The organism is Nostoc sp. NMS8, assembly GCF_017115045.1.
Lineage (GTDB): Bacteria > Cyanobacteriota > Cyanobacteriia > Cyanobacteriales > Nostocaceae > Nostoc.
Genome location: NZ_JABXKK010000027.1, coordinates 1 through 46,675, shown reverse-complemented (window position 1 = coordinate 46,675; position 46,675 = coordinate 1). Strand labels below are relative to the sequence as shown.

General features: G+C 41.4%; 41 protein-coding genes. 17 read left to right on the top strand and 24 right to left on the bottom strand.

Annotated elements, in window-relative coordinates:
- The first annotated feature begins 160 nt into the window (after positions 1–160).
- Positions 161–787: a PadR family transcriptional regulator gene (locus tag HWQ39_RS03185; protein WP_292841467.1), complete on the top strand. Its 627-nt coding sequence runs from the start codon at positions 161–163 to the stop codon at positions 785–787.
- Positions 788–1,015: 228 nt separating this feature from the next.
- Here the strand turns inward: HWQ39_RS03185 and ssuD are convergent, their stop codons facing one another.
- The 3 genes from ssuD to HWQ39_RS03170 form a co-directional block, all read right to left on the bottom strand.
- On the bottom strand, positions 1,016–2,176 hold the full coding sequence (gene ssuD / locus HWQ39_RS03180) for an FMNH2-dependent alkanesulfonate monooxygenase (RefSeq protein WP_292841464.1): 1,161 nt from the start codon (positions 2,174–2,176) through the stop codon (positions 1,016–1,018).
- 17 nt (positions 2,177–2,193) lie between these two features.
- Positions 2,194–3,240, bottom strand: coding sequence for a sulfonate ABC transporter substrate-binding protein (locus tag HWQ39_RS03175; protein ID WP_292841461.1), 1,047 nt, complete (start codon positions 3,238–3,240; stop codon positions 2,194–2,196).
- A 227-nt stretch (positions 3,241–3,467) separates the two neighbouring features.
- On the bottom strand, positions 3,468–4,229 hold the full coding sequence (locus tag HWQ39_RS03170; RefSeq protein ID WP_292841458.1) for a dienelactone hydrolase family protein: 762 nt from the start codon (positions 4,227–4,229) through the stop codon (positions 3,468–3,470).
- A 153-nt stretch (positions 4,230–4,382) separates the two neighbouring features.
- Here HWQ39_RS03170 and HWQ39_RS03165 point away from each other — a divergent pair, with 153 nt between their 5' ends.
- The 5 genes from HWQ39_RS03165 to HWQ39_RS03145 all read left to right on the top strand — a co-directional run bounded on the left by HWQ39_RS03165 (position 4,383) and on the right by HWQ39_RS03145 (position 8,870).
- Complete coding sequence (locus tag HWQ39_RS03165; RefSeq protein WP_292841455.1) at positions 4,383–4,796, top strand: GNAT family acetyltransferase; 414 nt, start codon at positions 4,383–4,385, stop codon at positions 4,794–4,796.
- Positions 4,797–4,899: 103 nt separating this feature from the next.
- Positions 4,900–5,334, top strand: coding sequence for a VOC family protein (locus HWQ39_RS03160; RefSeq protein WP_292841452.1), 435 nt, complete (start codon positions 4,900–4,902; stop codon positions 5,332–5,334).
- Positions 5,335–5,346: 12 nt separating this feature from the next.
- The gene (locus HWQ39_RS03155) at positions 5,347–5,940 is read left to right on the top strand and encodes a GNAT family protein (protein WP_292841450.1); all 594 of its coding nucleotides are present in this window, start codon (positions 5,347–5,349) and stop codon (positions 5,938–5,940) included.
- 345 nt (positions 5,941–6,285) lie between these two features.
- On the top strand, positions 6,286–7,308 hold the full coding sequence (locus HWQ39_RS03150) for an NADP-dependent oxidoreductase (protein ID WP_292841446.1): 1,023 nt from the start codon (positions 6,286–6,288) through the stop codon (positions 7,306–7,308).
- A gap of 158 nt (positions 7,309–7,466) precedes the next feature.
- Entirely contained in the window at positions 7,467–8,870 is a 1,404-nt protein-coding gene (locus tag HWQ39_RS03145) for a collagen-like protein (RefSeq protein WP_292841444.1), read from the top strand.
- A 3-nt stretch (positions 8,871–8,873) separates the two neighbouring features.
- Here HWQ39_RS03145 and HWQ39_RS03140 read toward each other — a convergent pair whose 3' ends face one another.
- A complete protein-coding gene (locus HWQ39_RS03140) occupies positions 8,874–9,434 on the bottom strand; it encodes a nitrate transporter (RefSeq protein ID WP_292841441.1) in 561 nt (186 codons plus the stop codon).
- Between the two features lie 813 nt (positions 9,435–10,247).
- Entirely contained in the window at positions 10,248–11,570 is a 1,323-nt protein-coding gene (locus HWQ39_RS03135; protein WP_292841438.1) for a hypothetical protein, read from the bottom strand.
- Between the two features lie 756 nt (positions 11,571–12,326).
- Between HWQ39_RS03135 and HWQ39_RS03130 the strand changes: the two genes are divergently transcribed.
- Positions 12,327–13,619, top strand: coding sequence for an ATP-binding protein (locus HWQ39_RS03130; protein ID WP_292841435.1), 1,293 nt, complete (start codon positions 12,327–12,329; stop codon positions 13,617–13,619).
- A complete protein-coding gene (locus HWQ39_RS03125; protein WP_292841432.1) occupies positions 13,609–15,390 on the top strand; it encodes a tetratricopeptide repeat protein in 1,782 nt (593 codons plus the stop codon). The genes HWQ39_RS03130 and HWQ39_RS03125 overlap by 11 nt, the downstream gene beginning before the upstream one ends.
- Positions 15,391–15,415: 25 nt before the next feature.
- On the opposite strand, the gene HWQ39_RS03120 is transcribed toward HWQ39_RS03125, so the two are convergent.
- The 6 genes from HWQ39_RS03120 to HWQ39_RS03095 form a co-directional block, all read right to left on the bottom strand.
- Positions 15,416–15,697, bottom strand: a complete 282-nt coding sequence (locus HWQ39_RS03120; RefSeq protein WP_292841430.1) for a hypothetical protein — start codon at positions 15,695–15,697, stop codon at positions 15,416–15,418.
- A 213-nt stretch (positions 15,698–15,910) separates the two neighbouring features.
- Positions 15,911–16,312 carry a hypothetical protein gene (locus HWQ39_RS03115; protein ID WP_292841428.1) on the bottom strand — a complete coding sequence of 134 codons (402 nt, stop codon included), beginning with the start codon at positions 16,310–16,312 and terminating at the stop codon, positions 15,911–15,913.
- A gap of 112 nt (positions 16,313–16,424) precedes the next feature.
- Complete coding sequence (locus HWQ39_RS03110; protein ID WP_292841426.1) at positions 16,425–16,835, bottom strand: hypothetical protein; 411 nt, start codon at positions 16,833–16,835, stop codon at positions 16,425–16,427.
- Positions 16,836–16,885: 50 nt separating this feature from the next.
- On the bottom strand, positions 16,886–17,959 hold the full coding sequence (locus HWQ39_RS03105; RefSeq protein WP_292841424.1) for a hypothetical protein: 1,074 nt from the start codon (positions 17,957–17,959) through the stop codon (positions 16,886–16,888).
- A gap of 317 nt (positions 17,960–18,276) precedes the next feature.
- Positions 18,277–18,444, bottom strand: a complete 168-nt coding sequence (locus HWQ39_RS03100; RefSeq protein WP_292841421.1) for a hypothetical protein — start codon at positions 18,442–18,444, stop codon at positions 18,277–18,279.
- A gap of 66 nt (positions 18,445–18,510) precedes the next feature.
- Positions 18,511–20,166, bottom strand: coding sequence for a peptidoglycan-binding domain-containing protein (locus HWQ39_RS03095; protein WP_292841418.1), 1,656 nt, complete (start codon positions 20,164–20,166; stop codon positions 18,511–18,513).
- 384 nt (positions 20,167–20,550) lie between these two features.
- Between HWQ39_RS03095 and HWQ39_RS03090 the strand changes: the two genes are divergently transcribed.
- The gene (locus HWQ39_RS03090; protein ID WP_292841415.1) at positions 20,551–21,348 is read left to right on the top strand and encodes a trans-aconitate 2-methyltransferase; all 798 of its coding nucleotides are present in this window, start codon (positions 20,551–20,553) and stop codon (positions 21,346–21,348) included.
- A gap of 61 nt (positions 21,349–21,409) precedes the next feature.
- On the opposite strand, the gene HWQ39_RS03085 is transcribed toward HWQ39_RS03090, so the two are convergent.
- The 5 genes from HWQ39_RS03085 to HWQ39_RS03065 form a co-directional block, all read right to left on the bottom strand.
- Complete coding sequence (locus HWQ39_RS03085) at positions 21,410–22,489, bottom strand: substrate-binding domain-containing protein (RefSeq protein ID WP_292841412.1); 1,080 nt, start codon at positions 22,487–22,489, stop codon at positions 21,410–21,412.
- Positions 22,490–22,674: 185 nt separating this feature from the next.
- Positions 22,675–23,928 carry a serine/threonine-protein kinase gene (locus HWQ39_RS03080; protein WP_292841409.1) on the bottom strand — a complete coding sequence of 418 codons (1,254 nt, stop codon included), beginning with the start codon at positions 23,926–23,928 and terminating at the stop codon, positions 22,675–22,677.
- 810 nt (positions 23,929–24,738) lie between these two features.
- Positions 24,739–25,365, bottom strand: a complete 627-nt coding sequence (locus HWQ39_RS03075) for a heme-copper oxidase subunit III (protein WP_292841406.1) — start codon at positions 25,363–25,365, stop codon at positions 24,739–24,741.
- Positions 25,366–25,470: 105 nt separating this feature from the next.
- Positions 25,471–27,207, bottom strand: coding sequence for a cytochrome c oxidase subunit I (gene ctaD, locus HWQ39_RS03070; protein WP_292841403.1), 1,737 nt, complete (start codon positions 27,205–27,207; stop codon positions 25,471–25,473).
- Positions 27,208–27,268: 61 nt separating this feature from the next.
- Positions 27,269–28,351 carry a cytochrome c oxidase subunit II gene (locus tag HWQ39_RS03065; protein ID WP_292841400.1) on the bottom strand — a complete coding sequence of 361 codons (1,083 nt, stop codon included), beginning with the start codon at positions 28,349–28,351 and terminating at the stop codon, positions 27,269–27,271.
- A gap of 404 nt (positions 28,352–28,755) precedes the next feature.
- Here HWQ39_RS03065 and HWQ39_RS03060 point away from each other — a divergent pair, with 404 nt between their 5' ends.
- The 3 genes from HWQ39_RS03060 (at position 28,756) to HWQ39_RS03050 (ending at position 31,377) form a co-directional block, all read left to right on the top strand.
- Positions 28,756–29,691 (top strand): heme A synthase, encoded by a 936-nt coding sequence (locus tag HWQ39_RS03060; RefSeq protein ID WP_292841397.1) that lies wholly within the window; start codon positions 28,756–28,758, stop codon positions 29,689–29,691.
- A 304-nt stretch (positions 29,692–29,995) separates the two neighbouring features.
- Entirely contained in the window at positions 29,996–30,949 is a 954-nt protein-coding gene (locus HWQ39_RS03055) for a heme o synthase (RefSeq protein ID WP_292841394.1), read from the top strand.
- Positions 30,950–31,134: 185 nt separating this feature from the next.
- Positions 31,135–31,377: a type II toxin-antitoxin system HicB family antitoxin gene (locus HWQ39_RS03050; RefSeq protein WP_292841391.1), complete on the top strand. Its 243-nt coding sequence runs from the start codon at positions 31,135–31,137 to the stop codon at positions 31,375–31,377.
- A gap of 20 nt (positions 31,378–31,397) precedes the next feature.
- Here HWQ39_RS03050 and HWQ39_RS03045 read toward each other — a convergent pair whose 3' ends face one another.
- Together HWQ39_RS03045 and HWQ39_RS03040 are read right to left on the bottom strand one after the other, a co-directional pair.
- The gene (locus tag HWQ39_RS03045; RefSeq protein ID WP_292841387.1) at positions 31,398–31,580 is read right to left on the bottom strand and encodes a 2-oxoisovalerate dehydrogenase E1 subunit beta; all 183 of its coding nucleotides are present in this window, start codon (positions 31,578–31,580) and stop codon (positions 31,398–31,400) included.
- Between the two features lie 20 nt (positions 31,581–31,600).
- Positions 31,601–32,965, bottom strand: a complete 1,365-nt coding sequence (locus HWQ39_RS03040) for a serine/threonine-protein kinase (RefSeq protein ID WP_366932216.1) — start codon at positions 32,963–32,965, stop codon at positions 31,601–31,603.
- Between the two features lie 184 nt (positions 32,966–33,149).
- Between HWQ39_RS03040 and HWQ39_RS03035 the strand changes: the two genes are divergently transcribed.
- Positions 33,150–34,025, top strand: a complete 876-nt coding sequence (locus HWQ39_RS03035) for an MBL fold metallo-hydrolase (RefSeq protein ID WP_292841381.1) — start codon at positions 33,150–33,152, stop codon at positions 34,023–34,025.
- An 89-nt stretch (positions 34,026–34,114) separates the two neighbouring features.
- On the opposite strand, the gene HWQ39_RS03030 is transcribed toward HWQ39_RS03035, so the two are convergent.
- The gene (locus HWQ39_RS03030) at positions 34,115–34,345 is read right to left on the bottom strand and encodes a hypothetical protein (RefSeq protein ID WP_292841378.1); all 231 of its coding nucleotides are present in this window, start codon (positions 34,343–34,345) and stop codon (positions 34,115–34,117) included.
- Between the two features lie 36 nt (positions 34,346–34,381).
- Positions 34,382–35,155 carry a glucosamine-6-phosphate deaminase gene (locus tag HWQ39_RS03025; protein ID WP_292841375.1) on the bottom strand — a complete coding sequence of 258 codons (774 nt, stop codon included), beginning with the start codon at positions 35,153–35,155 and terminating at the stop codon, positions 34,382–34,384.
- 197 nt (positions 35,156–35,352) lie between these two features.
- Here HWQ39_RS03025 and HWQ39_RS03020 point away from each other — a divergent pair, with 197 nt between their 5' ends.
- Complete coding sequence (locus tag HWQ39_RS03020; protein WP_292841372.1) at positions 35,353–36,039, top strand: HAD-IA family hydrolase; 687 nt, start codon at positions 35,353–35,355, stop codon at positions 36,037–36,039.
- A 74-nt stretch (positions 36,040–36,113) separates the two neighbouring features.
- On the opposite strand, the gene HWQ39_RS03015 is transcribed toward HWQ39_RS03020, so the two are convergent.
- Positions 36,114–37,013 carry an AraC family transcriptional regulator gene (locus HWQ39_RS03015; RefSeq protein WP_292841369.1) on the bottom strand — a complete coding sequence of 300 codons (900 nt, stop codon included), beginning with the start codon at positions 37,011–37,013 and terminating at the stop codon, positions 36,114–36,116.
- 195 nt (positions 37,014–37,208) lie between these two features.
- Between HWQ39_RS03015 and HWQ39_RS03010 the strand changes: the two genes are divergently transcribed.
- Together HWQ39_RS03010 and HWQ39_RS03005 are read left to right on the top strand one after the other, a co-directional pair.
- Complete coding sequence (locus HWQ39_RS03010) at positions 37,209–37,958, top strand: SDR family oxidoreductase (RefSeq protein WP_292841366.1); 750 nt, start codon at positions 37,209–37,211, stop codon at positions 37,956–37,958.
- Positions 37,959–38,029: 71 nt separating this feature from the next.
- Positions 38,030–39,028 carry an aldo/keto reductase gene (locus HWQ39_RS03005; RefSeq protein ID WP_292841363.1) on the top strand — a complete coding sequence of 333 codons (999 nt, stop codon included), beginning with the start codon at positions 38,030–38,032 and terminating at the stop codon, positions 39,026–39,028.
- A 320-nt stretch (positions 39,029–39,348) separates the two neighbouring features.
- On the opposite strand, the gene HWQ39_RS03000 is transcribed toward HWQ39_RS03005, so the two are convergent.
- Positions 39,349–39,816: a hypothetical protein gene (locus HWQ39_RS03000; protein WP_292841361.1), complete on the bottom strand. Its 468-nt coding sequence runs from the start codon at positions 39,814–39,816 to the stop codon at positions 39,349–39,351.
- 381 nt (positions 39,817–40,197) lie between these two features.
- On the opposite strand from HWQ39_RS03000, the gene HWQ39_RS02995 reads away from it, so the two are divergent.
- Entirely contained in the window at positions 40,198–42,975 is a 2,778-nt protein-coding gene (locus HWQ39_RS02995; protein ID WP_292841358.1) for a pitrilysin family protein, read from the top strand.
- 117 nt (positions 42,976–43,092) lie between these two features.
- Here HWQ39_RS02995 and HWQ39_RS02990 read toward each other — a convergent pair whose 3' ends face one another.
- Together HWQ39_RS02990 and HWQ39_RS02985 are read right to left on the bottom strand one after the other, a co-directional pair.
- Positions 43,093–44,109, bottom strand: coding sequence for a sulfate/molybdate ABC transporter ATP-binding protein (locus HWQ39_RS02990; protein WP_292841355.1), 1,017 nt, complete (start codon positions 44,107–44,109; stop codon positions 43,093–43,095).
- A gap of 220 nt (positions 44,110–44,329) precedes the next feature.
- Positions 44,330–46,675: HEAT repeat domain-containing protein (locus tag HWQ39_RS02985; RefSeq protein ID WP_292841352.1), on the bottom strand; the 2,346-nt coding region annotated here is incomplete at its 5' end.

Genomic DNA, 46,675 nt, shown 5'->3' with positions numbered 1-46,675 from the left:
ACGACCCTTATTTATGAATTCACTATTTTGTTATTCTGTCAATGCGTAAGTCCTAATTGCTATTATATACTTCACAAATCTTCATCAAAATTCTATTCCGATATATCGCGATATATTCCGATATATCGTATATTAGAGAAAGTTGATTTGAGATTTACTTATGTTTAGACACTTTCGGTCACGTTTTGGCGCACCTGCATGGGCAGGAGTTAGCGAAGAGGATTCATTGCTTGTCAGGTCTTGGTTTGGCCATGACAAGCATCATGGCAGACATCATGAGAAACACTTTGGCCATGAAATGTTTGGTCGTGGTTGGGGAGATGAACACCGCACTCGTCGGGGTGATATCAAGTTCATTCTGCTGGAATTGTTATCAGAGCATCCTAGTCATGGTTACGATCTGATTAAAGAGATGGAAACTCGTTATGGTGGTTTCCGTCGCCTCAGTCCTGGCTCAGTTTATCCAACACTCCAATTACTAGAGGAAGGGGGTTATCTCAAGAGCGCACAGGAAGGTGGCAAGCGGATTTACACGATTACGGATGAGGGTAGACAATTATTAGCAGAACGTACCCAACAAGAACCTTCAGACTCTCCTTGGGATACCTTCAAAGGTTTCGTCACAGGTAAGCCCCAAGAGTTTATTGAGTTGCGGAATGCCGCCACAGAATTAGCTGCTGCTGTGGTGCAGGTTGCTCGTAGTGGCAATATCGAGCGGATAAATCGGGTGCGTGAGCTTTTAGAGCAAGTTAAACGGGAAATTTACGCGATTCTGGCTGAGAAATAAGACGGTTAGAGTTCAATACGTTCAGTTAAGGCTAAAATCCTTTTTTTTAACGAACCGCAAAGGACGTAAAGGTAGAGAAGCTTAACTGAACTATAAAATCGTAGTGTTTTTAAACGCAGAGGCACGCAAAGTAAGCGCAGAGGAACGCGGAGTTTTGCCGAATTTATGCAATGTTGTACTAAGGTGTCATGAGTTAAATACACGCTAGTTTTTTGAATTTTGAATTGCTTACACTGGCTGGGGTTTGAGTAAATCTGTTTTGGTAACAAATTCACTAAATGTACTTGCAACTTGCTGCGGTAATGCAATCGCTGGTGTTTGTAACGGTAAGCGAGGAAACAGTAATTCTGCAACTCGATAAGCTTCTTCGAGATGGGGATACCCTGAGAAAACAAAGGTATCAATTCCTAAATCGGCATATTCTAACATTCGCGCTGCAACTGTGTCTGGATCTCCAACTAAGGTAGTCCCAGCACCTCCACGCACTAAGCCAACACCTGCCCATAAGTTGGGGCTAGTTTCTAAGTTTTTGCGATCGCGTAGCGTGCCGGAGGCAACCTCGCCTTTATGCAGTTGAGCCATGCGGCGTTGTCCTTCTGATTCAGATTGAGCAAACTGCTGATGTGCAGCAGCGATGGTTTCATCATCGACATACTGAATCAGTTCATTAGCTGCATCCCAAGCTTGTTGCGTAGTTTCGCGGACTATAACGTGCATCCGAATTCCAAAACGTACTGTTCTACCTTGTTCTGCTGCTAATTGGCGTACCTTGGCAATCTTTTGGGCAACTTGATCTGGTGGTTCACCCCAAGTTAAATACACATCAATGTGTTTGGCTGCAACTTGGAGCGCCGCATCTGAAGAACCACCAAAATATAAGGTGGGATAAGGCTTTTGTACGGGAGGAAATTGGAGTTTTGCGCCTTTAACTTTTAAATGACGACCATTAAAGGTTACTTCTTCACCTTGCATGAGCGATCGCCAAATTGTCAAAAACTCATCTGTGAGTTCATAACGCTGATCGTGATCTAAGAAAATTCCATCTTTGGCAAGTTCTTTGGTGTCGCCACCTGTTACCACATTCAGAATAATTCGACCGTTAGAAATCTGGTCAAAAGTAGCAGCCATCCTCACTGCTAATGAAGGCGACATAATTGCCGGACGAAAAGCGACAAGAAACCGCAAGCGTTCTGTAACTGAAATTAAGGAAGTCGCGACAATCCAAGTATCTTGTTTTTGTCCAGTACCAATCAACATCCCACCATAGCCCAATTTATCAACAGCTTGAGCGATTTGCTGCATATAGGGATAAGTGGCTGCTCGTCTGCCAATCGTAGTACCTAAATAACGCTCATCTCCCTGTGTCGGCAAATACCAAAAAACTTCCATTTTCCTATCTCCTGTCTCTATTTTTGACTGATGGTTTCTGGTGTGATGGCTGCATATTGTTCGCTAGTCAGCATCGCTTCCTTAATACTGATGGGTTTAGGAATCACTTTTTCTTTGGCAAACAAATCTGCAATCTTCTGTTGATTTTCCATAATTTCTGGGGTAATTGGTCTTAACCCATAAGTTCGCCTTTCAACCATTGTTGTTAAAATATCTTCATCAATTTTGAGATGAGGAATAGTCAGTTTTACAACTTCTGCTCGATTTTTCTCACCCCATTTACCTGTGTTATCGATTTCCTCAAGAACTAATCGCACTAATTTCGGATTTTCTGTGGCAAACTTTCGTGCCGCCATGTAATATCCGCCCTGAGTAGCAATGCCACTAGCATCTCGCAAAACACGAGCATTGGCTTTCTTTTGGGCTACAGCTAAATAAGGATCCCAAGTTACCCAAGCATCAATTTTTCCTTGAATAAAAGCATCGCGGGCTTCTGAAGGAGGCAGACTAATGGCTTGAATATCACTATATTTCAAACTAGCCTCTTCTAAAGCTTTTATTAATAAGTAATGTGAAGCAGAACCCTTTTGGAAAACTACTTTTTTACCTTTGAGATCGGCTAAAGTGCGAATTGGTGAATTATTTTGGACGATAATTCCGCTTCCTTTACCAGTACTGGGTTTATTACTAGCAACATAGACTAAAGATGTACCAGCCGCTTGGGCAAAAATTGGGGGAGTTTCGCCGACAGAACCAATATCAACCCTACCAACATTCATCGCTTCCATTAGTTGTGGCCCTGCGGCAAATTGTGCCCATTCCACGGAAACACCTAAAGGCTTTAGACGTTTTTCAATCAATCCTTTCAGTCTGACGATATCCCCAGAACTTTGATATCCCATCCGCACAACTTTGGCTTTCAAATCGGTGGTTTTATTTTCTGAGTTTGGGGTTTGGACTGAGCAACTGATTAAAGTTGTTGAGATTGTTAATAACCCAGGCAATAGGAATAGTGAAAAACGTTGAAAAATCTTAAGTTTTGGCTGTTTGAAGGCGGTAATCATGGATGTGATACTTTGTTATTATTTGGTTTTGACTATTTGGTTAATACTTGCCGATTTTCAATCGTAGAGGCGCACATGTGTGCGCCTCTAGCGAATAGCCCTGGCGAATAGAATTCGCGGCTACACTGGCATTGTCCGCCTCCGCGGATTAAGGTCAAATTAAGGATTTGAAACCCACGGAGGTGGGTTTTGTTTGTGTAGACGCGGTTTCTAACCGCCGTTTCGGGTTAAGTTGACACTTTTTGAAGCTGAAGGTGCTTTTGGAAGAGTTCTTGAACGTTTTTCCAAGCATCGGCAGCAGCTTCGGCATTGTAGCTGGCGCGATGGTTGCAGAAAAAGCCATGTCCTGCTCCCGAATAGCGGAAGATGGCATGGGGAATCTTATTTTTCTTCAATTCAGCCTCAATTTGTTCTGTTTGTTCTAAGGGGATTCCCTGATCGTCAAGGCCAAAGAAGGCGTAAATGGGGCCTTTAATATCGGCAGTGTGGGTAATGGTTGGTTCTCCACCACCGGGAGTTGAGTTGGGAATACCGCCACCGTAGAAAGAGGCTGTAACTTTGATATCTGGTAAAGTGGCAGCTAGGTAAACGACGTGGCCACCAAAGCAGAAACCAATGGAGCCGATCGCGTCTCCTTGGACATTTGGTAAGGTTCTTAAGTAAGCGATCGCAGCTTTAATATCGCTCAATATTTCTTCTGCCGTTGTTTGCTCCTTATAACCTCTCCCTTGCTGCACATCCTCAGGGGTGTATCCACCCTCAAAACCAGGAGCGGTGCGTTGAAATAAAGTTGGTGCGATCGCTACATACCCGTCTTTGGCAAATTTCTCAGCAACTTCCCGAATGTGAATATTCACCCCAAAAATTTCCTGAATCACGATCACAGCGGGGAAGGTTCCCTTTTGGACTGGTTCAGCTAAGTAAGCATCAATCTGCAAATCTCCATTAGGAACTTTAACTTGAGCGGTGCGAATTTCTGTGTTTGTCATCTTTCTTAGGGATTAGCCTTTAATTGCTTTAAGGACGAAATGTTTTATGGTAAGTTTTGTACAATACTACCTAAACAATACCGATTTACCGTAGTTTCAAGAGTAGTATTTCACAAACAATGTGCAAAGGCAAGTCATTTGATTGAGATGTAAATGAATATAAGACCGTACCAAGAATCTGATGCTCAATCAGTTAATGCGCTATGGGATGAGGTGTTTCCTAATAACCCGTCGCACAGCAGCCCAAAATTGGTAATCAGTCAGAAGCTTGCTGTACAGCCTGAGTTATTTTTCGTTGCTGAGATTAACTCTGTAATTGTAGGTACTATTATGGCGGGATATGACGGACATCGCGGTTGGCTATACACAGTTGCAGTCAGCCCTCAGTATCAGCGGCAGGGTATTGGTAGCAAGCTAGTGCAGCACGCAGAGAGGGGATTGATAGCGATGGGATGCCTCAAAATCAATCTCCAAGTTCGTGTATCCAACGCAAAAGTAGTTGAGTTTTATAGAAAACTTGGCTATCTCGTTGAAGAACGCATCAGTATGGGAAAGCTTGTCACATAAGCTTTCGGTGAGTTGAAACAGAAAAACTTGAGAAATACGCCAGTAATACTACAAAAAGTGATTGTAGCGTTGCCAAATTTAACCCAAACTAGGAGAAAAATTTATGAAGCTTGATGCAGTTCATCATATTCAAGTAACCTATCCTCTTGAGGTGGAGGATGCAATGCTGTTTTTCTACAGCAAAGTTTTGGGATTAACTGAAATTTCCAGACCTGAAGTAATGAAAAACGATTCAGGAGCATGGTATAAATTGGGAGATATTGAACTGCACATTAGTACAGACAAAAACGCTAATAACCAAACATCTAGACGACATCATTGTTTTCAAGTCGATAACTTGAATGCTTTTGAGGAACACCTAAAAAGACATGGGGTAGAAATTATTCCCGATCAACGACCACTTCCCGGATACGTGCGATTTTTCCTCCGCGATCCCGGTGGGAATCGTATAGAAATTGCAGAGTTTGTCAAGAATACTTTTGAACAGCTACAAACAGAGGAGTTACTATTAGAAAGACATTCAGTAACATTGTCTTAGATACCAAGATAATTGGAAGTCGCACGCCAGTGGATACGCTCCTTTAAAGCTTCTGGCGAGCGTCTAAAAAAGCTTGCTTTTCTGCTACTTTGCGTAGGTGAATTAATAATGTGGCTTGAACGTGCAACTACTGAACACCACAGATCCTTTAATGACTGGGGTAAATTTGACCGCATAGAAACAAAAACATGTCGTCCTATTATTGACGGTCAAAGAATTACCATAAGTGATAAAGCAATAATTTTTGCTTTCCTTATTGATGGATTAGAAGAACCTGTAGGAAGATTCAGATATTTTGATATGAACTCACGAAATCGTTCGGCAGAATTTGGATATACCATCAACCCAAAATTGCGAAAACAGGGTTTAGGCACAAAAATGTTAATTACTGCTATCGATTACCTGTTGAAAACAACAGAACTCAACAAATTATATTGTCAGACTGCGGCTTTCAATATCGGCTCAGTTAAACTACTTGAAAAGCTCGGTTTTCATAGAGATGGAATTTTAAGAGAACATCATGAGTTAGACGGTAAACTATGGGATGATTATATTTACAGCATTTTACGGAGTGAGTGGAAAATTAGCAGATTTTTCAATAATTAGCTGTTTAATTAATTTTGATTGTTACTAATATAATAAAATACGATATTTAAGGGCTACTACCAACAATTTTGGGTTTTAAAGATGCGACAAATCGCCTTCTATATAAGTATTTTGGGCTAACATGAACTGTAGGTTAATATAATAAAAAAATTTATTTTTTAAGCATAAAGTCGAAAATGGAGAAGAGAAAATCAGGGTTTTAGACTTGTGTGGAGTTTTTTAAAACATAAAATAATCATCCTAGATTTTTTGGCAGTCTCACACTAAAGGTAGAAGTATTTTCGGAATGCTTGCACACACCTATATACTCATAAATGGTCAGATTAATTTAGAGGAAAATAACTGATGTCTGATTTAATTAATAAACAAATCATCCTTAAAAGTCGTCCAGTTGGCGAACCAAAAGAGAATGATTTTACTCTAGTAGAAACACCAACTCCCGAACCAGGTGAAGGCGAAATTCTTAGCCACACCATTTATCTATCTCTCGACCCTTATATGCGTGGTCGCATTAGTGCAGGAAAGTCTTATGCTGCATCAATAGAATTGGGTTCAGTTATTGTCGGTGGTACAGTCAGCCAAGTAATTAAATCAAATCATCCTCAATTTCAAGTAGGGGATTTTGTTCTTAGTGGTAATGGTTGGCAAACTTATGCTGTATCTAAAGGTGAGACACTGCGTAAACTTGATCCTACTCAAGCACCTTTATCCTATAGTTTAGGTGTACTGGGTATGCCTGGTCTAACTGCTTATGCTGCTTTACTTGATATCGGTCAACCGAAAGAAGGTGAAACTGTTGTGGTTTCAGCTGCTTCTGGTGCTGTCGGTGCGGTAGTAGGTCAAATCGCCAAAATTAAAGGTGCGCGAGTAGTGGGAATTGTGGGGAGTGACGATAAGCGGGATTATATAGTTAAGGAATTAGGTTTTGATGTTGGCATTAATCGCAAAACTCAAGAACTTGATTCAGCGCTTAAAGAAGCAGCACCTAATGGCATTGATGTTTACTATGACAATACCGCAGGTGTAATTTTAGAAGCTGTGTTGCAGCAGATCAACCTTGGGGCAAGAATTCCACTAGTAGGTTTGATTTCGGAGTATAACGCTACATCTACTCCACCAGGGCCTAATTTAAGACCCCTGCTAGTCAAACGGGCTTTGATTAAAGGTTTTTTAGTTGGCGATTACCAACATCGATTTAACGATTTTTTACATGATGTTTCTGGATGGTTGCAATCTGGTCAACTCAAATATAAAGAAGATATAGCTGATGGTTTACAAAAGGCTCCTGCTGCATTCATCGGTTTACTTCGAGGTGATAATTTTGGCAAGTTGATTGTTAAGGTCAATGATGACCCAACAGCAGCTTAAATAGATTCCCGACTTCTTCAAGAAGTCGGGAACTCTGAATCTCTCAAATTATTTCTAAATGGGCGACAATTTTGGCATATCAATGAATAAAGGGGAGCAAATTGTTGGAAATCAGCGTCAGGAGTAGATAATCCAACTAAAGTTTTAGGTGTAACTAGATGCACAATGGTTTTAGGAGTAAGCTACCACTACTGCTGACATTCTGCTTATTTACTAGCTTGTTGCCTGCTTCTGGTTCAGTTTTATGTCCAGCCGTTGCCTCTGACGAATACTATAAAATAGCCAGAAATTATCGCAGAGACGGACGTACAGGAACCGATGGGCGATCTGGTAGAGATGGTAGCAGTGGTGAAAACCAAAATATTTTTGTCAATGGTTCACCTCTAAATCTTGACTTGTCGGGTAAAGATGGTGAAGACGGGGAAGACGGGGAACATGGCGATCAACCTGACTGTGGTTCCCAACGCGATCGCGTCAGCCACGATATAAGCGCACCAGATGGTGGTAACGGCGGTAACGGTGGCAAAGGAGGAAATGGGGGAAATGGCGGTTCCCTGACAGCGTATTACAGCAATTTGGCAGATTTACGAAACATTTCCATTAGGGCAACTGGCGGAAAAAGCGGGCGCGGCGGTCGAGGTGGTAACGGTACGCAGGGTTGTAACTGTCATAGACGCAGATGGGAAGTGAAAACCTGCCAGGGAACTCCTGGTAGTCCTGATTATAAGTGTACTGAGAAAGTTTATCGATGTAGTGACGGTAGCGATGGACGAGATGGCACTGATGGTAGCGATGGTAGCCAAGGACGCTTAGGAACTTTGAGTATTGTCAATAGCAAGGAAGCTTTGGCCGCTGATAATCCAACTGTGCAGCTAGCAATTTCGCAACTGATAAACAAACAATTCAACCTCTCAAAGAACAAGTGGAATCAACGCATAGGGGCAGCTTCTCTACTTGCGCCTGGTGCTGCGATCGCTGATGATTATCGAGAGTTTGAACAACGTCTAGAAGAGGCTTTTCAAGTAGTTTGGCAAGAAAGACAACCCATCAGCAGCTTTGGTAATGAAGCTGTAACACTAAATTTAACTGATAACAAACAAGTAGAAATTACTTTTCCTGAGGAATTATGGGTTGAGGGTAGTAGCAAAAGTGAAACTAACTTAACAACATTTACCGTTAACCATGCCATTGCCAAAAAAGATGTCACCCGGTTGGCTGTGGCAGAATTTGCCGATGCCGGACAAAACCTTAACTTAAAAATAGTCGATTTGGCAGCCAAGTCTGACGCCATTAATACTCAGTTTCGCGTAAAATTTCGTGCCCAGGATAGCTTACATGGTTTTTCTGGTTACAAAACTGAATATGAAGGGGATATTCCCAACGAACTTGTAACTCGTGACTACAACCGTTTTACTCTAGCTTTGGGCAAGCTGAAAATTTCTGACGAAGCTTTACGCCCTGGTGTCAATGTTGATATTGAAGTTATAGCAACTCGTTCATTGGGAATACGTTCTGCCAAGCAAACTATTAGCTGGCAAGGTGCAATTCGCAAGCCTAGATAAAGTTTAAGAAGATTTTTTCCCGTCTGAAACCATTTGCGAGAGAATATAAGCTGCGAAATCTAGTAACTGATCTAGCAAAAAGCCAATAATCCCGATGTAAATGATTGTCTGGATTATATAATCAGTATTGCCAGCTTTATAAGCCTCCCAAAGAGTAAAGCCAAGTCCTTTTGGACCTGTTAACATTTCTGTGGCAATAACTATAAACCAGGCTACCCAAATGCTAACTTTCAAGGCATGAAATATATGAAAAATAGCTACTCGAAAGTTATTATTCTGTCTCTGAAAATGTCGCATACCTATTGCTGTATTAATGATCATCGTCCAGAGAGTTCCTATAAAGACTACTATAATAGCAGCTGTGTCGCTCTCTTGAAATGCTATTAAGGCAATAGGTAGCAAAGCTATAGGAGGAATACTATGCGGTATCTGAAATATCAGTCTAAATAGCTGATAAATCACGCTATTCATACCGATAAAATATCCAACAAAACTACCCAATACAACGGCGGGAATGTAACCAACAAATAACCGTTGTAGACTAGCTACAATGTCTAAAAACATATTATTTTCTCTGCCTCAGTTCTCATAGAAAACATTTGGGAAATACTGCGGCATCAACACAAAACCGTAAATTGAAAAGGTATTTAATTACACCTTATTTTTGACTTCTACAAGATTTTTTATATCTTCTCCTTATTAATAGCTAATTAAAAAACTAGGTATGATTACGATTTGAGAGGAGTAGTACAAAGAAGAGGTAAAATTTGTCTTTACTAAACTTTATCAGAAAAGGAAATCCTGATTAGTAAATTCAATACAATTTCTATAATTTAGTTGCTTGATGATTACACTAAGTATAAATATCTATAACTTTTAATACTAAAGAAATAGCAAATTTTGTTATTAGCAATACGGTTAAGTTAAGAAAAATTGTAGGTTGGGTGAAGCAAAGCGCAAGCCAACAAAGCCCTGGAAATGTCTACATTCCTCAATCCAACCCAATACCTTTCGGTTAAGGTTTTTTGATGAAAATTATAAATTTCAAAGACGCGATAAATCGCCGTCTCTACAAAAGAATGATTATTGTAGAGACGGCGATTCATCGCATCTCTTGCCTTAACCGAACAGTATTGCAACCCAACCTACACAACTAAAGGTTTTTGACACTAAGAGGATGTTTTAAAAGTGATTGGCTGTAATTTTAGGCACTTTTAGATCCCCCCTAACCCAATACGGTTCGGTTAAGATCCCCCCGCCTACGGCGACCCCCTTTTTAAGGGGGAAGAATCAAAGTCCCCCTTTTTAAGGGGGATTTAGGGGGATCTAAAAGTGCCTAAAATCCCAACTAATCACATGTCAAACAACCTCTAAGATTTAGTTAGGAGGAATCGATGGATCGCTCTCTAGTGGATTGTCTTGTTTTGTTAAAATGGGTGGTTCAGATAAGTTATCTTCTTTGGATGAAGATTCTGGATTTTTTGTCATACCATGCTGCTCTTGCCCTCTGAGTCCAAGATATGTTGCAGCACTGATTCCTTGTAGTGTCAGCAGTGTATCATCAAATTCCGGCATTGCCAGATTTTTAATCACCTCCAAAACAAAGAATAGTCCGATCGCAACTGTCCAAATAAATGTTTGGAACCGATGAAAGTTGATTCCATTAATATCCGATAATATATCCGTAAAAAAACCTTCAGAAATTCCTTGACTACCTTTTCTATTTTCCTCATTACCCTGCCCATCAATTAACGAAGTACCAAATGCAGTTACAGAGTTAATTCCTAATAAAATTAGTGATTGCCGAGTCAAAATATTAGCATAATCTCCTGTTATGCCGTAGATAATCAGGTAAGAACCAAAAATTAGAAACGTCCAAAAAGCAAGCTGAGATATCGAGAGACTGAAGGGGTTTTTGTTAAAACTTTTTCTACCAAGAAAAAATTGAGCAATTCGGCTTTTCCTAGTTCGTTTTTGAACTTCAAGCTTTTGTGGGATTAACAGTTCCCCAGTATCGATTATTTCTTTTTTAGAGTAGACGCCTTCTATTCCAGGGCTACGAAGAGCATTTCGGCAATATCTAATGAATATTAATGCAATAGCCAGAATTAGAAGCAGACACAGCCAAAATCGCCATGATAATAGAACTATTTTTAATTTAGGAGGTGATAGAGGATTACTCACCGGAATCGCTAGTTTCTTGGGACAGCCTACTCCCACGATCGCGTTAATACTATATCTGCTTCCTTGACCAAGAAGCGTATTCCATGCAGCTTGAGACGAGTTGGTACGTTTCAGTAGAAAGGCTAACCAATTATCATCAATAATTTTGCTTTGATCTTTACCCGGAATCATGACCGTGACTGGTTCTCCGTGGACATCCTCTAGTTCATAGCCATCTAGGTACAACACTAATTGGCGAGGATCAAATGGATTTTTAGCCGTTGCATTTCTGGTCGCTTCTACTAATCCTTCAACTCTTATCCTGATGCGATCGCCCATTGTAACTTGAGTGCGATCGTTGTCAGCAATGACTTGTTGAGTTTTGAGATTAGGAGGCACTGAACAGACTTGAGGCGATGCAAAATTCACAGCAGGGACATCTGAACTATCTTGAGCAATTACTGCAAAGTTGATAGAAACAATCAACAGAAAAACCAACATAAAAATAGCAGTAAATTTTTTAGCGTTTTTATACATCGTTCGGTATTCCACCACCAGTGATTACTATGTCGGTAGTGTAACCATACTTGAGTGATTATGTATATTAAAAAACTTGTCATGCGCTGTGCAACTTATCTTAATAACCCAATACGCTTGGGTTAAGGGTTATTGGTATAGATAATTGGTATTTCAAGACGCGATAAATCGCATCTCTACATCAGGGTTGTGTTGCTCTATCTGAACTTTATTGCAAGGTGTAGGGGCAATTCATGTAGACGCGTTCGGGTTGGCGTTCGCGGAGCGTGTCGCAGACAAGCCTCTCCAAGAGTTGCGGCCTCCCGCAGGTATTGGTATTGCCTCTAGACCTGGCGATATAACGTTGTACCCCATCTGAATGGGAAACGTCATAGCACATCGTAGGAATTACTGAACTTTACTATCTTATGGATAGCAAGAGGATACGGAAGCAAAGCAAGCTAAAAATTTATTTTATAAATGAAAATTTAATTTTCTTGATTTGTTAGGTAACTTTCACTATTTCAAATGTATAATCTATTATTTATTTAGATTTATCGAATGTATAATCTATTGTTCACTCTTATTTAGATTCACCTCTATTACTTGCTTCTCGGTTGAGATTGTGGAAGACAAAGTATCCTCTTTAAAAACATACGACAGTATCACCTAGTACTCATTTATTGACGGAGTTAGTAAAGCTGTAATTGCTTGAACTTCTACTTGAAAAATCATGAGCCATTATATGGATAGTTAGCACGTTTCCGGCACTATCCAATGTCTCAAGACTTATTAAACTCATTTCAAGAAGCATACAGTAATCTCGAACTATTTCCGTTGATGGAACGGAACGAAATGGAAAGATTTAGAGTCGAATATGGTGATGATTTAATTGCAGACCTGAACCAATTAGTCGAAGATAGTCCTAATGGAGATGGCAAAATTGTCTTTACAGGACATCGGGGATGTGGTAAGTCTACTTTGTTAGCTGAGTTTAGCAGACAAATTCAAGATAAATATTTTGTAGTTCTGTTTTCTATTGCTGACAAAATTGAAATGTCGGCTGTTAATCATATTAATATACTGTTTGCGATCGCAGTTAATTTAATGACAGAGGCAGAAGCACGTAAAGTTGATATTCCGCAATCTACTAAAGAAGCTCTTTATAAGTGGTTTGCTACCCGTACTCGTACTGAAGAATTAAATTTGCAGGCAGAAGCTAGTATAGGTTTTGACCTCTTAAAATTGATTAGCTCTAAATTAAAAGCTGATGCTAGCGTTCGGGATGAAATTAAGCAAGAGTTTGAACGCAAGTTATCAGATTTAGTCGCCAGAATTAATGAAATTGCGGCTCTAATTCAAGCTGCAACTAAACAAAATGTTTTAGTAATTATTGATGATTTAGATAAACTGGACTTAGGTAGAGTTAACGAAATTTATCGGGATAATATTAAAGCTCTTTGTCAACCTAACTTTCAAATTATCTACACCATACCGATCGCAGTCCTTCGGGAAACATTTATTAGCACAATAATTACTACTGAAACCAACGATCAAGTGGTAGCAATGCCTGTATTAAAAATATTTAATAAAGGTAAAAATCGCTTTCCTAATGCCCAACCTCGCCCGGAAGCAACAAAGATTCTTGGTGAAGTTTTACAAAAGCGCATTCCTAGTGAATTAATCGCGGCAGAAACTGCTGAAAAAATTGTGATTTACAGTGGCGGTGTATTGCGAGAGTTAATTCGTATCTCTAAGGAATGTTGCCGTATATGTTTGCGGACTATTCGGCGAAATCCCTCAGCAGAAGTTATTATTGATGATAAAATTCTCCTGCAAGCAATCAATAAAATTCGCAATGATTTTTCTATCCGTTTAGGAAAGATTGATATCGATATTTTACAGAGTGTTTATGAACAATTTATGCCTAATGACCCCAAACAAGCAGAGTTTTTGGATTTGCTACATGGGCTATATGTTCTAGAATATCGCACTGATGAAACTTGGTACGATGTTCATCCAATTATTATCGAAAGCTTGAGAAGACAGGGAGCTATTAATGTTAAATGAGGAATTATTAGATGATGAGGGAGAAAATCAAGATGCGTATGATGATTTAATTGTTTCTATTGAAGCTCAAAAGCGGGGATTAAATTTGCTGATTGGGGTTTGCGATGATGCTAGCTTTCGTGATGATATTATTGCCGAGTATGAAGCCGAATTACAACCCACCTTCCGTCTATATCGAGTAACTTTAGCACGTCAGGAACCAAGCCTCAAAGCTGCTCTTAACCAACTGGTACAACAAGAAGAATATCTACGTCAGCAGAACCCGGCGGTAATCACTGTAACGGGTGCTGAACAACTTTATTTTCTCAGGTTGGGAAAAGAGCAATCAGAACAGGAGAAATTTTTTGGTTACTTACAGTGGACAAGGGAAGGATTGCGCGAATTTCCATTTGCGATCGTACTTTGGGTAACTAACCAAATTTTAGTTAGCTTGATTAAAAAAGCTCCTGATTTTTGGAGTTGGCGTAATGGTGTATTTCGGTTTGAATCTAAAAAGACAAATGCTATTCCTGGTAGAGAATTAGAAAATATCCGCTTTGTTTTTAGAGACACAGAATTAGCCAGCACAGATACTAATGAAAGTAATCACTTTTTCTTACCCATACAAGATTTACAAAGGTTAATCGAGAAAATAGAACAAGAGCAAGGAACAAAAAATCCCACCTTGGCTACTTTATATTCAAGGTTAGGTGATATTTACCGCAGCAGATTAGAGCGGGGTGAATCTCAAAATTATCAAGAAGAACAAGAATTAGCAATTAAATATTGGCGTCAGGCGAGTGAGTTACAAAATGAATTAGGTTTGCAGATAGACTTAGCTACTAGCCTCAACAATTTAGCAGGAATATATCGTGCAATCGGAAACTACAGCGAAGCCGAACCCTTATATAAACAAGCTTTAGAATTGAGGAAACGCCTGCTAGGAAATAATCATCCTTCTTTTGCGACTAGCCTGAATAATTTGGCAGGACTCTACAAATCTACTGGACAATATAATAAAGCGGAACTTTTATATCAACAAGCTTTAGAACTTAGGAAACGCCTGTTAGGAGAAAATCATGCTGATGTTGTCGCTAGTCTAAACAATTTGGCATTATTATATGATGAACAAGGACGTTATGACGAAGCAGAACCTCTATATCTGCAATCATTAGAACTCGAAAAACGTTTGCTTGGCGAAAATCATCCTTCTTTCGCTCTCATACTGAATAATTTAGCGCTACTTTATTATCATCAAGGACGTTACAGTGAAGCTGAACCGTTGTCGCAACAAGCAATAGAACTAGATAAGCGATTTTTGGGAGAAGAGAATCCTGATGTTGCAACAGATTTGCACAATTTAGGTTTAATATACCGCGCTCAAGGACGCTACGAGCAAGCTGAATCACTGTTTTTGCAATCATTAGAACTCAAGCAGCGTGTATTACAAAAAGCGCATCCGCTTCTAGCAGATACTATCTATGCTTTGGGTTATATGTATAGAGAACAGGGACGTTACAATGAGGCGGAACTCTTATGTATAAAAGCCTTAGAGCTTGATAAACACCTATTGGGAGAAAATCATCCCAATGTTGCCGAAAGTCTCAACAATTTAGCAGAAATCTATCGTGCCACAGAACGTTACAGCGAAGCTAAACCCCTTTATTTGCAAGCTTTAGATATTTGTGAGCGAGTTTGGGGTGTAAATCATCTCCGTAGTGTCACTGTTCGTCAAAATTTGGAAAAACTTGCCGCAGTAATGCAGAATAATGGAGAGTGCGATCGCATATAATCTTGTTGTAGAAAGTGCGATCGCATTAATTCATTAAGTTACACAGAATACAATCGCATAAAATCAGCGTAGATTGGCAAGTGCGATGCCTATGGCGGTAAACTACGCAACTTCTAGCTTCCAGTTGATGAATAACTGCAATAATAAACCAAGGAACATCAGTTACTCTTTCTACTTTTTTATAGCGAGCGCGATTGTCCATAATCCGGTTAATAATAGTATCAATTTGGCTGATATTTAATAATGTAATTTTACAATCTCTGTAGAGTTGTTGATATTCTTCTTTAAGGGCTGGATCTAGTTGCATTTTATTTGCTTCTAATGAATAATGACTAAGCGATCGCTAACTAAATTCTATCAATTTATTGGCTGTATACTGATATTTAATATCAGTATTATATTTTGGGAATTTCAAGTTTAATGCTATGCAGCATTATTAATTAGATATCTGAATCAAATTAAATAATCAGCTTAATCCAGATATTTTTTAGCATTGGCTAGTTGATGCTCAAGAATCCTACTACAGAATTGCTTGGAGGTTGATAAGTAGATTTGGAATTCCAGCAATACCTGAGCTTGCAGCACTCAAAATGCTACCAAAAAAGTTAATAACTCTGGTGAAAAAATTGATAGAATTATTGTAATCTTGAATCTGAGCAATAACTTGTTTTAGATTACCTGTAACTATATCAATTTGATCTTTGTATACTGACATGTCTTTAAAAATATTACCGGATATTTTAATTGTTAAATCTTTGGCTTCTCTGCGAAGTGGCTCCTCAATTTTCTGGCGGATTGCAATATATTGAACTTTATCTATCTTGCCTTCTACAAACAGTTCATTACGTCTTTTTAGAGAAAATTCAACAATCTGATAGATTAATTTTCGGCAGAGTTCAAAGTCAGTTACATCTTGTGACATCTTTTATTCCTTTGTAATAAATGAATAACATCAAACAACTAAAACGTCCTGTTGATTTAATTTCATAATAGAGTTTCGTGGTATTACCTGAATTGAACTCTAAATTCACTACTTAATAGTGATTGCAGATAGATTCGACCCCATCAAGTATTTTGGACGTTTCAGGATATGTATCTTCGTAATTTATAATTTTGTCAAAAAAATCCACTAATTTCCTAAGAATTGTAATTAAACTCTGAAAATTTTCAGAATTTTCAATAGTATCTTGAATTTTGGAGCATATTAATTCAATTTCTTGTTTGTAGCCTGTTACTGGATTAAATAGTTTCTGGTGAACAACAATTGCTATATCGTCAGCAATTTTGCATAATGGTATTTCAATTTCATCAAATATTTTCTCAAAATTATCGACTGTAATCTTTTGGTTTAGCAAAAAACTATTGCTTATTTCTTGTTGTGAATTAATAGTTTCAATGATTATTTTGTGGGCAATTAGTAAATTGTTAAAGTCTTGATTTTCCATTATTTTATTTAACTCCTGAATTTACTTTTATCAATGGCGCTTAGGTTTTATTACTGAAGCTTTTGAAGCAATGGTTGTATAACTTTCATGTGTTTGGCGATAGTTGCTTGAACTCTTTGCATTGTTTCAACTTTAATTTCCTGGGATTCTTTTTTATCTACAGTTTTGGTTTCAGATGGCTTAAATAAGTCTTGACAGTAGTTATCAAATTTTTCAGCCGTTAAAGGAATATCATTATCTTTGGCAAATTCTTTTTTGAGAGATGCGTGTAATGATGCTAAATTCCTCAAAATTTCAGTATATATTTGAGCTTTTTGCTTGCGATCGCGTACCAAGTCCATCGCATTGTTATACTTTTCCTCTACAGTCATAAACTCTAGAGGGTTTTTCCTCAGATCATCTCCAAGTAGGGCAATGGATTCGCTAAAGTAAGTACGAATACTGATTGCTTCTTCAACCAGCAACCCATCAATGTAAACTTTGTTAGCGATCGCAATTAGTCCACCCGGTTCAGGTTGTCCCTCGACTGCACCTTTACCCTTGATATAAGCCTGAATATCGCCATCGGTGCATAAAACCGCCTTCTTCAAATTGTTGCGGCGCATTTCCTTTGTAAAAAAGTTAGTGAGAAATTTAGCGATCGCAACTCCAGCCTGTACCTCTTCTTGTTTAAATACAGTTTGCGGTGCTGCTGTACGAGAAGACGAGAACTTAAGATTAGCCAGCGAATCGCCAAGATTTTTGTAACTTTCATCGAAGGAAATAGGTTCGCCTTTCTCGCTTTCTCCTCTAGCAATAAGAACAAGGACATTCATATAATTAATCAAAACCTTATTCGCATTTCCCATTACTGAAGATATTTGCGGATAATTCTCATCACAGAACTTTTCTTCTGGTTCTCGCTCAGAGAACATAGTAGGAGAAGCTGGCGTTCCAAAGAACTTAGTTGCTCTAATACATGAACCATACATATCTCTTGAGATGTCAACAGCAGCAGCATTCAACTTTTCAGATGCTTTATCAACTTCTTCCAATGACGGTATATCACGTCCGCAACTAGATATTAAAAGTCCAAAGGTTATCAATATTACACTTTGTTTTAATTTAGAAAATTTTTGTTTCAATTAACAAGTTCCTTTTGATAATAAATAATCAACATTTTTTATGACTATTTTCTAAATCGTAGATAATGCCTGAATGACTCGCTGTACTCCAGTTATAAGTAGCTTTATAAAAGTCCTAGTGCGATCACACCGAATAAGAGGCTGTTTGGAACTAATTAAAAAGGTCATAATTCAGGTGTTAGTAAGTGTTTCAATATGACATAAAGCATACTGACAATAATGATAAATGTAAAGAAACTTATCGTTATAGATTGCCCTATTCCTATACGTTATTTTTCTTGAACAGCCTCTAAAACTCGGTTTTGGTAAAAATAAAGTTAACTAGTAGTTTTATTTTCCTTTTTCCTTGCTTCAAGCTCTTTTCTACCTTCCACAGCAATAGCCTCTAAAGTTTCACACATTGTTTCTAGGTCATTTACCTCACCATCGCCTAAATCAAAAGCAATTAGCAATAGCTCTGTCCGAAGTCTACGGGAAATTTTCATTTTGGCATTCCTTACAAAAATTAGTATTTTGAGTTGTGGAGTTGACTACTCCACAACAAGTTTTATTTATCCTTTGTAGATGAAATAACTAACAGAGCGAGTGCCAAATCCATCAGTTACTAAACCATTCTTGAAATTTTTACCCCCGGCTTGAGCAATTCGTGGCTTGTTTGGCTCACCTTTTTCAGGACGGACTACGGCTATATGTCCAATTCCGCTAGAATTCTTCCAGCAAGCTAAAGCAGGAATACCTTGACTGGCTGCTTGTGATGCTTCATCGGCAGTAACTTTACCCCAATCATTTGCCGATTTACTTAACCAGTCATGCATCTCGTTTGCACCTTGTTCACTTGTTCCAACCCAGTGAGTTAAAGGAGCGCGTAGACAAAGCATCACATCCCTTGCAAATATATTGCAGTAGGTTTCCCCCGGTTCTCTCGCGTAACGCTTATTACTGTTGTCCGCAACGTTGAAATAATCTATGACTTTGCGAATTTGTTCTGCTGAACGATTATTTGAGTTAGCAACAATCGGCATATCAGCATCTTGAAGATACCGCGCTCTTTGTCCTGGTTCTCCTTGCCATCGTTTGGGGCTTGAAGAAATAGCTGAGTTTGAAAATCGATTACCGTATGCAGGAGGAAAATAGAATCCATTCTCTATATTTGTCTTATCACTTGCCGATAAATCCCCGTATTTAACTAATTGAGCAAGGGAATTATCATCGCTATCGTCATCATCATTAGGCCTGTCTTCAAACTCACCACCGAGAGCGGCCCAAGTTTCTTCACCAACTTCTCCATCTGCACTGATACCTGCTTTTGTTTGGAATGCTCGGACTGCAACTTCCGTCTTATCTCCAAAATCACCTTCAACTGTTCCGGCATTAAACCCTCTCGCGTTCAACGCCTTTTGCAGTGCTTTCACATCATCTCCAGCTATTCCATTACGAAGAATGCGTTCGAGAATCGGTAATTCAAAGCCAGAATATTTTAAATTCCAAGCTTCTGCACGTTCCCCATTTTCAGGAACGCGCCAAATTGATGAACCTGGAGCGTTATTAAGATAATCCTGAAGTTCTTCAACAGTAGCAAGTTTTAAATGATACGTTGTGAAAGTTTCATCTTCCGATCCCCAAATAGGCAGAATTAATTTTGTTAACCCAAATTGTTTGTGAGCATCAAAGCAATCTTTAACTTCTTCTGGTGTACGTTTTTTCGTCCATTTTTCAAAATAAATTTGTGGGAAAGCTAAATCGCAATGCTTATCCAGAATCTTCCAGGGTACATCGGGATGAATTGTAGGATTACCAAAACTGCTGTAACCAAATGTCCCTTGTACAACTAATGAACGCAGCTTTTGCAGAAGTTTTTCGACATCTGGGTGAGTACTATGGTTCTCAACTTCCTTTTCTAGATCAACTACATATCCATCAAGTCCACAATTAATTGCTTGCTTAACTTTAGCAACCTGTTCATCAACATCAGAAGTTCCGTAATGATAACCCCATCCATAAACTTGGATGCCACGAGACTTAAAATCTTGAATAATTGTCGAAGAACACTGCCAATCCCAAAAAGTGGGGTTAAGAACCCCATTACGCCTACCATCAAAAACTTTTAAGTAAACACGTTTGACTTGACGTTCCACAAGTTTATCTAGATAGTCAGTACGAATTTTAGATAAATTCCAAATCCAAACTCCATGAGGATGTTCAGCCATATTTATCTTCCTATGTGATTATGTTGTAAATCTTAGATAATGATTAATTTGCTTGCGATCGCTTTACTGCACGCGTTTAATTATTGTCTAAGCTTCTTCTAGAAATACTTATATAAATACTCTACTGCCTGATATAAAGTTTGGCGGTGAGAAAAGGTCGGGAAAAGTCGGATCTTGCTAGTGTATTGAGGTTAGTTACGGCTTGTTGATGACTTTTCCAAAGATTGCCCATTGTCCTAGTAAGTATTTCCGAAATCGAATAAGGAAGGGGCTTTCAGTCTAAAAAACTTTTTCTACTTGTAGCAGTAAGCCAGGAAGTTTAGAAATTATCAAGTATAAATCCTGATGCTATATAATTACAATCTGGTGTGGTACATAAACACTATGACGGATGAGAGAAGTCAGTTAAGAACTACTTTTAATCAGGTAGCGCTGCTGTACGATCGGGTACGCCCAGGATATCCAAAGGCGCTTTTTGACGATGTGGTGTCTCTATCAGGAATAACTCCACAAGGAAGGATATTAGAGATTGGTTGTGGTACTGGTCAGGCAACTATAACTTTTGCGCGTCGAGGTTATCGTATCCTTTGTATTGAGCTAGGTGAAAATCTCGGTTTAGTTGCCCAACAAAAACTGGCTACTTATCCGCAAGTAGAAGTTCGTATTGGAGCTTTTGAGGATTGGCCAGTAGAAAAGAATGCTTTTAACTTAGTGATTGCGGCGACTGCTTTTCATTGGCTCGATCCCACAATTGCCTACGAAAAAACTGTGCAAGCGCTCAGTCCTGGAGGAGCGATCGCGCTATTTTGGAATGAACACGTACACAGTGATGCTAGTAATGGCTTCTTTGAGGAAGTGCAGGAGTTATATCGCCGCTTGGTTCCTGAAATATTTAAGGATGACAAGCTTCTTCATCCTGAGCATGAAGTACCTACTAAAATGTGCGAAATTGAGCAAACAGGCCTCTTTGGTGAAGTGACATATCGCTCTTATCGATGGGATGCAGAATATGATACTGCGACATATCTCAACCTATTAAATACCTACTCTGGGCATCTAAGTTTGGATAACATTAAAAGGGCGCATTTTTTCGATGCGATCACTGAGTTAATTAATACTAAATTCAATGGTCACATTACCAAAGGTTACTTAACTACTTTGTACGTAGCCCAGCGATTGTAGTCTAATTACAGGCCAAAATGCCTCACGCGATCGCACTCAACAATAACTAACACCGTCAAATCTACTGACGAACCCCGACAAAACCAGCTTGCTCAATTGCCCTTTGCCCCTGGTCAGTTAATAAAAGTTTGGTGTATGCATCCCCAATCTGCTGTTCTCGACCTTTATTCTGCTTAATAATCACAAACAAATTAGCAATTATAGGATAGCTGCCATTTTTGATCGCCTGAGTATTTAGCTGGTTGCGCTGACGTGGACACTGCTCAGGCGACACCATCGGCTCCCGATAAGGGGGAATTAACTGACCAGAAGTGCTACCTAATGGCAAAGCCTTCACACTACATTGAAAGACTACTGAACGAGCCGAAGCGTAATACACACCACCAGGGTTTTTACTGAGTTGGCGCACTGCATCTGTAGTCGAGTAGACATACTGCACATTGGAGCCAAGTGCTTGCCCCTTCAAGTTGCTGTTACTAGGGAATATTACTGTATCTGCATCCTCTGGTCGTTGAGAAAAAGCTGTGATGGCTAGGTTTGGCCCGCCTACTTGATTCCAGTTGGTAATTTGCCCCAAATAAATTTGCTGCAATTGCTCAACAGTTAAACCCGATATCTTGAGTGATGGATTGACTACCACTGCTACCCCATCCATACCAATCTGACGTTGCTCAAGGGTGAAGCCTCGCTCTTTTGCCATAGCTTGTTCTTCATCTGTAAGAGGACGGGAGGACTGAGCAAAGTCTAGTTTCCCATCCAGCAACATCCGAATACCTGAGCTAGAACCAGGGCTACCATTAATAGGGTTTACATAGCGTAATTGTAGTTCGGGGCGATCGCTCTGGATCTGAGAATCTACTAATTGCCGGATAGATGCCCAAGCTGTACTACCTCCATAATTGAATGAAGCAGTGGGGACATTATCAACTGTCCCAAAAGTGGATGCATTATTAGAAACGGCTTTTAAACTTTGATTGGAGGAAGAATCAGCGCTACTGCGGGATGATAAATTCGGCTTCAGTAACCACCAAAGCAATCCGCCAATAACCATAAGTGTCAGCACTTTACCAATAATCAAACCTCTGAGAAATAGTCCGATTTCAGCATTAATTAAAGCTTTTTTTTGATTTGTATTGTCCATTTTTTTAATTTAATATTGTTTATTGTATTTATCTTACAGGAATACTTAAGTATTTACTCTACAGTGATCTTTAAATATTTAGATTTAAAATAAATCTTTCATAAATAGTTAATATCTAGTTTTATCAAACATAATTCTTCTTCAAGATTGCTACTAGATGGTTAACTCTTTCTAATGTGATGAGACTAAATTTGCTCTTTTTCAGTCTTTGCAATGGTGCAATTGTTTTGACAAACTCCTCTGTTAGCTGCTGATTTGTCTATTAGGATATTCGTATTATTTAACGGTAACTCAACAAATTTTTCTAGAAATCTCTTTAATTGAGTAGGTTGGTTCGGAAGGGATGTCCCCGTATGAATAAATGTATAGATTAAAACTATTACTATCAAACTAGTGGCGGCACCAAGACCTATACCTAGCAGCAAAATAAAGTTTCTATAAGTTAGCCAATAGCTATCATCAGCGTTTTGGTTGATGCCAGCAGATTGTAAAGATTGTGATGACAGCAGAGCAGAATTAAGCGCTTGCAAAGCTTCTGTAGCAGACTGATAACGCTGGTTGTACCGATCGCAAATCATTGTATCTAAAATATTTGCTAGAGCCTCACTTACCTGTACTTTATCGCGCCAGATAACTTCTCCAGTATTGGGATCTTCTGGTAATTGCTCAGGTATCAAACCTGTTAAAGCTTGAATGGCAATCATCCCTACTGCATAGATATCGCTGCAAAGTTTTGGCTTTCCCTTAGCCTGTTCGCTTGGCATATAACCAGGAGTTCCAACAGCAATTGTTAAGCCTGCTCCCAAAGCACCAATTTTCTTAATACTCCCAAAGTCAATTAGCACAATCTTCTGATCGGAGTAGCGCCGCATTAAGTTTTGAGGCTTAATATCTCGGTGAATAATATTGTGTTCGTGGACGAAGGCCAGCACTTCCAGGATGTCTTTTAATAAACTTAAGACTGCATTTTCACTAAGACGCTGACCTGGTATAATTTCTTGAGTCAATGCATGACCATCAATAAATTCCTGGACTAAATAAAAATCTCCATCTTCATCAAAATGGGCAAACAGTCTCGGTATTTGATCGTGGTTGTTGCCTAGTTGGTATAAAACTTCTGCTTCCCGAGCAAATAGCTTTTTAGCAATGGGTAGAACAGCAGGATTGGAATCTTTTGGGTGGAAATGTTTGACGACACAATGGGGTTGTCCTGGTAAATCCAAGTCAACAGCTAAGTAGGTATCACCAGAGCCTCCACTTCCTAAGTGTTTGACAATCTCAAAGCGATTCCGAAGTATTTTTTTGGCGATAGAGTATTTATATCTATTACGTGTAGCACCTCCTAACAAGTAAGTACTACCAGATACTCCGCTTCCCATCAGTTTGACAGTCTCAAAGCGACTTCGGAGTGTTTTTCTAACTAAAGGGTTCTGGCTCATGTGGCGTATACTACTTTTTAATTTACTGACCATTCAGAGCTTGAGTGAGGTTATGAATACCTACGGCTAGATTTACTAGTATTGAAGGCATTCATCTGATTAGACGATCGATACTTTGGATCTGTTTGATCGTTAGCCGCTTGATTGGTTTATTCAACACCTTTATAGGTATTTTAATATAAAATTTATTTTTGGAGTAGTCTGTAATCTTGTCACTTAAGTAAATCTAACACTAATCCACAGTATTTAGGACTGTGGGCAGAAGGAATATCCAGGAGTCATGAAGCTTATTTATTTTAACTTATCAGTCTTATTACTGAACAAATCCCGGGAAATTTGAATTTAAAGCACAAATACACTTACAGTGTGCGCCACAATTTTGTTACCAGATTTTCATCATTACTAAAGGTGATCGCTTTGTCATATCAACCTGAGTTCGACAAAACTAAAAAATAGCAATTATTGGTCTTTGAAGACGCGATTTATCGCGTCTCTACAATAAGTCTCCTTCAACGAAATCCGCATAACTTTGCGAACTTCATCCTTTGGATATCAAGTTACAGCATTTTAACTGGTTGTTCAATATTTTCTATCAAATATCCTACCTATCCAACTTTTCCTACTTTTTAGTTGGTAGCGGAAGAAATACAGCGTCTTTGTTAAATCCCCTAAATTTATTTATCGATATTCCTTCTTCCTTTCAGCACTGAGTATGGTTAAGGATAAAAAATTAATTTTTATATGAAATAAAAAAGCCCCCACCAGGGAGCTATGTTGTCAGCGTGGATTGAACAACTAATTAATTAATACTCACAGTAGATACAGTAATCCGAACAAAATAATCCAAATTACGTCAACGAAGTGCCAGTAGATTTCGGCTGCTTCAATGCCAAAGTGCTTTTCGTTACTGTAGTGACCCGGAACGCGCGATCGCCACAACACAGCAACAATTGCCAAAACACCGATAGTAACGTGCAATCCGTGGAAACCAGTCAAAACGTAGAATGCACTGGCAAATAAATTGGTAGTTAAACCAAATTCTAAATGGGTATATTCATATACTTGACCCACTAAGAAAATAGCACCCATTGCAGCGGTAATTGCTAACCAGATTCGCGCACCCCGTATATCGTTCTTTTTAACAGCAGTGTCGGCATTGTGCATGACAAAACTACTAGAAATTAGATTGATGGTGTTAACTCCAGGTAGCAATAGTTCTAATTCTGGGGTACCTGCTGGCGGCCACACAGGTAAGGTCGCACGGAAAGCCAAATAGGCTCCGAACAGTCCCATAAAAATCATCCCTTCAGCAATCAGGAAAACAATTAGCCCAAACAGGCGATGGTCTGGATGTTCTTCATGATGACTGACGGACGCTTCCGCCGCGTGGTGATGATTCAGTTCCGTTTTAGCTGGGTCAATAGTTTGACTTTGCATGAATTTTGATAAGTGGGGATTGGGGATTGGGGATTGGGTATTGGGAACTGGGTATTGGAAAATAGTATTTTGTTTGAATTTATTTCCTAGTCACCAGTCCCCTGTTTATTTCCGGTCTTCGGGATTGGCAGCAACCGCTGGGTCGGGTTCTGCTCTTAATACTGAATTGGGGCCACCAGATAATAATGGATTGGGATCAGATAAGGGTACACCTTCACTAGCATTTTCCAAACCGTAGTCGTAGGGGCCTGTAGCCAGTACTGGAGTTTGATCGAAATTTTCGATTGCAGGTGGTGAGGTTGTCATCCACTCTAAGGTAAGTGCCCTCCAAGGATTATTGCCAGCTTTCTCGCCGTACAACCAACTCCAAATCACATTGATGATGAAGGGGAATGTCGAAATTGCCAGGATGTAAGAACCATAAGTGCAGATTTCGTTCAGCGTGGTGAATTTGGGGTCATATTGGGCGATACGGCGATTCATGCCCATTAAACCCAGTTTGTGCATAGGTAAGAAGGTCATGTTTAGACCGACAATAGTCAAGGCAAAGTGAACCTTACCCCAAAATTCATTTACCATCCGTCCCGTTATTTTCGGGAACCAGTGGTAAATACCAGCAAAAATCCCTAACACGCTACCGCCAAAGAGGACATAGTGCAGGTGGGCAACCACAAAATAAGTATCGTGAACGTGAATATCAAAGGGCACTGCTGCCAACATCACGCCACTAATCCCACCGATTACAAAAGTGCCAACAAAGCCGATGGCAAATAGCATGGCACTGTTAAGCCGGATTTTTCCACCCCACATGGTGGCTAACCAGCTAAATATTTTAATTCCTGTAGGTACGGCAATGATCATAGTGGTGATCATAAAAAACATCCGCAACCAACCGGGGATACCACTGGTAAACATGTGGTGCGCCCAAACAATTAGCCCCAAAAAGCTGATTGCAAGAGACGAATAAGCGATCGCTTTATAGCCAAAAATCGGCTTACGGGAATGGATGGGGATAATTTCTGAAATTGCGCCAAAGAAGGGCAAAATCATGATGTAAACGGCTGGGTGGGAGTAAAACCAGAACATGTGCTGGTATACTACTGGGTCGCCACCGCCAGTTGGGTTAAAAAATGTTGTCCCGGCAATTAAATCAAAGGAAAGCAGAATCAGACCTGCTGCTAAGACTGGGGTTGATACCAAAACCAGTGCCGAAGTGGCGAACATTGCCCAGCAGAACAAGGGCATTTTGTGTATGTCCATGCTGGGGATACGCATCTTGATCAATGTTACCAGGAAATTTATCGCCCCCAAAATAGATGATGTACCCAGCAGCAAGACACTCATAATCCAAATGCCTTGCCCCACTTGTCCTGTTACCAAACTCAGGGGAGGGTAGGAAGTCCAACCTGCATCCGGTGCATCGCCTACCGCTAAACTGGCGATCAGCAATATACCCGCAGGCGGGATCATCCAAAAGGCAACAGCATTCAGCCGAGGAAATGCCATATCTTTTGCCCCAATCATCAGGGGAATTAGATAATTAGCAAACCCTGCCCCGGTTGGCACAATCCACAAAAAAATCATGATCGTGGCGTGCAGTGTAAACAGACTGTTGTAGACTTCTGGGGTAACAAAATCTACCTCTGGAGTTCGCAGTTCTGTGCGAACCAAGTCAGCCATTACGCCGCCAATGCAGTAAAAAATAAATGAAGTGACTAGGTATTGAATCCCAATCACCTTATGGTCGGTTTGAAAGCCAAAGAAGTCTTGCCATTTTCTGACCCCTGGTTCCTCAAGAAGGGCAGGGATATTGGCAGTTTCTTGCAACTGAGCTTGTGTCATAAAAGTGCTGAGTGCTGAGTCCTGAGTGCTTATTTATTAAACTTTTGAGGTGGACTATTGACTAATGGTGAACTTGATGGAGGATTTCTGGCTTAATTCCCATGTCCTTAGTGTAAGGAGCAAGAAATTCATTTGGGGATAGATCGGCAGGGTTAACAGCGATCGCTTGATTTAGTGTTTCTTTGCTGGCAACTAGCTGTTCTTGCACCCATTTATCAAAGGCTTCTTGTGGCTCAACGACTACTGGCGCTCTCATTGCACCGTGGTAGGGGCCACAAAGTTCAGCACAGATCAGGGTATAATCGCCTGCTTTTTGGGGGGTGAAGCGAATCTCGCTTTGCCTACCTGGAATTGCATCTTGTTTCAGGCGGAATTCTGGAACCCAAAAGGCGTGGATGACATCGTTGGCGGTCATACTGATTTGCACTTCTCGCCCGATGGGGACGTGCATTTCACCTGTAGTTATACCAGTTTCAGGATAGGTGAAAATCCAGGCATATTGTAGACCAGTGACGTTGACTTGTAATTCAGCTGGTTTACCTGCTTTATCAGGAGTTCCCCCAATTGTCGGAGCAACAATACCTACACCTGGGGCATTCCGCAGTTGGGGAATTTGGTCAGCATTACGAACTTCTGCCGTAGCTGGATCTTGCATTGCCTCATCAGATTTTTCTTGATTGAGGTTGGGTGCGGTGCGAGGAGGAGTATCGCTTAAAGTTGCAGCGATTGCACTTCCAGGCATTGCCATTGACTCCTGACTCATCGGTGCTTCATGAATAGCATGGGGATCAAAGCCACCGATTTCGTTGTACACATCAAAGCTGTAAACAGAAATACCAATAACGATAATTGCTGGGATCGCCGTCCAGAGAATTTCTAGAGGTACATTGCCTTCAACTGGTGGGCCGTCTTTATTGTCACCTGCACGCTGACGATATCTAAATGCAGAGTAAATTAAAATACCTTCAACGAGCAGAAATATTCCTGTAGAAACGATCATCATCGCGTTGAACAGACCATCCACCAAGACGGCTTCATCAGTGGCTGCTGCTGGCAACAGACCGTGATTTTGACCGTACCAAAAGCTGGCTAGCGTTAGCACGATGCCAATGAGTAATGTCCAGATGGAACTTGGAATCTTCACGGCTTACTTAATTGAATTTACTATGTTATCTCGAAGCTACTCACTTACTAAGGTAGTCTAGGCTGTCAGACATGGGGGACAAAGGTCTGAAATTTTTATTAATTTTTTTGGCTATTTTAGTAATTTTGAGTATGAGTTTACTATCATACAACGCCAAAAATAGATGCAAATCAGTGAAAAAGTTTAAGGAAAAATTTAGAATGCTTAAATTAATTGTGATTAATCCATTTCTGACATCTTGAAAAATACCTAAAGCTTCAGGCAAAACCTTGCTGGAGTGATTCAAAGTATAAGTGAGTGCTAATCTATAAACCCATAGCCTATACGCTAGGGTGGAGATGGGACACTAAAAGAAAATTGAAAATTTTAAGAGATCCACCAAGAGCGGGCAGAAGGTATCGTTCATGAGCGAATTTGTCCTACAACAACAAAATGAAGCGGTAGTTGAGCAGCAAAAGCCCAAAGAAATGATTCGGCGCTTGGTGTGGAAAATGTGCATAGCCACCTTAATTTTGATGGCCATAGGCAGTGCCACCCGCGTCATGAATGCTGGACTTGCTTGCCCAGACTGGCCCTTATGCTATGGCGAACTCGTGCCAGCCAAGCAAATGAATCTCCAAGTGTTTTTGGAGTGGTTTCACAGATTGGATGCAGCTTTAATTGGTGTAAGCGCGATCGCACTTTTCGGTTTGTCCTGGTGGCGTCGTCGTTTCTTACCCTCTTGGCTGCCTTGGGCATCCACATTTGCCCTATTTCTAATCGTCTTTCAAGGTATTTTAGGGGGACTCACCGTTACCGAATTGTTGCGGTTTGATATCGTTACCGCTCATTTAGGAACGGCGCTATTGTTTTTTACCACCCTGCTGATTATTGGCACAGCACTCACACCCTATCAGGGAAATGGAACCGTTGGTAAGTTGCCTTGGGTTGGTTTAACTGCCGCTATTCTGGTTTACCTGCAAAGTATTCTAGGTGCTTTGGTAGGCTCTCGCTGGGCGCTACACCAATGCCTCGGCGGTTCTCAACTTTGTACTGTAATGTACAGTCATATTGCTGGTTTGGTGCCGCCAACAGTGGCAACCTTGGCAATGGTATTTATCTGTTGGCGGACACCAGCACTACATCCAGCCTTGCGGCGACTGGCAAATATGGCTGGTGGGTTGTTGACCTTACAAATCTTGTTGGGATTCGCCACCTTCAAATTACACCTCCAAGTCGAGCCTCTCACCGTCTCTCACCAAGCTATAGGAGCTACTTTGCTAGGTACTTTGGTGGCTTTCACAGTTTTATCACTACGTGACTCAGTGAGTGCTGAGTCACGGGTGCTGAGTGCTAAGTAGGGAGTGGAGGAGATGAGGGAGCAGGAAAAGAACTCCTAACTTCTAACTCTTGTACAGACACGATTAATCACGTCTCTACTCTTAACTCAGCACTCAGTTTTCATTTGTCTGAAAGAGCCAGCTTGAGCGGGGCTGCATATACAGCGGATTTCAAGGAAAGTGAAGTATACAAGCTTGCGTCTCAAAGCCAGGTATAAAGCCTGTTTTACTTCTGAATTCTGACCAGAGGCGGAGCGTCTCCGGCTCCGCTCCTGAATTCTGAATTCTGCTGTAAGTTGTTGAAAAATAAGGAATCAGAGCCAAAATGATTGAGACTAATGTCTCTCGCCACCACGAAACATTTTTACAGGTAGTTCAAAGCTACTACCAGCTAACCAAGCCTCGGATTATTCCGTTGCTTTTGATTACCACGGCTGGAAGTATGTGGATTGCTGCTAAGGGAGAAGTAGACCCATTGCTGTTGCTAGTAACTCTCACTGGTGGCACTTTGGCTGCTGCAAGCGCCCAGACCATTAATTGTGTCTATGACCGGGATATTGATTATGACATGGAGCGGACGCGCCATCGTCCGATACCTTCGGGTAAGGTGCAGCCACGCGATGCTCTAATTTTTGCGATCGCACTGGCGACGATTTCTTTTACACTCCTAGCAGTATTTGCCAACCTGTTAGCCGCTCTATTAGCATTCTCTGGCATCGTCTTTTATATTTTGGTCTATACCCACTGGCTGAAACGTCACACCACCCAGAATATCGTTGTTGGTGGAGCGGCTGGGGCAATTCCGGCGTTAGTAGGTTGGGCTGCCGTCACGGGCACTTTAAGTTGGTCAGCGTGGTTAATTTTTGCCATCGTCTTTTTGTGGACACCACCCCATTTCTGGGCTTTAGCTCTGATGATTCGGGACGATTACGCAAAGGTGGGGATACCAATGCTACCTGTAATTGAAGGTGATACGGCAACAGTGAAGCAGATTTGGTACTATACGCTGGTGACAGTAATTGCAACCGTGTTATTGGTTTATCCTTTGGGCGCAAGTGGAATTCTTTATGCTGCGATCGCCGTCAGTCTGGGAGGATTATTTATCCACAAATCTTGGCGGCTGTTGCAAAATCCAGAGGATCGCACTGTCGCTAGAGAGTTGTTTCTCTTTTCCATCTCCTACATGATGCTGTTGTGTCTGGGGATGGTAGTTGATAGCCTTCCCGTTACCCATAATCTAATTAATGCAGCGATCAATCAGTTGCATTTTATAGCTTAGGGGATGGAAAATTTAGCGATCGCGTTTGGTAAAGGGGCGCGATCGCATTTTCAGAAATTAAAAACTATACATAATAATTAGACTTTTGCGGATTTGTGATGTCTACGATGGGCTACGCCTACGCAAGTACAATTTCACTTATAACCAAATTGATTAAAAAGCTGAATGAACTTGTAAAAATATAAATGTTGATAAATTACATTGGTACAGCAATGCACAAAGCAACCTACGAGTTGCTTGAGGATAGGACTTTCTATAGCGAAATTCCAGAGTGTCAAGGAGTGTGGGCAAACGCTGCAACACTAGAGGCTTGCCGTGAGGATTTGCAAGATGCTCTTGAAGGATGGATTATTTTAGGATTGCGTTTGGGTCATACTCTACCGATACTTGATAGTATTGACCTGAATTTCACTAAAGAGGTTGCCTAATGCCACCCTTTGGATCGATATTATTTAAGTAAGATTCTGCAAGCACGATTTTCTTCATTAGGAAAATGGCAGTGAACTGCATCACGAACCATTTCCTGTAGTGTTTCTATATCGTCAGCCTGAGTAAAAATTGACTCGGTTAAAGCTTTAGCTGTATAACCACTATCTGGATCATCTTCAACGAGAAATACAATTTCTGTCATAGCTAATTTTTCCTTAACTACTAAATTTTACAATTCACAAGCCTTGATGTGAGGGCAGAAAGTCTTTTTCTTCTTCCATCCAATCTCATACTCCATATCGCTCTGGGTAGTTCTCCTATCGGAGCAGTTAATGTAAATGAGAGAAATTCATAAGGCTTCCAATTATTTTTAATCCGCCAACCTAGACACTCTCCAAAATATTCCCAGGTTTCCAAATTTAAGTCAGGTTTTCCCCCAACGCTCTCCCATATTTGCTTTTGAATACTAAAACCAAAGCGCCCATTACTGTATTTTACCCACAAGCGATCAATAGTTAAGAGGTCTTGACAGGGAAACTTTTCGATATCTTCTACTCTGAGATAACCTTCTTTTTCTCGACTAGATATTTTAAGCATAAGCTTCCAAGTTTCTTGATCAGCTTGTTGCCATTTACCAGATGCTAGTAACTTTTGCAAAATTGTATAATCTATCCCCACTGATGAATTCAGATTCTCAGAATTAAGAGCTTGTATAACCTCATCAGCAGATTGATAGCGTTCCTTCACATAATCTTGAATTAACTTATCTAAAACTTTCCCAAAGTCAGGAGTAATACTTCTACCTTGTGGTAAATCTTTTCTCCATATCCAGCAACCTCTGAGCGCATCATAAAGTTCATCAGAACCATCTACTTTTGGTAAACATTGGGTTAATAGCCGAATACAAGTTACACCCAAACTATAAAGGTCACTTGCAGGTAAAACTTGACCACGCATTTGCTCTAATGGTGTATATCCAGGCGTTCCTACTGTTGTGCCAACACCTAAAAAAGTTTTTGTAATTTGTTTAGAAACACCAAAATCAATTAATATTAACTTGCCATCTAGACGACGCATGATATTTTCTGGCTTGATGTCTCGGTGAATTACACCACGTTCATGGATAAACTTCAAAATAGGTAATAAATCAGTTAAAAGCTGTTTGATCTTTTCTTCGCTAAAGGCTCCCTGCTGCTGCAATTCTTGTAATAAATTCTGCCCCTGAATCAACTCTTGTACCAAATAAAGCCGCTTATCCTGTTCAAAATAAGCAATCAGACGGGGAATTTGCGGGTGTTCTCCCAAATCATATAGACGCTTCGCTTCTTGCTTAAATAACTCTGTAGCTTTCTCAAGTGCAGCCGTTCCTTCAAATTGAGGGACAAATTGCTTAATTACGCAAGGTTCGTCTATCTTATCTGCATCCCTAGCTTCATAAGTTCTGCTAAATCCACCCTCACCCAAAAGTCGTATTACTCGGAAACGGTTTCTCAATAATAGTGTGAGTGTTTGTCCACACTTAATACAAAACTTATTGTCATCAGGGTTAAAAGGATTTGAACAACTGGAATTAGAACAGTAAAGCATATTTGGGAATAGGCAGTTGGTGTCTATTAAGTTTTCCCATTTTCTGCTGACTGGGTTTCACGAGACTTAATATTTTTGAGCAGATTTACTTCTAGTGACGGCTACAGCCTCAACTTACTTTTGCTAACTTAGTGATATAGAGTTTATCGCTCCCCAGCAAGCGCCTGGAAGCAAAAGGATTAATATGGCTCATTTAAATCAGCGTCGTCCCCAAAATGTCAACGGCGATTTTTATGTAGATACTACCTGTATTGATTGTGATACCTGTCGCTGGATGGCTCCTGAAGTATTTTATGATGTAGACGCTCAATCGGCTGTTTATCATCAACCAACGAATGAAGCGGAAAGATTAGCAGCACTTGAAGCACTTTTAGCTTGTCCTACCAGTTCCATTGGCACAGTTGAGAAACCAAAAGATATTAAAGTTGCTCAAGAAAAGTTTCCAATATTAGTAGCAGAAAATGTTTACCACTGTGGCTATCATTCTGAAAAATCCTACGGTGCTGCTAGCTATTTAATTCAACTTCCAGAAGGTAATATTTTGGTGGATTCTCCCCGGTTTACACCGCCTTTAGTTAAGCGTTTAGAAGAACTGGGGCCAATTCGTTATATGTACCTAACTCATAAGGATGATGTGGCAGATCATCAAAAATTTGCCGAGCATTTTCAGTGCGATCGCATCCTCCACACTGATGATATTATTGCGGATACTCGCAATGTAGAAATACAGCTAACTGGTTCTGAACCATTTGCCTTAACTCCAGATTTATTAATTATCCCAGTTCCCGGTCACACCAAAGGACAAACAGTCCTACTCTACAAAAATAAGTTTCTGTTCACTGGCGATCATCTCGCTTGGTCAGAAAGCTTGCACCAATTGGCTGCATTCCGCGATTTCTGTTGGTATTCTTGGTCAGAACAGATTAAATCAATGCGTAACTTGGCTAGTTACTCTTTTGAATGGGTGCTACCAGGTCATGGACGAAGGTTTCATGCCGATCGAGAAACCATACGCCAGCAGATGCACAAGTGTATTGAGTTAATGGAATCTTTGGATTGACATTAAAAAATAACTGACTTTTCACGTCATCTAAAAAAACCTAACTGCCTTCACGATGCGAAAAGCGGGAAAATTCAAAGTCTCTCCTTTTAGGCTACGGTGTACACACAAGGATGTTTATAATGGATAGCTTTTCCAAGGGGGATAATTAGACTTGTGTGTACACGATAGCTGTAGTCCCCGGCATCGGGGAGACGGCGATAGCCAGAGGGTGAATCATATACAGCTTCACAAAGAAACGGTATAACGTGCGATCGGAGTTTATGTCGTCCCCAATTAAAACGATGCTTTTGGATAGCTTGAGAGTCAAGGTTTGTCATATTAAAGATATGATGTGATTCTCCCCTAATCCCTTTTCAGAAAAGTAAACTAGCAGAATTAACATCTAAAAATAACGTTGCTTGGGATTGTTGACGGAGAATAGAAGCCGGACAATCTGTACTTATAGCTCCTTGCAACATCTCTTTTACCACATTCGCTTTACGTTTTTCTGGAGCAAGACAGATAATTTTTGTAGCTGAACAAATCGTCGGGATGGTGACAGTAAAAGCATATTGTGGAACAGTTTCTAAATTCGGAAAGTGACCTGTGCTTACTTGTTGCTGACGGTTGACTTTATCTAGTTTCACCAGTTTCACACTGTAGGGATCTTGAAAATTTGCTACTGTTGGATCGTTAAAAGCCAAATGTCCATTTTCGCCAATACCAAGACAGCATAAGTCAATTGGTTGTGCTTGCAGTAGTTTAGTGTAGCGATCGCACTCTGCCACTGGTTGCAATGTATCACCTTCTAGATAGTGAAATTCCTTAGGAGCAACCCGCTTTTCTACACGTTCTCGCATATAACGCCGAAAACTGGCAGAATGGTCAGCAGTAATTCCCAAATATTCATCTAGATGGAACATAATAATCCGTGACCAATCCACACCACCCAACGCAATCAACGCATCGAGAAATTTGAGTTGGGAATTACCTGTTGCTAACAATACAGCAGCAGTATCTTGTTGCTTGAGAACTTGCTGTAAATGCTTTTGGGCGATTTCGGCAACATCTTTGGCCATTTCGACTTCAGTGTTGTAAATCTGCACCAGTAAATCATCAACACGAAAAAAGTTTGTCGCGGCTAGCATTTGCTTACACATAAGGTGATCAATTATACGGCAGTTTGTTGAGATGCTCTACCTGTCTGTCCTTATATGCCTTATTCAATATAGATTTTCGGATTTAGCAGATTAATTCGCAACTTTTTCCTTACAGGAAAAAAGACAAAAAACCATGTAAACTATTTAAATTAAGTTAACAATTATTTACATTTTACCAAAAAATCATGCTGGCTGCAATTCTCTTTGACCTAGACGGCACTATTGTCAATACTGACCCTATACACTACCGAGCTTGGCAGGAAATGCTGTTAAATTACAGTATAGAAATTGACGAAACATTTTATAAATCCCGAATTAGTGGTGGGCTAAATCCAGAAATTGTTAAGGATATTCTGCCACAATTATCAGCAGCAGAAGGGCAAAAATTTGCAGATGAAAAAGAGGCGCTTTTCCGCAAACTCGCATCGCATCTGAAACCGCTGAGTGGATTTTCTGAATTACTAGCATGGACAGATACACATCAGTTAAAACGAGCATTAGTAACTAATGCCCCTAGATTAAATGCAGAATTTATGCTAGAAGTTTTGGGAATCAAAGAAGCGTTTCATACAATTGTTTTGGCGGATGATTGTATTGCAGGTAAACCCGATCCTGCACCCTACCAAGTTGCTTTAAATAAGTTGGATATTCAAGCAGGAGAAGCGATCGCTTTAGAAGACTCTCCCTCTGGTATTCGTTCAGCAGTGAGCGCAGATATCCGTACCATTGGCATTGCTTCCACCCACGAGCCGCAAGTTTTGCAGTCATTCGGCGCATTTATGGCAATTTCAGATTTTACTGATTTAGAGTTGTGGACATTGCTGAACTCACTCATTGAGACAGATTCAAGTGCGATCGCTTCTAATTTTTAAGGGCAATAGGGAAGAGGCGGCAGGGGGCAGGAATTCTTTAATTTTGAATTTTGAATTGATTTCTCTCCATGCCCTTAAACTCCACTTTTTAGTCGAGCTATATCACGTAATGGTGGTGCGCCGAACAGTCGGCTGTATTCACGGCTAAATTGTGAGGGGCTTTCATAACCTACGGAATAACTCGCTGTCGCCGCATCCATGCCCTGTCCTAGCATCAAGTTACGGGCTTGTTGTAGCCTAAGTTGTTTTTGATATTGCAAAGGACTCATCGTGGTGACAGATTTGAAGTGATGATGAAGGGACGAAGTACTCATACGCGCTTCACGAGCGATCGTATCGATCTGAAATGGCTTTTCATAGTTCCATTTGAGCCAGTTGATCGCTCTGGCGATCGCTTGGAGTTGTTTATCAACTAAAGCAATCTGTCGCAATCTAGCACTGTGTTCGCCTGATAACAAACGGTAGAGAATTTCTCGGACAACCAAAGGTGCAAGGATGGCAATATCTTGGGGCGTTTCCAACAACCTTATAAGTCGTATAGCTGCATCCAGCAGTTGCGGGCTAGCAGGATTAACAGACAAGCCCGGTTTTAATGGTTGGTTAGCGGGAGCGTCTAGTTTTGCCTCCATCATCAGTGTACTGAGTTCTCCTGGATCTAAATCGAGCCGAAGGCACAGATACGGAACGGTTGGCGTCGCTTCAATCACTTGGCCGATGACAGGCAAATCGATAGACACTACCAGATATTCATCTTTCCCATAAACATAAAGATTGTCTGCCAACATCACCTGCTTTTTGCCCTGAGCAACGATGCACAAGGAAGGCTCATGCAGACCATGAAGGGGCGCGCTTGGTTGTGAGGAGCGGAACAAGAACAATCGCTCGATCGCCGTGGACTGCATACCATCTGTGCTGCTGTTCTGTGCAATCAAAGTGGCTAGCTCCGACTGCTGCTTTCTAAGAGTTTGTTCCATAATATCGTTTGAAATCCTTTATAAAACTAGCACTTAGCGCAGCTCCAATATATTCAGCCGTTGAGGTCAGCCTATCTTTATCATCATAAACAATAAATAAAAATGCAGGATTAGGCAAGAATTCCGCAGGTTCAGATTACCGCAGTAGGCTATGACTCTCTTAGATTAATAACAACAACTTGGAAATACCGTTTTATGACTGCCAACGAAAACAACGCCAAACAACAGAAAGTTGTACTGATTACAGGTGCAAGCAGCGGCATCGGTGAGGCTACAGCACGTCTACTTGCTCGTAAGGGCATCCATGTCATATTAGGCGCTCGGCGCACCGAGCGCCTAGAAACGCTTGTGGCTGCGATCCGTTCTGAGGGAGGCTCGGCGGAGTATCAGACGCTTGATGTCACCGCTCGTGTCGGCTTCCAAGCTTTTGTAGAATTTGCTCAGAGCAAATTTGGCCGCGTTGATGTCATTATCAATAATGCTGGTGTTATGCCGCTCTCAAAGTTAGAAGCTCTGAAGGTCGATGAATGGGACTGGATGATTGACGTGAACATCCGTGGCGTACTCAATGGCATCGCCGCCGGACTCCCTTTGATGAAGCGCCAAGGATTCGGCCAGTTCATCAATCTGTCATCCATCGGCGGACATGCTGTGTGGCCAACCTCCGCCGTTTACTCAGCTACCAAATTCGCCGTGCTGGCAATTTCGGAGGGGCTGCGTCAGGAAAATACCGACATTCGCGTTACAGTTATTTCCCCAGGCGTAACAGAGTCCGAACTCGCAGATAGTATCACTGATGCCGAAGCCGGCAAAGGGATGGAGGAATTCCGTAAGATTGCGCTTCCGGCTGAAGCGATCGCCAGAGCGATCGCCTTTGCAATCGAGCAACCGGATGACGTTGATGTGAACGAGATAATTGTCCGCCCCACTGCCAGCCCATATTAAATCGATTATCACTGACACAGAAAATTTCAAACCCAGCAAATACTAGAAGCAAAACAACTGAAAATTTAAATATGACTACACAAAATCAAATTCAACCTCGCCAACTTGGTTCTACAGGACTAAGTGTTTTTCCCATAGCTCTTGGATGTATGGGTATGTCCGGTATATATGGTGCAGCAGACGAGAACGAAAGCATTGCAACTATCCAAGCAGCACTCGACGACGGGATTACATTGTTGGATACTGGCGATTTCTATGCCAGTGGGCACAATGAAATGTTAATTGGTCGAGCAATCAAGGATCGTCGAGATCAAGCACTGGTTTCTGTGAAATTCGGCGCTTTACGCACTCCCGATGGCGGATGGATTGGTATAGATACCCGTCCCGCTTCGGTGAAAAACTTTGTAGCTTATAGTCTTAACCGATTGGGAGTAGACCACATTGACATCTACCGCCCGGCTCGATTAGACCCACAAGTTCCCATTGAAGACACCATTGGTGCGATCGCCGAGCTAGTTAAAGCTGGTTATATCCGATACATTGGGTTATCGGAGGTGGGAGCGAACACTATTCGCCGTGCCCACGCCATCCACCCCATCACCGACTTGCAAATCGAATACTCCCTGATTGACCGTAATCCTGAGAGCGAGATTTTTCCTGTACTGGAAGAACTTGGCATTGGCGTAACTGCCTATGGCGTGCTTTCGCGAGGACTGCTGAGTGGTTCCACTCCAGCCACCCAAGGAGACTTCCGTGCCTACTTGCCACGCTTTAGCAAAGAAAACCTTGCCCAGAACCAACGCCTAATCGAAGAATTAAAGCAAATTGCTGCTGAGAAAGGAATTCTCCCTTCACAGTTGGCTATTGCCTGGGTACTTGCAAAAGGCAAAAATATTGTGCCAGTCATCGGCGCACGCAAGCGCACCCAACTTGCCGAATCGTTGGCGGCTCTAGATGTGAACCTATCCCCAGAAGACTTAACCCGCATCGAAGCAGCAATTTCCGCATCAGCGATCGCAGGCACTCGTTATGATGAACATCAAATGAAGATGCTAGACAGCGAACGCTAATGCTATTAACAGTGCAAACAAAGACTTGAGGGTTTGTAGTAAGGGACTCGCACCAAAATAAAGTACCAGTTGAAAACCCTGAATCCATCATAAAACGGTAAAATCTGATTGGTATATCGGTACATTATTTAATTGCAAGTCCCTTATTGTAAAGACGGCGATTCATCGCGTCTCTTGCCTTAACCGAACAGTTCGTTAAGTAAATCGGCACAATAAAAGCAAACTGTGTGAAAAAAAGTAAATAAGGCTAAAATCCTTTCTCTCCCTGCCCCCTGCCAACGATAATTATTTACACCAACCTATTTATTCTTGTTCTGTGGTTAAAAGGCAACAGCTTGGGCTGTACCAGTCAAATGAATTATGGTATAGGTTTGTGTTTGCCCCTGGTTAAATTTAGAGATCGCAGAAAAGCGGTTCGTTGTTGTGATTCCCTTAGTTTCAACTGTGGCTGATTGGCTGTTTCCAAGGTTTACACGGGGTACAATCAAAGTAAACAAAGTATTGCCAGTATCTACTGTAGGACGGATAGTTACGGTTACTAGTGTACCAATTTCTGTTTCTACAGTACGGATCTGCTCATTACCTGTAAAGTTTAATGTCTGTTGCTTATCTTTATAGGTAAAAAGGGGCTTGCCAGTAAAGCTTGTGGTTGAGTAAGTAATATTGACATTCTTCCCTTGGAACTGGTACAAGTTTGGTACTGCTTCTGAGGCTCTAGCTGATAATACAGGTATTGCCGTTAACAGCATACCTAATGTAAACGATCCAATTAAGTTTCTTGTTTGCATATTTCAAAAAGTTATTGCTAGTTTGACAGAGATACCTGCCCTAATGGCGTGACAACAGGTATCAAACTAATGTTAAAAGGGAATATTCAGAAAATCGTGTCAAATGGAAGACATTGTAAAGGTTGTTAATATATTTGCAATAATTTCTGATATTTCGTAAAAATTTTATCTGCCAATCTCATTTTTCTCAGTATATTTGACGATGTAAATCTAGCTACCATCTCAATTAACTAGACAATTTGCTCAAGCAACTTGTTCAAGGTAGGCAAACTTCCGCCACAGTGTACGAGTAACTTGAGTTAGATTTAGATGTTGAAATACCCTTTAGGGTTTTATTTAAAAATTGGAAATTTTGCATTGCTTATGAAACGGCGCTCATACATGCTTATAGGATTTTTTCTCAGCCTTCTCTTAACTATCGTGCCTTTTTCAGGCAATTTTACCAATGCTGCAATACCAACAGCAGTTACACCTGTATCTGCTCTCTCATTCACCCAAGGGGTACAAAAAACCTTATTGGACAATGGCTTAACAGTATTAACAAAGGAAGTTCATACTGCTCCAGTGGTAAGTGTGCAAGTTTGGTATAAAGTTGGTTCACGCAACGAGGTTAAGGGAGAGAATGGCATTTCTCACCAGCTAGAACATTTGATGTTCAAAGGTACAACTGACCGTCCAGTACAGTTTGGACGGTTGTTTAGTGCTTTGGGTAGCCAGTTCAATGCTTTTACTAGTTATGACGAAACAGTTTACTTTGGCACAGTGCAGCGAGACAAATTGGAAGCACTGCTGACATTGGAAGCCGATCGCATGAAAAATTCCTTAGTTGGCACTGAACAACTCACAAGTGAAAAGCGAGTGGTGATTTCCGAGTTACAGGGATACGAAAATTCACCAGGCTATCGTCTAGATCGGGCAGTGATGCGAGCTGCTTTCCCTAATCGAGCCTACGGCTTATCGGTGGGAGGCACAAAAGCTGATGTCGAGAAATTCACGGTGGAACAGGTGCGGAATTATTACCAAACCTACTACAGCCCAGAAAATGCCACCTTAGTGATTACTGGAGATTTTGCCACAGAACCCGCACTTAAAGTTGTGAAAGAAACTTTTGGGAAGTTATCGCAACGAGCAAAAAAAGACACGGTACTCGATAATGCCTCGGCATCTTCTGCCCTCGCCAATGCTTCTCCATCCACCTCTGTTGCGAAAAAAGCACCGATTGTCCTCAAGCAACCTGGAAGTGCTGCACTATTGCAAGCGATCTATCCTCTGCCAGATATCAAACATCCTGATGTGCCAGCAATTGATGTGATGGATGCTATTCTCACAGGTGGGCGTAGTTCTCGGCTTTATCAGGCTTTGGTGGAATCTGGACTTGCCAGTTCAGTGAGTGGTGGTGCTGCCGAACTCATCGAACCAGGTTGGTATCAAATTGATGCAACAGCGGCTCCAGGTCAAGAGTTGGGGAAAATTGCCCAGGTACTCCAGGAATCTTTAGCAAAATTGCAACAACAGCCTGTCACCTCAGAAGAGTTGAACCGAGCAAAGACGCAGCTGCAAGCCTCGTATATTCTGGGGAACCAAGATATTACTAGTCAAGCTAATCAACTGGGGTATAACCAAACGATCGCAGGGGATTATCGTTTTATTGAAAAATATCTGGCTGCGATCGCAAAAGTTACTCCGGCTCAAGTGCAGCAAGCTGCAAAAACTTACCTCAATCCGGCTCAACAAACTATCGGCTTCTTTGAGCCGACTCAACCAGATGGTAAACCAGGAAGTTCCAGCGCTGGTTCTAGTCGCACGGTGGAAAATTTCAGCCCTGGTAAGCCTGTAGATCCGGCAGAACTGGCAAAATATCTGCCACCTGCGACATCAAAAACAGATTCAGCTAAACAATCGCTACCAGAAGAGTTTACTTTAAATAATGGTTTGAAGGTTTTGCTCTTGCGCGATCGCAACCTTCCTGTCATTAATCTGAGTGGACAAATTAACGCTGGTACTGAATTTGACGGCAATCAAAAAGCTGGATTAGCGAATCTAACTGCAAGCAACTTATTGAATGGGACGCAGACTAAAAATGCTCTGACTCTAGCAAAAACTTTAGAAGACCTGGGAGCCGGTTTGAGCTTCAGTGCTAGCCGTGAGGGAACTAGCGTTAGTGGTGAGGGACTTTCAGCAAATCTGCCAATATTGATTCAAACTTTGGCAGATGTGTTAGAAAACGCCACTTTCCCCGCCGATCAGTTAGAACTGAGTCGCCAAAGAGCGTTGACAAGTCTAAAAGTCCAGCTAGATGACCCTAGAGGGTTGGGAAGACAAGTATTCCAGCAGGCAATTTACCCTGCAAACCATCCGTTCCACAGCTTTCCGACAGCCGAGAGTTTAAAGAGCATTACTCGTGATGATTTGCTTGGTTTCTACCAGACACACTATCGACCAGATACCACGACGATCGCAATAGTTGGAGACTTTGAGCCAGCTAAGGTAAAAGCTTTGCTAAATCAAGTGTTTGACAAATGGCAAGCCACAGGTAAGCCACCTGTTCTCAAAATACAGTCTGTACCATTACCGCAAACTTTGACACGTCTAAACAAAGTAATTCCTGGCAAATCTGAGGCTGTTACTTACATTGGCTACAGCGGCATCTCTCGGAAAGATCCACGTTATTATGCGGCGCTGGTGCTAAATCAAATTTTGGGTGGTGATACCTTAGCTAGCCGCCTGGGTACGGAAGTGCGCGATCGCCAAGGTTTAACTTACGGTATCTACAGTGGTTTTGCCGCCGGCATCAATCCCGGCCCATTCTTGATTCAAATGCAGACTGCTCCTGGAGATGCCCAAAAAGCGATCGCCAGTACTCTCGCCTTACTCAAGCAATTGCGCGAACAGGGAGTGACTGAGGCTGAATTTAACACAGCAAAACGCTCAATTACTAATAGCTACCCTGTGGATTTAGCTAATCCCAGTGATGTATCCAGCATCATTTTAGATAATGCTGTCTTGGGGCTTTCACGATCGGAAATCCGAGAGTTTCCCGATCGGATTCAAGCAGTGACTATGGCTGACATCCAAAAGGCAATTGAAGATTTAATTAAGCCAGAAAATCTAGTGATTGTCACCACTGGCCCTGGAGATGCTGTAACCAAGGGCGGCTAATTGATCTCAGATAGATCGCAATGCGATTTAATTTGTAAAAATTGCAATAATTAAGATCCCCGACTTCTCAAAGAAGTCGGGGATCTCATTGTTCACGAATGATTTAGAATTGCAAGTTTAAATTGAATAAGACACTGGAAATGATTTTGCATCCTTTGGCTTCACATATACTCGCTGTTTCGCTTCCAACTCTAAGTCATTAAAGCGATCGCGTGTTAAATGCGCCATCACTACTTGCCCGTCATCGAAAGTTAATTCCACCTGAATTTCCCAACCTAAATGTACCAATCGGCTCACTGTGGCAGGTGTAGTAGCACCGTTAGCAACCTTTTCAAAAATCACATCTTGTGGACGTAAAAATACTTGTGGGTGTGGCGCATCAAAGCCGCTACTTTTAAAAATCTTCGAGGTACTAGGTAATATGTTTACTGGGCCGATGAAGCTCATTACAAATGCAGTGGCGGGATCATCGTAAATTTCAGATGGTGTCCCCACCTGTTCCACACGCCCTTTATTCATCACCACAACCTCATCAGAGACTTCCATTGCTTCCTCTTGGTCGTGGGTGACGAAAACTGTGGTAACATGAACCTCATCATGGAGGCGACGTAACCATGCCCGTAAATCTTTACGGACTTTCGCATCAAGTGCGCCAAAGGGTTCATCTAGCAATAAGACTTCCGGTTCTACTGCCAGTGCCCTAGCTAATGCTACCCGTTGTCTTTGACCACCAGAAAGTTGTGATGGATAGCGATCGCCTAATCCAGTCAATTGCACCAATTCGAGTAACTGTTCTACCCGCCCTTTAATCTTCTTTGGCTGTGCCTTCCGAATTTCTAAGCCAAAGGCAATATTTTGCCTAACAGTCAGATGCTTGAATAGAGCATAGTGCTGAAACACAAACCCAATATTTCGCTCTTGCACGCTTTGGTATGTAGCATCTTTACCGGTCAGCAGGATTTTGCCGCTATCTGGCATTTCTAAGCCTGAAATCAATCGTAATAGCGTAGATTTACCTGATCCCGATGGCCCGAGTAACGCAACTAGCGAACCACTCTTAATTTCCAGGCTGACCTCATCAACTGCCTTGAAACTCCCGAATTGTTTGGAGACGTTCTCAACTACTATGCCCACTGCCGCTGTACCTCTGCAACTAAATCTACAGCTCCTTGGTAGGATTACTGTGTCTTACATATACCATACATAATTATTTATAGATGAACAAGATTTAGCTACCGCAACTGCTGCGATCGCACTAGCTACAATAGACATCTCCGAAAAAGAATCTAGAGACGGCGATTTATCGCGTCTCTTGCCTTAACCGAACCGTATTGCCCAATGCCCAATCCCCAAATTACCTAGTTCGCAACAACTGCACAAAGGTATTACTTACCGTATTGTCTTTGGTGTCGGCGGCGTATTGAATCAAATCTTCTCGCAGTTCTTTGGCTGCATCTAAAGGAAGTAAGGTTGCTAGCAAGAAGTAAACGCCACGAAAACGCGGATCGCCCATTCTATCAACTAATAGTCCTTCGGCGGCATCAGTTTCGCCGAGAAAGTTTTGCACCAAGAAGAAATCCATGATTTTATCGTGGCGGAAGTACCATTCTTTCTTGGCTTCGCCTTTTTCATCTTGCCACTGACGGCTGACTACCATTTTGTATTTCTCGTCTTCTAAAGACATGGCAACTTGGTGAAATTCATCGCCGGGTAAGGCTTGTTTGTCTTCGAGTCGCATTTGGTAGACGGCGGCGGAAAATCTTTTAAGCGGAAATTCTTGTTTCCATTCTTGCTGATATTCTGCCGCCATCAGGTTGTATTGCTGTTCTTGCAGGCGAAACAAGTTTGGCTGTTTACCTTGTGATAGCATGAGCGCTACTACTGTTAGATCCATTGGATTGGAAAGAATCCGGCGGACAGCATCTAACTCTTCTTTGGCTTGTTGCTCTTTGAGGACTTCTGTTAAATAATTGGTGCAAGCTTGGGCGTAATCAGCACCTTGAATTTTGGCATCTTTGGGGAGTCGCGGCTGACGGGATATCAAAAACTCTTGAATTTGTTGTTGTTCAAGGGGCTGCAAGTAGTAGGTTTTGGCTGTTGAGGGTGGTGTCCACTCTAGGGGCTGGGTAGTCATGATAATGTTGCCCCGGAAATAGCTTTCGACAAACTGGCAGATTTTGGCGCGGGTTTCGGCGGTGACTTCGTTGAGTCCGTCGATGCAGATATCTATCGCGCCACTGTAAATCAGGTTTTTTAGGAAGCCGGCATCTTGGGCTTGCCCGTGTAGCTTGTCTTGAATTGCCTCAATTACGCCTTTATGACATTTCTGGGCGGGGAGATAAACGACTATGCGCTGGGAGTTTTTCAACAGATGGCGGAGAAACATCGACTTACCTAAGCCAGAATCTCCTTCTAAGATAATTTGTCCTTGAATACTGGGTAATGCTGGGGTAATTGGCAGGATGTCTCCTGAAGTGGGAACTTTGACTTTAGATTCTGGGAAGTATGATTGCTCATAAAAATTATCTAACCCGGCATCGGCTAATAGGGAAGGTTTGAATGGTTCAAATAATTTGCGGCGGAAGGGTGGAACCCAGGTGAGGAGAAAGCCGACATAGCCCACGCCTAAGATTCGGCGTACCCAAGGGTTCCAGAAGAAGATGGCTTGAACTTGGGGAAATTTCGGGTAGGCAAAGATCAGGGCAAGCCAAAAGGCAGCATGAATCAAAATAGTAGTTCTGGCGTTAAAAAACCACTGCCAACCCTTGAGGTTAACTATGACTGATTGCAGTGAATCAGCTTCGTTGAATCCTTTGAGGTTGTTGTAGTGCTTTTCTAGAATGACAATATCTCCTGGATGCCAAGAAACTTTTCTGGCGACTACAGCGATTTCCTTGGCTAAGTCTTCGTGTAATCGTGCTAAATCTCGGCTGGGTTCCCAGGCTTTAAGGAAGAGTTCTAGTGTTTTTACACCTTCATCGTGTGTCAGTTTATCAGGAATTGCTTGAGGTCTGCCTAGCCATCTCAGTAGGGTTTTGACTTCCTCACTACTGCCACCTAAGAAATAAGTCCAAAATCGCCAAAATTCAAAGTTATTATTCTCAGTGCTAAAACTAAAGAATTGTTGATTTGGTTCGTAGGCATAATTCAAAATTACGACAACCTCTTCTAACTTCAGTTGTCTAATTTTCCCTAATGCCACTGCCGCACCGCCACGAACATAGTTGTCAACCTTTTCATCCTTGAGGAATTTGAGGATGTCAGGGATGTATTGAGCCGCCGCCTGCCCGAAGTTGCCCAATGTATCTACTGCACTGCTACGAACATTTGAGTCAACCTTTTCATCCTTGAGGAATTTGAGGATGTCAGGGATGTATTGAGCCGCCGCCTGCCCGAAGTTGCCCAATGCCACTGCCGCACTGCCACGAACATTTGAGTCAACCTTTTCATCCTTGAGGATTTTGGCGATGTCAGGGATGTATTGAGCCGCCGCCTGCCCGAAGTTGCCCAATGCCACTGCCGCTCTGCCACGAACATAGTTGTCAACCTTTTCATCCTTGAGGATTTTGGCGATGTCAGGGATGTATTGAGCCGCCGCCTGCCCCAAGTTGCTCAATACCACTGCCGCACTGCCACGAACTCTGAAGTCAACCTTTTCATCCTTGAGGATTTTGGCGATGTCAGGGATGTATTGAGCCGC

What these genes read in the sequence shown, in the direction of transcription:
- HWQ39_RS03185 (WP_292841467.1), top strand. Translation starts at nt 161, where the DNA reads ATGTTTAGACACTTTCGGTCACGTTTTGGCGCACCTGCATGGGCAGGA.
- ssuD (WP_292841464.1), bottom strand. Translation starts at nt 2,176, where the DNA reads ATGGAAGTTTTTTGGTATTTGCCGACACAGGGAGATGAGCGTTATTTA.
- HWQ39_RS03175 (WP_292841461.1), bottom strand. Translation starts at nt 3,240, where the DNA reads ATGATTACCGCCTTCAAACAGCCAAAACTTAAGATTTTTCAACGTTTT.
- HWQ39_RS03170 (WP_292841458.1), bottom strand. Translation starts at nt 4,229, where the DNA reads ATGACAAACACAGAAATTCGCACCGCTCAAGTTAAAGTTCCTAATGGA.
- HWQ39_RS03165 (WP_292841455.1), top strand. Translation starts at nt 4,383, where the DNA reads ATGAATATAAGACCGTACCAAGAATCTGATGCTCAATCAGTTAATGCG.
- HWQ39_RS03160 (WP_292841452.1), top strand. Translation starts at nt 4,900, where the DNA reads ATGAAGCTTGATGCAGTTCATCATATTCAAGTAACCTATCCTCTTGAG.
- HWQ39_RS03150 (WP_292841446.1), top strand. Translation starts at nt 6,286, where the DNA reads ATGTCTGATTTAATTAATAAACAAATCATCCTTAAAAGTCGTCCAGTT.
- HWQ39_RS03145 (WP_292841444.1), top strand. Translation starts at nt 7,467, where the DNA reads ATGCACAATGGTTTTAGGAGTAAGCTACCACTACTGCTGACATTCTGC.
- HWQ39_RS03140 (WP_292841441.1), bottom strand. Translation starts at nt 9,434, where the DNA reads ATGTTTTTAGACATTGTAGCTAGTCTACAACGGTTATTTGTTGGTTAC.
- HWQ39_RS03135 (WP_292841438.1), bottom strand. Translation starts at nt 11,570, where the DNA reads ATGTATAAAAACGCTAAAAAATTTACTGCTATTTTTATGTTGGTTTTT.
- HWQ39_RS03130 (WP_292841435.1), top strand. Translation starts at nt 12,327, where the DNA reads ATGTCTCAAGACTTATTAAACTCATTTCAAGAAGCATACAGTAATCTC.
- HWQ39_RS03125 (WP_292841432.1), top strand. Translation starts at nt 13,609, where the DNA reads ATGTTAAATGAGGAATTATTAGATGATGAGGGAGAAAATCAAGATGCG.
- HWQ39_RS03120 (WP_292841430.1), bottom strand. Translation starts at nt 15,697, where the DNA reads ATGCAACTAGATCCAGCCCTTAAAGAAGAATATCAACAACTCTACAGA.
- HWQ39_RS03115 (WP_292841428.1), bottom strand. Translation starts at nt 16,312, where the DNA reads ATGTCACAAGATGTAACTGACTTTGAACTCTGCCGAAAATTAATCTAT.
- HWQ39_RS03110 (WP_292841426.1), bottom strand. Translation starts at nt 16,835, where the DNA reads ATGGAAAATCAAGACTTTAACAATTTACTAATTGCCCACAAAATAATC.
- HWQ39_RS03100 (WP_292841421.1), bottom strand. Translation starts at nt 18,444, where the DNA reads ATGAAAATTTCCCGTAGACTTCGGACAGAGCTATTGCTAATTGCTTTT.
- HWQ39_RS03095 (WP_292841418.1), bottom strand. Translation starts at nt 20,166, where the DNA reads ATGGCTGAACATCCTCATGGAGTTTGGATTTGGAATTTATCTAAAATT.
- HWQ39_RS03090 (WP_292841415.1), top strand. Translation starts at nt 20,551, where the DNA reads ATGACGGATGAGAGAAGTCAGTTAAGAACTACTTTTAATCAGGTAGCG.
- HWQ39_RS03085 (WP_292841412.1), bottom strand. Translation starts at nt 22,489, where the DNA reads ATGGACAATACAAATCAAAAAAAAGCTTTAATTAATGCTGAAATCGGA.
- HWQ39_RS03080 (WP_292841409.1), bottom strand. Translation starts at nt 23,928, where the DNA reads ATGAGCCAGAACCCTTTAGTTAGAAAAACACTCCGAAGTCGCTTTGAG.
- HWQ39_RS03075 (WP_292841406.1), bottom strand. Translation starts at nt 25,365, where the DNA reads ATGCAAAGTCAAACTATTGACCCAGCTAAAACGGAACTGAATCATCAC.
- ctaD (WP_292841403.1), bottom strand. Translation starts at nt 27,207, where the DNA reads ATGACACAAGCTCAGTTGCAAGAAACTGCCAATATCCCTGCCCTTCTT.
- HWQ39_RS03060 (WP_292841397.1), top strand. Translation starts at nt 28,756, where the DNA reads ATGAGCGAATTTGTCCTACAACAACAAAATGAAGCGGTAGTTGAGCAG.
- HWQ39_RS03055 (WP_292841394.1), top strand. Translation starts at nt 29,996, where the DNA reads ATGATTGAGACTAATGTCTCTCGCCACCACGAAACATTTTTACAGGTA.
- HWQ39_RS03050 (WP_292841391.1), top strand. Translation starts at nt 31,135, where the DNA reads ATGTTGATAAATTACATTGGTACAGCAATGCACAAAGCAACCTACGAG.
- HWQ39_RS03045 (WP_292841387.1), bottom strand. Translation starts at nt 31,580, where the DNA reads ATGACAGAAATTGTATTTCTCGTTGAAGATGATCCAGATAGTGGTTAT.
- HWQ39_RS03040 (WP_366932216.1), bottom strand. Translation starts at nt 32,965, where the DNA reads ATGCTTTACTGTTCTAATTCCAGTTGTTCAAATCCTTTTAACCCTGAT.
- HWQ39_RS03035 (WP_292841381.1), top strand. Translation starts at nt 33,150, where the DNA reads ATGGCTCATTTAAATCAGCGTCGTCCCCAAAATGTCAACGGCGATTTT.
- HWQ39_RS03030 (WP_292841378.1), bottom strand. Translation starts at nt 34,345, where the DNA reads ATGACAAACCTTGACTCTCAAGCTATCCAAAAGCATCGTTTTAATTGG.
- HWQ39_RS03025 (WP_292841375.1), bottom strand. Translation starts at nt 35,155, where the DNA reads ATGCTAGCCGCGACAAACTTTTTTCGTGTTGATGATTTACTGGTGCAG.
- HWQ39_RS03020 (WP_292841372.1), top strand. Translation starts at nt 35,353, where the DNA reads ATGCTGGCTGCAATTCTCTTTGACCTAGACGGCACTATTGTCAATACT.
- HWQ39_RS03015 (WP_292841369.1), bottom strand. Translation starts at nt 37,013, where the DNA reads ATGGAACAAACTCTTAGAAAGCAGCAGTCGGAGCTAGCCACTTTGATT.
- HWQ39_RS03010 (WP_292841366.1), top strand. Translation starts at nt 37,209, where the DNA reads ATGACTGCCAACGAAAACAACGCCAAACAACAGAAAGTTGTACTGATT.
- HWQ39_RS03005 (WP_292841363.1), top strand. Translation starts at nt 38,030, where the DNA reads ATGACTACACAAAATCAAATTCAACCTCGCCAACTTGGTTCTACAGGA.
- HWQ39_RS03000 (WP_292841361.1), bottom strand. Translation starts at nt 39,816, where the DNA reads ATGCAAACAAGAAACTTAATTGGATCGTTTACATTAGGTATGCTGTTA.
- HWQ39_RS02995 (WP_292841358.1), top strand. Translation starts at nt 40,198, where the DNA reads ATGCTTATAGGATTTTTTCTCAGCCTTCTCTTAACTATCGTGCCTTTT.